General features: G+C 64.5%; 52 protein-coding genes and 1 pseudogene. 27 read left to right on the top strand and 26 right to left on the bottom strand.

Translation table 11 applies throughout. The features are described from left to right. The first annotated feature begins 80 nt into the window (after window positions 1-80). Window positions 81-551: a MarR family winged helix-turn-helix transcriptional regulator gene (locus ABIB95_RS36100; protein ID WP_063980568.1), complete on the top strand. Its 471-nt coding sequence runs from the start codon at window positions 81-83 to the stop codon at window positions 549-551. Window positions 552-559: 8 nt separating this feature from the next. On the opposite strand, the gene prfA is transcribed toward ABIB95_RS36100, so the two are convergent. The 3 genes from prfA to ABIB95_RS36085 all read right to left on the bottom strand — a co-directional run bounded on the left by prfA (window position 560) and on the right by ABIB95_RS36085 (window position 5,515). Continuing rightward, a complete protein-coding gene (prfA, locus tag ABIB95_RS36095) occupies window positions 560-1,645 on the bottom strand; it encodes a peptide chain release factor 1 (protein WP_354246748.1) in 1,086 nt (361 codons plus the stop codon). 57 nt (window positions 1,646-1,702) lie between these two features. Next, window positions 1,703-3,970, bottom strand: coding sequence for a phosphoenolpyruvate--protein phosphotransferase (gene ptsP / locus ABIB95_RS36090; RefSeq protein WP_354246745.1), 2,268 nt, complete (start codon window positions 3,968-3,970; stop codon window positions 1,703-1,705). A gap of 288 nt (window positions 3,971-4,258) precedes the next feature. Continuing rightward, window positions 4,259-5,515 (bottom strand): aspartate kinase, encoded by a 1,257-nt coding sequence (locus ABIB95_RS36085; RefSeq protein WP_063980571.1) that lies wholly within the window; start codon window positions 5,513-5,515, stop codon window positions 4,259-4,261. Between the two features lie 174 nt (window positions 5,516-5,689). On the opposite strand from ABIB95_RS36085, the gene ABIB95_RS36080 reads away from it, so the two are divergent. From ABIB95_RS36080 to ABIB95_RS36070, 3 genes are all read left to right on the top strand, one after another. Further along, a complete protein-coding gene (locus ABIB95_RS36080) occupies window positions 5,690-6,157 on the top strand; it encodes a PH domain-containing protein (RefSeq protein WP_354246742.1) in 468 nt (155 codons plus the stop codon). A 14-nt stretch (window positions 6,158-6,171) separates the two neighbouring features. Then, a complete protein-coding gene (gene ubiG, locus ABIB95_RS36075) occupies window positions 6,172-6,945 on the top strand; it encodes a bifunctional 2-polyprenyl-6-hydroxyphenol methylase/3-demethylubiquinol 3-O-methyltransferase UbiG (RefSeq protein ID WP_071908492.1) in 774 nt (257 codons plus the stop codon). A gap of 274 nt (window positions 6,946-7,219) precedes the next feature. Then, window positions 7,220-8,119: an EamA family transporter gene (locus ABIB95_RS36070; RefSeq protein ID WP_354246738.1), complete on the top strand. Its 900-nt coding sequence runs from the start codon at window positions 7,220-7,222 to the stop codon at window positions 8,117-8,119. Here ABIB95_RS36070 and ABIB95_RS36065 read toward each other — a convergent pair. From ABIB95_RS36065 to ABIB95_RS36050, 4 genes are read right to left on the bottom strand one after another with little or no spacing between them, the layout of a single operon-like run. Continuing rightward, window positions 8,116-8,598, bottom strand: a complete 483-nt coding sequence (locus tag ABIB95_RS36065; protein ID WP_063980575.1) for a DUF1178 family protein — start codon at window positions 8,596-8,598, stop codon at window positions 8,116-8,118. The genes ABIB95_RS36070 and ABIB95_RS36065 overlap by 4 nt on opposite strands. Continuing rightward, entirely contained in the window at window positions 8,595-9,473 is an 879-nt protein-coding gene (locus ABIB95_RS36060) for a carbon-nitrogen hydrolase family protein (protein ID WP_354246735.1), read from the bottom strand. The genes ABIB95_RS36065 and ABIB95_RS36060 overlap by 4 nt, the downstream gene beginning before the upstream one ends. Continuing rightward, on the bottom strand, window positions 9,470-9,745 hold the full coding sequence (gene grxC / locus ABIB95_RS36055) for a glutaredoxin 3 (RefSeq protein WP_063980577.1): 276 nt from the start codon (window positions 9,743-9,745) through the stop codon (window positions 9,470-9,472). The genes ABIB95_RS36060 and grxC overlap by 4 nt, the downstream gene beginning before the upstream one ends. 35 nt (window positions 9,746-9,780) lie before the next feature. Further along, complete coding sequence (locus tag ABIB95_RS36050) at window positions 9,781-10,590, bottom strand: ComF family protein (RefSeq protein ID WP_354246732.1); 810 nt, start codon at window positions 10,588-10,590, stop codon at window positions 9,781-9,783. A 142-nt stretch (window positions 10,591-10,732) separates the two neighbouring features. Between ABIB95_RS36050 and ABIB95_RS36045 the strand changes: the two genes are divergently transcribed. After that, window positions 10,733-11,569 carry a methyltransferase domain-containing protein gene (locus ABIB95_RS36045; protein WP_354246729.1) on the top strand — a complete coding sequence of 279 codons (837 nt, stop codon included), beginning with the start codon at window positions 10,733-10,735 and terminating at the stop codon, window positions 11,567-11,569. A 139-nt stretch (window positions 11,570-11,708) separates the two neighbouring features. On the opposite strand, the gene ABIB95_RS36040 is transcribed toward ABIB95_RS36045, so the two are convergent. The 3 genes from ABIB95_RS36040 to ABIB95_RS36030 all read right to left on the bottom strand — a co-directional run bounded on the left by ABIB95_RS36040 (window position 11,709) and on the right by ABIB95_RS36030 (window position 14,393). Further along, window positions 11,709-12,119, bottom strand: coding sequence for a (deoxy)nucleoside triphosphate pyrophosphohydrolase (locus ABIB95_RS36040; RefSeq protein ID WP_028159577.1), 411 nt, complete (start codon window positions 12,117-12,119; stop codon window positions 11,709-11,711). Between the two features lie 11 nt (window positions 12,120-12,130). After that, window positions 12,131-13,372: a bifunctional glutamate N-acetyltransferase/amino-acid acetyltransferase ArgJ gene (gene argJ / locus ABIB95_RS36035; RefSeq protein WP_014490418.1), complete on the bottom strand. Its 1,242-nt coding sequence runs from the start codon at window positions 13,370-13,372 to the stop codon at window positions 12,131-12,133. A 100-nt stretch (window positions 13,373-13,472) separates the two neighbouring features. Beyond that, window positions 13,473-14,393, bottom strand: a complete 921-nt coding sequence (locus tag ABIB95_RS36030) for a peptidylprolyl isomerase (RefSeq protein WP_063980581.1) — start codon at window positions 14,391-14,393, stop codon at window positions 13,473-13,475. A gap of 354 nt (window positions 14,394-14,747) precedes the next feature. On the opposite strand from ABIB95_RS36030, the gene secA reads away from it, so the two are divergent. Then, window positions 14,748-17,588 carry a preprotein translocase subunit SecA gene (gene secA / locus ABIB95_RS36025; RefSeq protein ID WP_354246724.1) on the top strand — a complete coding sequence of 947 codons (2,841 nt, stop codon included), beginning with the start codon at window positions 14,748-14,750 and terminating at the stop codon, window positions 17,586-17,588. Window positions 17,589-17,822: 234 nt separating this feature from the next. On the opposite strand, the gene ABIB95_RS36020 is transcribed toward secA, so the two are convergent. Beyond that, window positions 17,823-18,257 carry a MarR family winged helix-turn-helix transcriptional regulator gene (locus ABIB95_RS36020; RefSeq protein ID WP_014490415.1) on the bottom strand — a complete coding sequence of 145 codons (435 nt, stop codon included), beginning with the start codon at window positions 18,255-18,257 and terminating at the stop codon, window positions 17,823-17,825. Between the two features lie 179 nt (window positions 18,258-18,436). On the opposite strand from ABIB95_RS36020, the gene ABIB95_RS36015 reads away from it, so the two are divergent. From ABIB95_RS36015 to ABIB95_RS35985, 7 genes are all read left to right on the top strand, one after another. Beyond that, window positions 18,437-19,621: a substrate-binding domain-containing protein gene (locus ABIB95_RS36015; protein WP_354246721.1), complete on the top strand. Its 1,185-nt coding sequence runs from the start codon at window positions 18,437-18,439 to the stop codon at window positions 19,619-19,621. A 151-nt stretch (window positions 19,622-19,772) separates the two neighbouring features. Next, window positions 19,773-21,287, top strand: a complete 1,515-nt coding sequence (locus tag ABIB95_RS36010; protein ID WP_354246718.1) for an amidase — start codon at window positions 19,773-19,775, stop codon at window positions 21,285-21,287. A gap of 96 nt (window positions 21,288-21,383) precedes the next feature. Continuing rightward, window positions 21,384-22,241, top strand: a complete 858-nt coding sequence (locus tag ABIB95_RS36005; protein ID WP_354246715.1) for a branched-chain amino acid ABC transporter permease — start codon at window positions 21,384-21,386, stop codon at window positions 22,239-22,241. Window positions 22,242-22,243: 2 nt separating this feature from the next. After that, on the top strand, window positions 22,244-23,461 hold the full coding sequence (locus tag ABIB95_RS36000; RefSeq protein WP_085403593.1) for a substrate-binding protein: 1,218 nt from the start codon (window positions 22,244-22,246) through the stop codon (window positions 23,459-23,461). 6 nt (window positions 23,462-23,467) lie between these two features. Further along, window positions 23,468-24,589: a branched-chain amino acid ABC transporter permease gene (locus tag ABIB95_RS35995; protein WP_354246712.1), complete on the top strand. Its 1,122-nt coding sequence runs from the start codon at window positions 23,468-23,470 to the stop codon at window positions 24,587-24,589. After that, window positions 24,576-25,310 carry an ABC transporter ATP-binding protein gene (locus ABIB95_RS35990; RefSeq protein WP_071908479.1) on the top strand — a complete coding sequence of 245 codons (735 nt, stop codon included), beginning with the start codon at window positions 24,576-24,578 and terminating at the stop codon, window positions 25,308-25,310. Before ABIB95_RS35995 ends, ABIB95_RS35990 begins: the two co-directional genes overlap by 14 nt. After that, window positions 25,303-25,998: a branched-chain amino acid ABC transporter ATP-binding protein gene (locus ABIB95_RS35985; RefSeq protein WP_014490408.1), complete on the top strand. Its 696-nt coding sequence runs from the start codon at window positions 25,303-25,305 to the stop codon at window positions 25,996-25,998. Before ABIB95_RS35990 ends, ABIB95_RS35985 begins: the two co-directional genes overlap by 8 nt. A gap of 110 nt (window positions 25,999-26,108) precedes the next feature. Here the strand turns inward: ABIB95_RS35985 and ABIB95_RS35980 are convergent, their stop codons facing one another. The 4 genes from ABIB95_RS35980 to ABIB95_RS35965 form a co-directional block, all read right to left on the bottom strand. Beyond that, window positions 26,109-27,671, bottom strand: coding sequence for a L,D-transpeptidase family protein (locus ABIB95_RS35980; RefSeq protein ID WP_354246708.1), 1,563 nt, complete (start codon window positions 27,669-27,671; stop codon window positions 26,109-26,111). A gap of 453 nt (window positions 27,672-28,124) precedes the next feature. Further along, window positions 28,125-29,087 carry an acetyl-CoA carboxylase carboxyltransferase subunit alpha gene (locus ABIB95_RS35975; RefSeq protein ID WP_071916974.1) on the bottom strand — a complete coding sequence of 321 codons (963 nt, stop codon included), beginning with the start codon at window positions 29,085-29,087 and terminating at the stop codon, window positions 28,125-28,127. Window positions 29,088-29,360: 273 nt separating this feature from the next. Further along, window positions 29,361-30,317 carry a site-specific tyrosine recombinase XerD gene (xerD, locus tag ABIB95_RS35970; protein WP_354246705.1) on the bottom strand — a complete coding sequence of 319 codons (957 nt, stop codon included), beginning with the start codon at window positions 30,315-30,317 and terminating at the stop codon, window positions 29,361-29,363. 17 nt (window positions 30,318-30,334) lie between these two features. Then, window positions 30,335-30,481 (bottom strand): hypothetical protein, encoded by a 147-nt coding sequence (locus ABIB95_RS35965; protein ID WP_035730492.1) that lies wholly within the window; start codon window positions 30,479-30,481, stop codon window positions 30,335-30,337. Window positions 30,482-30,639: 158 nt separating this feature from the next. Here ABIB95_RS35965 and ABIB95_RS35960 point away from each other — a divergent pair, with 158 nt between their 5' ends. From ABIB95_RS35960 to ABIB95_RS35950, 3 genes are read left to right on the top strand one after another with little or no spacing between them, the layout of a single operon-like run. After that, window positions 30,640-31,266 carry a shikimate kinase gene (locus ABIB95_RS35960; protein WP_354246702.1) on the top strand — a complete coding sequence of 209 codons (627 nt, stop codon included), beginning with the start codon at window positions 30,640-30,642 and terminating at the stop codon, window positions 31,264-31,266. Continuing rightward, the gene (gene aroB / locus ABIB95_RS35955; RefSeq protein WP_354246700.1) at window positions 31,263-32,411 is read left to right on the top strand and encodes a 3-dehydroquinate synthase; all 1,149 of its coding nucleotides are present in this window, start codon (window positions 31,263-31,265) and stop codon (window positions 32,409-32,411) included. The genes ABIB95_RS35960 and aroB overlap by 4 nt, the downstream gene beginning before the upstream one ends. Before the next feature lie 29 nt (window positions 32,412-32,440). Further along, window positions 32,441-33,745: an HlyC/CorC family transporter gene (locus tag ABIB95_RS35950; protein ID WP_063980627.1), complete on the top strand. Its 1,305-nt coding sequence runs from the start codon at window positions 32,441-32,443 to the stop codon at window positions 33,743-33,745. Between the two features lie 141 nt (window positions 33,746-33,886). On the opposite strand, the gene ABIB95_RS35945 is transcribed toward ABIB95_RS35950, so the two are convergent. Beyond that, complete coding sequence (locus tag ABIB95_RS35945; RefSeq protein ID WP_028149466.1) at window positions 33,887-34,162, bottom strand: BolA family protein; 276 nt, start codon at window positions 34,160-34,162, stop codon at window positions 33,887-33,889. Window positions 34,163-34,326: 164 nt separating this feature from the next. On the opposite strand from ABIB95_RS35945, the gene ABIB95_RS35940 reads away from it, so the two are divergent. After that, window positions 34,327-34,959, top strand: coding sequence for a J domain-containing protein (locus ABIB95_RS35940; protein ID WP_014490400.1), 633 nt, complete (start codon window positions 34,327-34,329; stop codon window positions 34,957-34,959). On the opposite strand, the gene ABIB95_RS35935 is transcribed toward ABIB95_RS35940, so the two are convergent. Further along, window positions 34,956-36,002: a sensor histidine kinase gene (locus tag ABIB95_RS35935; RefSeq protein WP_354246697.1), complete on the bottom strand. Its 1,047-nt coding sequence runs from the start codon at window positions 36,000-36,002 to the stop codon at window positions 34,956-34,958. The genes ABIB95_RS35940 and ABIB95_RS35935 overlap by 4 nt on opposite strands. A gap of 184 nt (window positions 36,003-36,186) precedes the next feature. Beyond that, window positions 36,187-37,290, bottom strand: a complete 1,104-nt coding sequence (locus ABIB95_RS35930; RefSeq protein WP_354246694.1) for a citrate synthase/methylcitrate synthase — start codon at window positions 37,288-37,290, stop codon at window positions 36,187-36,189. Between the two features lie 79 nt (window positions 37,291-37,369). Between ABIB95_RS35930 and ABIB95_RS35925 the strand changes: the two genes are divergently transcribed. Beyond that, on the top strand, window positions 37,370-38,581 hold the full coding sequence (locus ABIB95_RS35925) for a citrate/2-methylcitrate synthase (RefSeq protein ID WP_354246691.1): 1,212 nt from the start codon (window positions 37,370-37,372) through the stop codon (window positions 38,579-38,581). A gap of 187 nt (window positions 38,582-38,768) precedes the next feature. Here ABIB95_RS35925 and ABIB95_RS35920 read toward each other — a convergent pair whose 3' ends face one another. After that, window positions 38,769-39,428, bottom strand: a complete 660-nt coding sequence (locus tag ABIB95_RS35920; protein ID WP_354246688.1) for a DedA family protein — start codon at window positions 39,426-39,428, stop codon at window positions 38,769-38,771. Window positions 39,429-39,726: 298 nt separating this feature from the next. Between ABIB95_RS35920 and cobS the strand changes: the two genes are divergently transcribed. The 7 genes from cobS to ABIB95_RS35885 all read left to right on the top strand — a co-directional run bounded on the left by cobS (window position 39,727) and on the right by ABIB95_RS35885 (window position 46,912). Beyond that, complete coding sequence (cobS, locus tag ABIB95_RS35915) at window positions 39,727-40,725, top strand: cobaltochelatase subunit CobS (protein ID WP_063980631.1); 999 nt, start codon at window positions 39,727-39,729, stop codon at window positions 40,723-40,725. A 3-nt stretch (window positions 40,726-40,728) separates the two neighbouring features. Further along, window positions 40,729-41,139 carry a GNAT family N-acetyltransferase gene (locus tag ABIB95_RS35910; protein WP_028149462.1) on the top strand — a complete coding sequence of 137 codons (411 nt, stop codon included), beginning with the start codon at window positions 40,729-40,731 and terminating at the stop codon, window positions 41,137-41,139. After that, entirely contained in the window at window positions 41,136-43,040 is a 1,905-nt protein-coding gene (gene cobT, locus ABIB95_RS35905; RefSeq protein WP_354246685.1) for a cobaltochelatase subunit CobT, read from the top strand. The genes ABIB95_RS35910 and cobT overlap by 4 nt, the downstream gene beginning before the upstream one ends. Then, window positions 43,037-44,107, top strand: coding sequence for an esterase-like activity of phytase family protein (locus tag ABIB95_RS35900; protein ID WP_354246682.1), 1,071 nt, complete (start codon window positions 43,037-43,039; stop codon window positions 44,105-44,107). The genes cobT and ABIB95_RS35900 overlap by 4 nt, the downstream gene beginning before the upstream one ends. Before the next feature lie 31 nt (window positions 44,108-44,138). Next, window positions 44,139-44,840 (top strand): hypothetical protein, encoded by a 702-nt coding sequence (locus ABIB95_RS35895; RefSeq protein WP_354246680.1) that lies wholly within the window; start codon window positions 44,139-44,141, stop codon window positions 44,838-44,840. Window positions 44,841-45,065: 225 nt separating this feature from the next. Continuing rightward, window positions 45,066-46,178: an NADH:flavin oxidoreductase/NADH oxidase gene (locus tag ABIB95_RS35890; RefSeq protein ID WP_354246677.1), complete on the top strand. Its 1,113-nt coding sequence runs from the start codon at window positions 45,066-45,068 to the stop codon at window positions 46,176-46,178. Window positions 46,179-46,504: 326 nt separating this feature from the next. After that, the gene (locus tag ABIB95_RS35885) at window positions 46,505-46,912 is read left to right on the top strand and encodes a hypothetical protein (RefSeq protein ID WP_063980635.1); all 408 of its coding nucleotides are present in this window, start codon (window positions 46,505-46,507) and stop codon (window positions 46,910-46,912) included. Window positions 46,913-47,157: 245 nt separating this feature from the next. Here ABIB95_RS35885 and ABIB95_RS35880 read toward each other — a convergent pair whose 3' ends face one another. Further along, window positions 47,158-47,403, bottom strand: a complete 246-nt coding sequence (locus ABIB95_RS35880) for a PilZ domain-containing protein (RefSeq protein WP_028149457.1) — start codon at window positions 47,401-47,403, stop codon at window positions 47,158-47,160. A 341-nt stretch (window positions 47,404-47,744) separates the two neighbouring features. Next, window positions 47,745-49,082, bottom strand: a complete 1,338-nt coding sequence (locus ABIB95_RS35875; RefSeq protein WP_354246674.1) for a T6SS phospholipase effector Tle1-like catalytic domain-containing protein — start codon at window positions 49,080-49,082, stop codon at window positions 47,745-47,747. Between the two features lie 165 nt (window positions 49,083-49,247). On the opposite strand from ABIB95_RS35875, the gene ABIB95_RS35870 reads away from it, so the two are divergent. Next, window positions 49,248-49,907 (top strand): nucleotide exchange factor GrpE, encoded by a 660-nt coding sequence (locus ABIB95_RS35870; RefSeq protein ID WP_135216439.1) that lies wholly within the window; start codon window positions 49,248-49,250, stop codon window positions 49,905-49,907. Between the two features lie 298 nt (window positions 49,908-50,205). Here ABIB95_RS35870 and ftsZ read toward each other — a convergent pair whose 3' ends face one another. Continuing rightward, window positions 50,206-51,459, bottom strand: coding sequence for a cell division protein FtsZ (gene ftsZ / locus ABIB95_RS35865; RefSeq protein ID WP_259259696.1), 1,254 nt, complete (start codon window positions 51,457-51,459; stop codon window positions 50,206-50,208). Between the two features lie 59 nt (window positions 51,460-51,518). Beyond that, the gene (locus ABIB95_RS35860) at window positions 51,519-52,133 is read right to left on the bottom strand and encodes a hypothetical protein (RefSeq protein ID WP_354246670.1); all 615 of its coding nucleotides are present in this window, start codon (window positions 52,131-52,133) and stop codon (window positions 51,519-51,521) included. Window positions 52,134-52,541: 408 nt separating this feature from the next. On the opposite strand from ABIB95_RS35860, the gene ABIB95_RS35850 reads away from it, so the two are divergent. Then, window positions 52,542-52,865 (top strand): hypothetical protein, encoded by a 324-nt coding sequence (locus ABIB95_RS35850; protein WP_354246668.1) that lies wholly within the window; start codon window positions 52,542-52,544, stop codon window positions 52,863-52,865. A gap of 251 nt (window positions 52,866-53,116) precedes the next feature. Here ABIB95_RS35850 and ABIB95_RS35845 read toward each other — a convergent pair. From ABIB95_RS35845 to ABIB95_RS35835, 3 genes and pseudogenes are all read right to left on the bottom strand, one after another. Then, window positions 53,117-53,252, bottom strand: a pseudogene (locus ABIB95_RS35845) (DUF2235 domain-containing protein); the annotation flags it as partial. Window positions 53,253-53,339: 87 nt separating this feature from the next. Next, window positions 53,340-53,948, bottom strand: a complete 609-nt coding sequence (locus tag ABIB95_RS35840; protein WP_354246665.1) for a HEPN domain-containing protein — start codon at window positions 53,946-53,948, stop codon at window positions 53,340-53,342. 72 nt (window positions 53,949-54,020) lie between these two features. After that, the coding region (locus ABIB95_RS35835; RefSeq protein ID WP_354246663.1) for an nSTAND3 domain-containing NTPase at window positions 54,021-55,941 on the bottom strand (1,921 nt) is incomplete at its 5' end.

Raw genomic sequence — 55,941 nt, 5'->3', positions numbered from 1 at the left:
GGTTGGTTCCGCCTGTCCTTCCTTGCTAGTCTCGGCAGCGACCGTCCGCTTCAGCGGCGGGCTTGACGTCGCAGGCAGGAATGACTCAATCTAAGCGGAAGACGACGCGTCCTGCGTCCGCGGCGCCCTCAAAGGGCGGCGCGATGCGCGAGGCCGACTATGCGGCGCTTGCACAGTTCCGCTATCAGCTCCGGACCTTCCTGGCGTTCAGCGAAGCCGCGGCCCAGAGTGCCGGGTTGACGCCGCAGCAGCATCAGGCGCTGCTGGCGATCAAGGGGCTGGCCGCCCCCGACGGCGCAAGCGTCGGCGACATCGCGCGCTTCCTCCTGATCCGGCACCATACCGCGGTGGAGCTGGTGGATCGCATGGCGAAGCTGAAGCTGATCGGCCGGGAAGCCGATCCGCAGGACGCAAGACGCGTCCTGGTCAGGCTGACGGCAAAGGGCGAGCAGAAGCTGCGATCGCTCTCGCGCATTCACCTGGACGAGCTGGGTGCCGCCGCACCCGCCCTGGCCAGGATCCTGCGATCGTTCCGGGCCAAAGCGCGCTGAGGCGCGGTTCAGGCGGCTGCGCCTTGCGCGGCGAGCTGTGCGGCCTGATGCTCGGTGGTCAGCGCGTCGGTCAGTTCGCCGAGCGCTTCGCCGGCGATCACCTGCGGCAGCTTGTAGAGCGTCAGGTTGATGCGATGATCGGTGACGCGGCCTTGCGGGAAATTATAGGTGCGGATGCGCTCGCTGCGGTCGCCGGAGCCGACCTTCTCCTTGCGCTCGGCCGAGCGGGCGGCATCGACGCGCTGGCGCTCGGCGTCGTAGATGCGCGAGCGCAGGATGTTCATGGCGGAGGCGCGGTTCTTGTGCTGCGAGCGGCTGTCTTGCATCATCACCACGATACCGGTCGGGATGTGGGTGATACGGATCGCCGATTCGGTCTTGTTGACGTGCTGGCCGCCGGCGCCTTGCGCACGCATGGTCTCGATCCGCAGATCGTCGTTCTTGATATCGACGTCGACCTCCTCGACCTCCGGCATCACGGCGACCGTCGCCGCGGAGGTGTGGATGCGTCCCTGCGTCTCGGTGTCGGGCACGCGCTGCACCCGATGCACGCCGGATTCGAATTTCAATTTCGAGAACGCGCCGCGGCCCTGGACCTCCGCGATGATTTCCTTGTAGCCGCCGACGGTGCCTTCGCTGGCCGAGATCACCTCGACCTTCCAGCCCTGCAAGCTGGCGAAGCGCTCGTACATCCGGAACAGATCGCCGGCGAACAGCGAGGCCTCATCGCCGCCGGTGCCGGCGCGGATTTCCAGCACCACGTTGCGGTCGTCCATGGCGTCCTTGGGCAGCAGCGCGACACGAATCTTCTGGACCAGCTCTTCGATCTTAGGCGCCAGCTCGTCGCGCTCGGCTTCCGCCATGCCGCGCATCTCGGCATCCGTCGCGGGATCGGCGATCAGCGCCTCGGTGTCGACGAGTTCTTTGACCGCAGAACGATACGCCTTCACCGCCTCGATCAGCGGGGTGAGCTCGGCGAGCTCGCGGGTGATCTGCACATAGCGTTCGGAGGCGAGCTGGCCGAGCGATTCGGCCTCGAGCGAGGCGTGATGCGCGAGCAGGACGTCCAGTTTGGCTTCGGGGAGTGACGACATCGGTTCAGTCTCAAATGGCGGAAGAGGGCGAGGCGGCGGGAGGGGGCGACAGGCCCGCTACAACGCCAGGCCTTCGGCCTCGGCAAATTCCGTCAGCTTCTGCCGGATCGAGACGCTGCCGGAGGGCGCGTCCAGCAGCGGGCCGAGCATCGCTTCGGCCTTCTTGGCGTCGAGATCGATCACCATCGCCTTGACCGGACCGAGCGCCGTCGCCGAAAGCGACAGCGAGCGATAGCCCATCGCGATCAGCGCCAGTGCGCCGATCGGCTTGGAGGCCATCTCGCCGCAGAGCGACAGCGACTTCTTTGCCGCGTTGGACTTCTGTGCGATCTCGCGCAGCACGCGCAGGATCGGCGCCGACATGGTGTCGAAGCGCTCGGAAACCTTGGCATTGCCGCGGTCGACCGCGAACAGGAACTGGAACAGATCGTTGGAGCCGACCGAGATGAAGTCGACCTTCTTCAGGAGCTCGTCGAGCTGGTAGAGCAGGGCGGGCACCTCGACCATGGTGCCGATGTCGATGCGCTCCGGCAGCGTGTGGCCGTGCTGGCGCAGGTAGGTCAGCTCGCGCTCGACCAGCGCTTTCGCCGAGTCGAACTCCGCGACCTCCGAGATCATCGGGAACATGATGCGCAGCGCGCGGCCGCCGCCGGCGCGCAGCAGCGCGCGGATCTGGCCGCGCAGCAGGCCGGGGCGATCGAGGCCAAGCCGGATCGCGCGCCACCCGAGTGCGGGATTCTCCTCGATCACCGCTTCCATATAGGGCAGTGCCTTGTCGCCGCCGATGTCGAGGGTGCGGAAGGTGACGGGCTTGGTGCCGGCAGCATCCAGCACCGTGCGATAGAGCGCGAGCTGGTCGCTGGTGCGCGGCAGGCTCTGCCCCACCATGAATTGCAGCTCGGTGCGGAACAGGCCGATGCCGGCGCTGCCGGTGTCTTCGATATGCGGCAGGTCGATCGCAAGACCTGCGTTGATCATCAGCTCGACCTTCTGGCCGTCCTTGGTGACGCAGGGACGGTCGCGCAGCGCAAGGTATTGCGCCTGGCGGCGGGCGCGGAAGCGCACGCGTTCGGCAAAGGCAGCTTCGACCTCCTGCGACGGGCGCACATAGATCGAGCCCGAGGTGCCGTCGACGATGATGGCGTCGCCGGGATCGGCGATGCCGGGCGCGTTCGGGACTTCGCCGACCGCGGGGATGCCGAGCGCGCGGGCCACGATCGAGACGTGGGAGTTGGCGGTGCCTTCCTCCAGCACGATGCCGCGCAGGCGCTTGCGGTCGTAGTCGAGCAGCGCCGCCGGGCCCATTGCGCGCGCGATGACGATGGCGTTGTCCGGCAATTGCTCACGCGACGGCGCATGATCCTGGCCGACCAGCTGCCGCATCAGGCGGTAGCCGAGATCCTCGAGATCGTGCAGCCGGTCGCGCAGATAAGGGTCGGTCGAGCGCAGCATGCGCGCGCGGGTGTCGGACTGCACGCGTTCGACGGCGGCTTCCGCCGTGAGGCCGGTGGCGACCGCCTCATGCAGCTTGTGCGACCAGCCCTGGTCGTTGGCGAACATGCGATAGGCTTCCAGCACCTCGCGGTGCTCGCCGCCCTCGGCAACGTCGCCACGCTCCAGCATGCGGTCGAGATCGGCGCGCAGCTTGGCGAGCGCGGTGTCGAGCCGCTTGATCTCCTTCGGCAGATCCTCGGCGATGTAGTCCTTGATGACGACGCGCGGCTCGTGCAGCACGACATGGCCGAGCGCAATGCCCTCCGAGAGGATGGCGCCGACCTTCTGCGCCGAATGGCGCGCGGCAGGCTCCTGGCCCGGCTGGGCCAGCGCAGACAATTCGCCGGAGGCGATCAGCTCCGCCAGCACCATCGCGGTGGTCTGGAGCGCCTCGAGCTCCTCCTCGACATAATTGCGCTTGGCGCGGTTCTGCACCACCAGCACGCCGAGCGTGTTACCGGCACGCAGGATCGGCACGCCGAGGAAGGAATGGTAGATTTCTTCGCCGGTCTCCGGGCGGAACGAGAAGGCCGGGTGGCTTTGCGCGTCGCTGAGGTTGAGCGGGGTCGCCTCGCTGGCGACGAGGCCGACCAGGCCCTCATGGGCGCTCAGCACGGTGTGATGCACCGCCTCGCGGTTGAGGCCTTCGGTGGCGTAGAGCTCGAGCGTGTTGTCGATGCGCAGCACATAGACCGAGCACACCTCGGCCACCATATTGGCGGCGATCAGCACCACGATCTTGTCCAGCCGCTCCTGGGCCGAGACCTGCTCCGCCATGGTTTCGCGGAGCCGTCTCAACAAGACGCGGGGACCTCCCGACGCGCTCCGCATGAACCGTCAATCTCCTCCGTCTGCCTGGCCCGGCGGTATCGGCCGGCGGCTGGCCCAAAATTCCAGAAAAACAACCAAATTGTTCGTCCGGCGCAGGCACAAACACAAATCTACTCAAGATTTAGCGCTTGCACCGAATCAGCGCCGCCTGAACTGGGACACAGTCTGCGGCAGCCCACCCTGTTCGCCGTATAGCGAATTGAGGCTTGTTTTGCCAAGCAAAACGCCTGCCAAACGCGAAGGTGTGTACACCTTCGCGTTTGCTGCGACCGCTAAGAGAAAATTCGTCTAGGCCTGATCGAGACCATAGAGCGTGTGCAGGGTGCGCACCGCAAGCTCGGTATAGGCGGTGTCGATCAAAACCGAGAATTTGATCTCGGAGGTTGTGATGGCCCGGATGTTGATATTCCGTCCGGCGAGGGCCGAGAACGCCTGGGCGGCGACGCCGGCGTGGCTGCGCATGCCGCTGCCGATTACCGATATCTTGGCGACGTCGGTGGCGGTATCGAGCCGGGCATAGCCGATCTTGCCCTTGGCGGCCGTGATCGTGTCCTTGGCACGGGTGTAGTCGGCCGCCGGCACCGTGAAGGTGAGATCGGTGGTCTTGCCGTCCTCGGAGACGTTCTGCACGATCATGTCGACGTTGATGTTGGCATCCGCCAGCGGGCCGAAGATCGACGCTGCCACGCCGGGCTTGTCCTCGATCTGGCGTACCGAGATCTGGGCCTCGTCCTTCGAAAAGGCGATGCCGGTGACGACGTGGCTTTCCATGATCTCCTCCTCGCTGCAGATCAGCGTGCCGGGCGGCTGGTTGGCATGCGGGTCGATATCCTCGGGCTTGTCGAAGCTCGAGCGGACGAAGATCGGCATGTTGTGGACCATGCCGAGTTCCACCGAGCGGACCTGGAGCACTTTTGCGCCCTGGGAGGCCAGTTCCAGCATGTCTTCGAACGCGATCTTGTCGAGGCGGCGGGCCTTCGGCACGATTCGCGGGTCGGTGGTGTAGACGCCGTCGACGTCGGTGTAGATGTCGCAGCGGTCGGCCTTGACGGCGGCGGCGATCGCCACGGCCGAGGTATCGGAGCCGCCGCGGCCGAGCGTGGTGATGCGATTGGTCTCGGGGTTGATGCCCTGGAAGCCGGCGATGACCGCGACCTCCTTGCGCTCCCGGAAGCGCTTGATGATCTCGCTGCCGTCGATGTCCTCGATTCGGGCCGAGGCATGGGCGTCGCTGGTCTTGATCGGGATCTGCCAGCCCTGCCAGGAGCGGGCCTGGATGCCCATGCCCTGAAGCACGATGGCGAGCAGGCCCGACGTCACCTGTTCGCCGGAGGCGACAACGGCGTCGTATTCGCGCGCGTCGTGCATCGGCGAGGCCTCGGTGCACCAGGCCACCAGCTCGTTGGTTTTACCGGACATCGCCGAGACGACCACGGCCACTTCATGGCCGGCGTCGACCTCACGCTTCACATGGCGTGCGACGTTGCGGATACGTTCGATATTGGCGACGGACGTGCCGCCGAATTTCATCACGAGGCGGCTCATGACGACGCGTGCATTCCCTCATAAGGATCAGTATGGTGACCCGCACCGGACGGGTGCCGGCGGACACCGACCGCGCGTATACATAGCGGCGGGGCCGGGGGCAAGCGGGTTCCTGCGGGGGCAGGGTAAGGTCCGACCTAAGGTCTGGCTTGGGGGTATGGGTTAACCGAGATCATGGCGCGTTATATCGACGAGATCCTGCAACCGGGCGAGCGGGTGCTGTATTCGACCAATGCGCACTGGATCTTCTATTTTCCGGCCATCGTGGCCTGGATCGTGGCTCTCGCCTTTCTCGTCCTGATGCCGCAGGCCACGGCCGATGGCCTCAGGGTGCTGTGCCTCATAGCCGCCGGCGTCGTGGCTTTGGCCGCCCTTTACTGGACCATCAGGGGCTGGTTCCATCGCTTCACGACCGAGACCGACGTCACCAACTTGCGGGTTGTGCACAAGACGGGGTTCATCAAGCGCCGGACCTTTGAAATGGCGCTGGACAAGGTCGAGAGTGTCGACGTCGACCAGTCGATTCTTGGACGTATTCTCAACTACGGCGACGTGACGATTCGCGGCGTTGGCGAGGGGATCGAAAAGATCACGACCGTCGACACGCCGCTCGCCTTCCGTAGTTCGATCACCACGCGGTAGGACCGCGCCTAACCATGAGCATGCAGCAAAATACTTCCGCAACCGCCACCGCCCAGCCGGGCTCGACCGTCGACGCCGCCGAGATCGCGAAATTCTCGAAACTTTCGGCCGAGTGGTGGGACCCCAATGGCAAGATGGCCCCGCTGCATCGGATCAACCCGTTGCGGCTCGGCTATATCCGCGACGCCGCCTGCCGCAAGTTCGAGCGCAATGTGCGCAGCCTCAACTGCCTCGGCGGCCTGCGCGTGCTCGACATCGGCTGCGGCGCCGGCCTGTTGTGCGAGCCGCTGTCGCGCCTCGGTGCCCAGGTCATCGGCGTCGATCCCTCGGTCAGCAACATCGCCGCCGCGAAACTGCATGCCGACAAGAGCCATCTGTCGATCGATTACCGCTGCACCACGGTCGAGGAGATCGACCCGCGCGAGCGCTTCGACATCGTGCTGGCGATGGAAGTGGTCGAGCACGTCGTCGATGTCGGCGTTTTCCTCAAGCGCTGCGCGGCGCTGCTGAAGCCGAACGGGCTGATGGTGGTCTCGACGCTGAACCGGAACTGGAAGAGCTTTGCGCTCGCCATCGTCGGCGCCGAATACGTCCTGCGCTGGCTGCCGCGCGGCACCCATGAATGGAACAAGTTCGTCACCCCCGACGAGCTGACGAAGTATCTTTTGGACAACCGTCTCGTCATCACCGAGCAGACCGGCGTCGTCTACTCACCCTTCGCCGACAAATGGACCCTCTCGTCGGATATGGACGTGAACTACATGGTCGTAGCGGAAGGGATGGTGTGAGGACTGAGTAGGGTGCGAGCTGTTTCTCCACAAACGGTGTCGTCCCTGCGAACGCAGGGACCCATACCCCCAGGGAGCAGTTTGGCGAAGACTGCCGACCCGCGCGTCTACCACCGCGGCGCAACCGACAGATTCCGCGGTATGGGTCCCTGCGTTCGCAGGGACGACACCGAATTTGTTGCGCGAGCATCGCACCCATGACGTGGGCGTGATTGACCTGCTTCGCCGCTAGCGGCAGGTTGGCCACGGCTTCCCCTCCTACCGCTCCACCCGCATGCTTACCATCGCCAGCCTCTGGATTCCCTTCACCGTCATTGCTGCGTTAGGCCAGGTCGCGCGCAATGCGATGCAGCGGTCGCTGACGAAGCCGCTGGGGACCTGGGGCGCGACCAATATCCGCTTCCTGTTCGGCTTCCCGTTCTCGCTGCTGTTTCTGGGCGTGGTGCTGGTCGCGACCGGTGATCACCTCGGCATGCCGCCGACCGTGTTCTGGCCCTGGCTGCTGCTCGGGGCGCTCAGCCAGATCGTTGCGACCGGGCTGATGCTGCTCGCGATGAACGATCGCTCCTTCGTGGTGACGACGGCCTACCTCAAGACCGAGGCGATCCAGACCGCGATTTTCGGCTTCGTCTTCCTCGGCGATCATCTCACCTGGCTCAAGGTGCTGGCGATCGTGATCGCGACTGTCGGCGTTGTCATCACGGCCCTGCGGCCCGGCGGCGAGAAGAGCTTTGCCGAGCTGAAGCCGACCATCACCGGTCTCGTCGCGGCTGCGGCGTTCGCGTTGTCAGCGGTCGGTTTTCGCGGCGCGATCATCAACGTGCCTGATGTCTCCTTCGTGACGGCGGCGTCGTTCACGCTGGTGCTCGGTCTGTTCGTGCAGACGCTGGTGCTGACGATCTATCTGCTCTGGCGCGCGCCAAAGGTGCTCCAGTCGATCCTGGGATTGTGGAAGCCGTCGCTGCTCGCCGGCTTCATGGGCGCGTTCGCCTCGCAATTCTGGTTCCTGGCCTTCGCGCTGACGGCCGCCGCCAATGTCCGCACGCTCGCTTTGATCGAGGTGCTGTTCGCGCAAGGCGTGGCGTATTACTCGTTCAATCAGCCGATCGCGCCGCGCGAGATTTTTGGTATCGCGTTGATCGTCGTTGGCGTTGCGGTGCTGGTGGGGGCCTAGTTCCTATCTTCCGGCAGCGTCGGCAGCGGCGACACCTCGATGCCTTCGTCGATCAACGACTTTGCCTCGTCGGGCGAAGCCTCGCCATAGATCGGACGGTGCTCCTTGTCGCCGTAATGCATCGCGCGGGCTTCGTTCGCAAAACGCTCGCCGACATTGTCGGCGTTCTTGACGATGTGATCGCGCAGCTCCTTGAGCTTGGCGCGCAACTCGCGCTCCTGCGCCATCATCAGCGAGGTCGGTCCCGACGGCGCGGCCTCGGGCGCAGGCGTTGAAGCCGGCTCCGGCGGCGGCGTCGCCCGTCCGCGGCCCTTCTTGCCGATGATCCGCGGGGCCATGATCGCCTTCTCGACCTTGGCCGAGCCGCAGATCGGGCAAGTCACGAGCTTGCGCTTCACCTGCGAATCATAAGCCGACGAGCTCTGGAACCAGCTTTCGAATGCGTGGCTTCGGTCGCAGTGGAGCGCGTAGCGGATCATGCCGATCCCCGCACGAGGTGAAGATGGTCCGGCCCGGCCTTGGGATCGGCGACGCCGAAGCGGCGGCCGTGCTGAAGCGAGGGGATCGCGCGGCGGGCGGTCTCGACCTTGGCCGGGTCGATCTTGGCCATGATGATGCCGGGCTCGACGTCGCCCTCGGCGAGGATCTCGCCCCAGGGGTCGATGATCAGCGAGTGACCATAGGTCTCGCGCTTGTTCTCGTGCAGGCCGGCCTGTGCCGCTGCGAAGATGAAGCAGCCGGTCTCGATCGCGCGCGAGCGCAGCAGGATATGCCAGTGCGCCTCACCGGTCTTGCGGGTGAAGGCCGAGGGCACCGTGATGAAATACGCGCCGCTCTCGGCCAGCGCGCGGTAGAGCGCCGGGAAGCGCACGTCGTAGCAGATCGTCAGCCCGACGCGGCCCCAGGGCAGGTCGGAGATCACGGCGGTCTCGCCCGGCTGGTAATTGGCGGATTCGCGATAGCTCTCGCCGTCCGGCAACTCGATGTCGAACATGTGGATCTTGTCGTAGCTCGCGAGCACATTGCCCTCGGGGCCAATCAGGAAGGACCGATTGACTGCTTTCTCCGGCGAGAAGCGCAGCGCCAGCGATCCGACATGGATGTGGATCTTCAGTTCGGCCGCGAGCGCGCAATAGGCCCTTAGCGAGGTGTCGTCCTCTTCGCTCTGGAGGTGCTCGAACAGCGCCTTGCGATTGAGCTGCATCATGTTGCTGACTTCGGGCGTCTGCACGTAATCGGCGCCATCGGCCGCAGCCTGCCGGATCAGCCTGGTGGCCTGCGCGAGGCTCGGCTCGGGCATCAGGCCGGTGCGCATCTGGATCATCGCGGCGGTGAAGGTGCGATCCTCGCTCATGACACCGCCTTTACGCTTTCGAGCAGGCCGTCGAGCTTGCCCTCGCGGTCGAGCGCATAGAGCTCGTCGCAACCGCCGACATGGGTTCCGCCGATCCAGATCTGCGGGAAAGTCGAGCCCCCGCCGGCGCGGTCGTACATCTCTTCGCGCCAGGACGGGTTCCTGGCGATGTCGAACTCCGTGAAGGTTGCCTTCTTGCGGGTCAGCAGCGATTTGGCAGCGGAACAATAGCCACAGCCCGGCCTGGTGTAGATTTCGACAGCGTCGGTCATGTCGTGTGGCGCTCTCATGTCATGAAGTCATTGAATTATATGGGACGGGGGCCGCTCTCGACAACCCGGGCGAACACCAGCACGTCCACCTGGGCCGCCTTGGCGCGGAGCAGGGCCCGCGCGCAGGCGTCCAGCGTCGCCCCCGAGGTCAGGACATCGTCGATCAGGACGATGCGGCGGCCCTGGATTTCCGCCTGGCGGTCGAGGGATACCTGGAATGCGCCCTGCACATTGGTGGCGCGCTGGGTCCGCGACAGGCCAATCTGCTGCTCAGTCGCACGCACCCGGCGCAGCACTTCGCCGCGCACCCTGACACCGCTCTGCCGCGCGATGATGCGCGCCAGCGCCCCGGACTGGTTGTAGCGGCGCCGCCACGCCCGGCGCCAATGCAGGGGAACGGGCACCAGCATGTCGGCCTCGGTCAGTAGCTCGCCGCCTGCCCGCGCCATCCAGCGGCCCATGGCCGGCGCCAGATCGGTACGGTCCTGGTATTTCAGCGCATGCACCAGCGTGCGCGCGACGTCGTCATAGCGCACCGCCGCGCGTGCACGCTGGTAGGCCGGCGGGCTCGCGATCGCCTCCATCGACAGCATCTCGGGGCCGGGATCATAGACGAAGGGAATGCCGAGGCGCGGGCAGTAGGGCCGTTCGATGAACGACAGCCGCGCCCAGCAGGCCGCGCAGACGCCTTCGCCATCGACCGGCTCCCGGCAGGACACGCACAATGTCGGCAGCGCAATGTCGAGCGCGAGCCGTGCGGCGCGCGACAGAACGTGGCGGCCGGCCGTCCACGCGGCACGCAGCGGCGCGGCGATGGAGCGGGTGGGGGCGGCGTCGGCTTCCATGAGGAGAGGCTAGCGTTCCGCTTGCGAGGGCTCAAGTGACTCGGTCTCGTGTCCCGGCTCTGCGCAGCGTCACTGCGTGCCGCACCGCGCCCGGGACACGAGAGCGATTGCCAGAACGACTTGGATCGGCGTAACCAGCGGCATGGCCCAGACCCCGCAACCCCCGCCCGCTCTGTTCGATCGCGCATTGCTGCATGCGCGGCAGCGGCGCGCACATGCGCAGGGCGAGGTGACATTCCTGCTCGATCGTGTTGCAGAGGACATGACCGACCGGCTGGCCGCCGTGATGCGGGAGTTTCATGCTGCGGCCGATCTCTGGACACCCGGAGAGGGGCTCACGGGGCTGCCATCACTCCAGCGGATCGCGCTCGACGAAGCGGGCGTGGAAAAACTGCCCTTTGCCCCGGAAAGTCTCGACCTCGTCGTCTCGGCGCTGGCGCTGCAATTCGTCAACGACCTGCCGGGGGTGCTTGCGCAGGTGCGGCGTGCGCTGAAGCCGGACGGATTGCTGCTCGCCGCGATGATCGGCGGCGACAGCCTGACCGAGTTGCGCCAGGCCTTTGCCGCGGCGGAGGCGGAATGCGAGGGCGGCGTGTCGCCGCGCGTGGCCCCGTTCGCCGATCTGCGCGACGTCGGCGCGCTGTTGCAGCGGGCGGGCTTTGCGCTTCCGGTCACCGATGTCGACCGTGTCGTGGTGCGCTACGCCAATGCGTTTGCGTTGATGCAGGATCTCCGCCGCATGGGCGCGGCCAATGTGCTGATCGAGCGGCGACGCACGCCGACGCCCCGCGCGACGCTGCTGCGGATGGCCGAGATCTACGCCGAACGCTTTGCGGATGCCGACGGCCGCATCCGCGCGACATTCGACATCATCTGGCTCTCCGGCTGGGCCCCGCATGCAAGCCAGCAGCAGCCGCTCAAGCCCGGGTCGGCGAAAGCGAGCCTGGCGGAGGCGGTGAAGAAGGCGGGGAAGGAGTGATCCTCATGGTGAGGAGGCGCGTAAGGCGCGCTTAGCGGACGATGCTTCGCATCGCCGCGAGAACCATGCCGGCCCCGCTCTTGCCGTGTGGCCATCCTTCGAGACGCGCGTGCCGCGCTCCTCGGGATGAGGTCCGTACTCACATCAGCAAATCAATCAGATGCGGGATCAGCGGAATGTCCGCGGGCGGCATCGGGTAGTCGCGCAGCTTGTTGGCGCGGACCCAGGCCAGGGTCTGGCCTTCGCGCGGGGTGACCAGCCCCTCCCAGCGCCGGCAGATGTAAAGCGGCATCAGCAGGTGAAAGGTCTCGTAGCCGTAGCTCGCAAAGGTCAACGGCGCCAGGCACGGTTCGGCGACGGTGATGCCGAGCTCTTCATGCAGCTCGCGGATCAGGCTCTGCTCCGGCCGCTCGCCGGGCTCACACTTGCCGCCGGGGAATTCCCAGAGGCCCGCAAGCGTCTTGCCCTCCGGGCGCTGCGCGATCAGGACGCGCTTGTCGGCGTCGACGAGCGCGCAGGCCACCACCAATGTCAGTTTGAGATCGGCCATCGGCGTTCGGTTTAAGACCTGTAATCCCCGTTGATCGCGACATACTCCTTCGTCAGGTCGCAGGTCAGCACGCGGTCGCGGCCCTTGCCGAGGCCGAGCGAGACCTTGATGGCGATTTCCGGGGCCTTCATCGCTTCCGACACCTGCGCCTCGTCATAGGACGGATCGCGCGCGCCGCTCTTGGCGACGCGGATGCCGTTGAAGGAGATCGAGAGCTTGTCGCGATCGGCCGGCTCGCCGGCCTTGCCGACCGCCATCACCACGCGGCCCCAATTGGCGTCCTCGCCGGCGATCGCGGTCTTGACCAGCGGCGAGTTCGCAATCGACATCGCGATCTTGCGCGCCGACGCCTTGGTCTTGGCGCCCTCCACGGTGATCTCGACCAGCTTGCGCGCGCCCTCGCCGTCGCGGGCGACCTGCTCGGAGAGATTGGCGAGCACCTGGTTGAAGGCTTTCACGAAGGCCTTCAGGCGCGGATCGCTGGCCCGGCTGATTTTCGGCGCGCCGTGCTCGGCGGCGGCGCCGGTGGCGAAGGCCAGCAGCGTGTCCGAGGTCGAGGTGTCGCCGTCGATCGTCACCGCGTTAAAGGTGTCCTCGACGCCGCTCTTGAGCAGGGCTTGCAGGGCGGCGGGTGCGATCGGCGCGTCGGTGAAGATGAAGGACAGCATCGTCGCCATGTCGGGCGCGATCATGCCGGCGCCCTTGGCCATGCCGTTGATGGTGACCTTGGCCTTGCCGAGCTTGACGGTTGCGGTCGCGACCTTGGGGAAGGTATCGGTGGTCATGATCGCCTTGGCCGCGGCGAGATAGTCGCCGGGCTCGGCAGTCTCGGCCAGCCGGCCGAGCACACCGTCGAACTTGGTCGCGTCCAGCGGCTCGCCGATCACGCCGGTCGAGGCCAGGAAGATCTCGCCCTCGCTGCATCCGACCGCCTTGGCCGCGATCTTCGCGGTCAGCGCGGTGGAGCTGCGCCCGGTCTTGCCGGTGAATGCATTGGCGTTGCCGGAATTCACCACCAGCGCGCGCGCCTTGCCGCCCTTCAGCTTGGCGCGGCACCATTCCACCGGCGCGGAGGGGCATTTCGACCTGGTGAAGACGCCCGCGACCGCGGTGCCCTTGTCCATTACCGCCAGCAGCACGTCGGTGCGGTTCTTGTAGCGGATGCCGGCTTCGGCCGTCGCAAGGCGGACGCCCGCGATCACGGGCATGTCGGGGACAGTTTTGGGGGCGAGCGGGGAGACGGAGGAGGACATCGGGGCGCCTTGGTGAGGTCTGGATATGCAGATGGCCGGGCATTTGCCCGGCCATTGCGACGTTAGATACTATTGGCGTCCGCGAAGTGACAGCGAATTCTTACTTCTTCGCGGGGGGCGCCATCTTGCTGTCGGACGGCTTGGCAGGGTCGGCCGGCTTGGCATCCGGCTTGGCATCCGCTGCCGGCTGGTCCGTCCGCTCGACCTTGGCTTCCGCGCGGAGCTTGGCGACGTAGTCGGCCTGGGCCTTGCGGGTGACGTACTGCTCGATCTGGGCCTTGACCTGCTCGAAGTCCGGCGCCTTGCGGTTGCGCTTTTCCTCGACCTTGATGATGTGCCAGCCGAACTGCGACTTCACGGGATCGGAGATCTTGCCCGGCTCCAGCGTGAAGGCCACGGCCGAGAACTCCGGCACCATCTGCTCCTTGGTGAAGAAGCCGAGGTCGCCGCCATCGGCGGAGCCCGGATCCTTGGACTTCTTCTTGGCGAGCTCGGCGAAATCGGCGCCCTTGTCGAGCTCGGCCTTCACCGCCTTGGCCTCGTCCTCGGTCTCGACCAGAATGTGGCGGGCGCGCACCTCCTGCTCGCCGGTGATCTGCTTGGAGGCCTCCTCATAGACCTTCTTCATGGCGTCGGGGGTGGTGGCGGCCTTGCCCTCGTTGGCGAGCAGGCTGTCCATCAGCAGGCGGTTCCGGGCGAACGCCAGGCGCTTCTTGAACTCGTCGCCGTCGGCGACCTTCTTGTCCTCGGCAGCCTTGCTGACGATCTTCATGTCGATCAGGAAGGACAGCACGTTCTCGTCCTTGGTCGCCGGGTCCATCTGGGCGAGGCTCGCCCCGAGTTCCTCCTCGGCCATGGCAACGTCGCTCTTCTTGATTTCCGCGCCATTGACCTTCGCCAGCACCGGATCGTCGGCAGCCCGGCCGGGACCCGCGATCAGCGCCAACGCAAGGCAGCCCACGAGGGCGGTGGCGAGGCCGAAGCGCAGGCCGGTTTTGGTTACCGGGAACGAGGTGGTCATGGAAAATCCTTTTGTTGAAGCAGGGGGCTGCTCTAGCGGGGCGGACACTCGCCCAATTCAGGGGGGCTTGGCAACGCGAAAAGTCTGTCAAAATGATGAATTAGCCGCAATGCGCCCGCCGTTGACAAGGCCCTGACCGGGCCATATCTCTGCCCGGTCGCGACCATGGCGATGGCGTTTATTTTGCTGCGTTTTTGGCCGTTGAACCCAGACTTGCCCAATTCCCACCCATATGGCGGATGCCCCCCCGCAGTCCGGGCTCTGTCGCCATCAGGCGTCACGGTGAGTTGATAGGCAGGGGGGTGACAACTTCTTGGCTGCAACGCGGTTGAATCGCGAACACAGGAACTAGGCATGATCGGCGCGCTCGCCCGCAAGTTTTTCGGCTCCGCCAACGACCGGCGGGTGAAGGGATACCAGTCCCGCGTCAACGCGATCAACGCGCTGGAGCCGGAGGTTTCGAAACTCTCCGACGAGGCACTGAAGGCCCGCACCGTCGAGTTCAAGAAACAGCTCGCCGAGGGCAAAACGCTCGACGATCTGCTGGTGCCGGCCTTCGCCACCGTGCGCGAAGCCGCCAAGCGCACGCTCGGCCAGCGTCATTTCGACGTGCAGCTGATCGGCGGCATCGTGCTGCACGAGGGCGACATCGCCGAGATGAAGACCGGCGAAGGCAAGACACTGGTCGCAACGCTCGCGGTCTATCTCAACGCGCTCGCCGGCAAGGGCATTCACGTCGTCACCGTCAACGACTACCTCGCCCGCCGCGACTCCGGCTGGATGGGCCAGATCTACGGCTTCCTCGGCCTGACCACCGGCGTGATCGTGCACGGCCTCGACGATTCCGAACGCAAGGCGGCCTATGCCTGCGACATCACCTACGGCACCAACAACGAATACGGCTTCGACTATCTGCGCGACAACATGAAGTACCGGCTCGAGGACATGGTCCAGCGCCCGCACTTCTACGCCATCGTCGACGAAGTCGACTCGATCCTGATCGACGAAGCGCGCACGCCGCTGATCATCTCCGGCCCGCTCGACGACCGTTCCGATTTCTACAACACCATCGACGGCTTCCTGCCCAAGCTCGACAAGACCGATTACGAGGTCGACGAGAAGCAGCGTACGGTGACGCTGACCGAAGGCGGCATGGAGAAGATCGAGACGTTGCTGCGCGACGCCGGCCAGCTCAAGGGCGAGTCGCTCTACGACGTCGAGAACGTTTCCGTCGTGCACCACATCAACCAGGCGCTGCGCGCCCACACGCTGTTCACGCGCGACAAGGACTACATCGTCCGCGACGATGAGGTCGTCATCATCGACGAGTTCACGGGACGCATGATGGCCGGCCGACGTTATTCGGAAGGCCTGCATCAGGCGCTTGAAGCCAAGGAGCATGTCCAGGTTCAGCCGGAAAACCAGACGCTGGCCTCGATCACCTTCCAGAACTATTTCCGGATGTACGAAAAGCTCGCCGGCATGACCGGCACGGCGCTGACCGAAGCCGACGAACTCTTCGACATCTACAAGCTCGAAGTCGTGGAGATCCCGACCAACGTGCCGGTCGGCCGCCTCGACGAGGACGACGAGGTCTATCGTACCCAGAACGAGAAATACGCCGCGATCCTGGCCGAGATCGAGCGCGCCAATGCGCGGCTGCAGCCGGTGCTGGTCGGCACCGCCTCGATCGAAAAATCGGAAGTGATCGCCGAATACCTCAAGAAGCACGGCTACCGGCAGATCGATTTCGGCAACGAAAATTCGATGCAGAAGCTGTACGCCGCGGCCCGCGCCGGCAAGCCGGCAAAACTGTTCGCGGTGCTGAACGCGCGCTTCCACGAGCAGGAAGCCTATATCGTCGCGGAAGCCGGCGTGCCCGGCGCGATCACGATCGCGACCAACATGGCCGGCCGCGGCACCGACATCAAGCTCGGCGGCTCGCTCGAGATGCGGGTCCAGCAGGAGACCGCCGGCATCGAGGACGAGGCCGAGAAGGCGAAGAAGATCGAGCAGATCAAGGCCGACATCGAGCACTTCCGCGACATCGTGCTGAAGGCCGAGGAAGAGGTCGAGATCGAGCCGGCGAAGGGCTCGAAGCCCGCCAAGACCGTGAAGAAGCCCGGCGGCCTCTACATCATGGGATCCGAGCGTCACGAATCCCGCCGCATCGACAACCAGCTGCGCGGCCGTTCCGGCCGTCAGGGCGACCCCGGCCGCTCGAAGTTCTTCCTGTCGCTGGAAGACGATCTGATGCGCATCTTCGGTTCGGATCGCCTCGACAGCATGCTGCAGCGTCTCGGCCTCAAGGAAGGCGAGGCGATCATCCATCCCTGGATCAACAAGGCGCTCGAGAAGGCGCAGCAGAAGGTCGAGGCGCGCAACTTCGATATCCGCAAGAATCTGCTCAAGTTCGACAACGTCCAGAACGACCAGCGTAAGGTGATCTTCGACCAGCGCGTCGACCTGATGAAGGACGACAGCGTCGCCGAGACCGTTACCGACATGCGCCACGCCTTCATCGACGACCTCGTCGCCAAGCACGTGCCCGAGCATGCCTATGCCGAGCAGTGGGATGTCGCCGGCCTGAAGGAAGAGCTGAAGCGCGTGCTCGATCTCGACCTGCCGGTCGACGACTGGGCCAAGGAAGAGGGCATCGCCGACGAGGAGCTGCTCACCCGCATCGAGACCAAAGCCGACGAGCACATGGCGGCCAAGGTCGGGCAATGGGGTCCCGACGTGATGCGTTACGTCGAGAAGACCATTCTGCTCCAGACGCTCGACCATCTCTGGCGCGAGCATCTGATCATGCTCGACCATCTGCGCCAGGTCATCGGCCTGCGTGGCTACGGCCAGCGCGATCCGTTGCAGGAGTACAAGACCGAGGCCTTCAATCTCTTCCAGGAGATGAGCGCGCATCTGCGCGAGGCCGTCACGGCGCAGCTGATGCGCGTCGAGATCGTCCCGCCGGAGCAGGAAGCTCCTGTCCTGCCGCCGATGGAAGCGCACAAGTTCGACCCCAACACCGGCGAAGACGAAATGGCGCTCGCCAGCGTCACGCTCGGAGCGCAGGCTTCCGATGCCGCGCTGCGCGATCCGAAGAACCCCGCCAGCTGGGGCAAGGTCGGCCGCAACGAGGATTGCCCCTGCGGTTCAGGCAAGAAGTACAAGCACTGCCACGGGCGGTACGCGTAGTCGCTAGCTTCGCTGTCGCGCGGGTGTGAGGCGCTATACTCGTGCCTCACACTCCACTGTCGTCGCCCGGCTCGACCGGGCGACCTAGTACGCCGGCGGCCTCTCGGTTGAATCACTAACGTCTCTGGAATACTGGATCGCCCGCTTTCGCGGGCGATGACGGCTGAGTGTGTGTGGCGATTTGCGCCACGCCCTCACGAGATGAAGGGTTGCGAGAGCGCGCCAAGCCAGGGCTCAATTCGAGCTGTCGATCAAGCTCTCCAGCAGCCGCTTCAATTCGCTCGTCGACTTGTCGCCATAGCTCTCCAGGATGTGCTCCTCCTGGTCGACTGCGAGCGAGTTGAGCTTCTTGCACAGCACCTTGCCGCGGTCGGAGATGAACATCAGAACCTTGCGGCGGTCGTTCGGGTCCTGCACGCGATAGACCAGCGTGTCGGAGACCATGCGGTCGATCATCTTGGTCAGCGTCGGATGATTGAGCAGCACCGCGTCCGCGAGTTCGCCCATCGAGTGGCCATCGCCGTCCGACAGCACCTTAAGGATGCGCCACTGCTCGACGGGAACGCCTTCCTTGCTCAGGCGCAGTTCCAGCTGCCGGTTGATCTCCCGGTTGGCTTGCGCGAGCAGGTAGGCGAGGTGTTCGGTGATCGGGGAGTTCGGTTTTGCCACGGCTAAGACTTCGTCTTGACCCAAATGAGTGAATGTCTTGCAATCAATGCTGCTTCTATATGCACTTCAATTGTTGAATATTCAATATTTTCAAAATAGGATGTTTGCCTAACAAAAGGGCGGATGCCGCGGCCGCCTGCTCATTGTGCTTTCAGGTCTGGTGCCAGACAGGAGTTGGCGTGCACGCGACGGTAAACTTCCCGGCTCACGGCAGTCCGGCGATGCCGCCGTCCTTGCTGCTGAGGAATCTGTCGTCGTCGGGCGCCGATAGCTCGCTGTCGCCGGGCGATCATGCTTTCCTCAGGCGGCGTGGCGCGAACAAGCTGCGCATCGGCGGCTTCATCTGCTGCACGGGATCGCCGGGTGTGTGGGGCCCCTGCGCGACCAACAGCGCGCAACTCGCCGTTGCCGAGATCAACAAGCGCGGCGGCATCCTCGGCCGCGAGATCGAGCTGTCGATCTACGACGCGGGCGGGCCGCTCGACGAGGTGCTGAACCGCGCCGAGCAGGCGATCGCATTCGACGAGGTCGATCTCATCGTCGGGCTGCACACCAGCGCGGTCCGCGTCGGCTTGCGCGATGTCACCACGCGTCATCGCATCCCCTACATCTATACGCCGGTCTACGAAGGCGGCGAGCGTACGCCCGGCGTGATGGCGATCGGCGAGACGCCGCGCTGGCAGAGCCGGCCGTCGATCCACTGGCTTGCCGACGTCAAGCAGGCGTCGCGCTGGTATCTGATCGGCAGCGATTACGTCTGGCCCTGGCAATCGCACCGCGCCGTGAAGAACTACATCAGGGAAACCGGAGGCCACGTCGTTGGCGAGGAGTTCGTCCCCCTCGGCGAGGACAATCACGAGCCGCACCTGGCGCGCATCCGCGCCGCGCGGCCCGATGTCGTGCTGATCTCGCTGATCGGCACCGACAGCGTCACCTTCAATCGTGCCTTCGGCGAATGCGGCCTCGGCGCCACGACGCTGCGGCTGGCGGGGGCCATGGACGAGACCGTGCTGCTCGGCATCGGCGCCGACAACAGCGAGAACATGTTCTGCGCATCCGGCTATTTCTCCGGTATCGGCTCGCGGGCCAATGACGACTTCCAGATCCGCTATCGCGCGATGTTCGGGCCGAATGCCCCGCCGATCGGCTCGCTTGGCCAGTCCAGCTACGAAGGCCTGCGTTTCCTCGAAGCCGTGGCGAAAAAGGCAGGTTCGCTGTCGATGGCGCCCATGCTCGCGGCGGGCCGCAACATCGTTTATGGCGGCGCGCGCGGCCCGGTCGTCGTTCGCAACGGCCACGCCCGCATGCAGATGTATCTCGCCGAGGCCGACGGCCTCGACTTCAAGCTGATCAAGCCGGTCTGAGCTTGCTGCGGCAATCCGGACAGCCCCATTTCAAAATAATACTTGAAAAGGAAAATATTTCCGCTTTGAATGTTTCAGCAGGGCCGCTGCGCGCGTCGCGCCAATCGCGGCCGCGCGCAGGGACCGTACCAAGAAACTTCAGGAGAGCGCCGTGACAGTTGTCCTTCCCACACCTGCCCAACTTCTTGACGTCGCCAAGCAGTGCGGCCTTTCGCTGACCGATGCCGATGTCGCCTCGTTCCGCGGCCTGATGCAGGGCTCGATCGAGGCCTATAATCTCGTCGGCGCGATGCCGGACGAAGTGCCGGAGGTCAAATATCCCCGCACGCCGGGCTACCGGCCCTCGCCCGAGGAGAACCCGCGCAACGCCTGGTATCGCAAGTCGACCGTGAAGGGTGCGGCGAGCGGCAAGCTCAAGGGCAAGACCGTCGCGCTGAAGGACAACATCATGCTGGCCGGTGTGCCCATGATGAACGGTTCGGCGACGCTGGAAGGCTATGTCCCCGATTTCGACGCCACCATCGTCACGCGCATGCTCGATGCCGGCGCCGAGATCGCCGGCAAGGTGCATTGCGAATCCTTCTGCATGTCCGGCGGCAGCCACACCGGTGCGGTCGGTGCCGTGCACAATCCGCACAAGATGGGCTATTCGGCCGGCGGCTCGTCCTCCGGTTCCGGCGTCGTCGTCGCGCTCGGCGAGGTTGACATGGCGATCGGCGGCGACCAGGGCGGCTCGATCCGCATGCCGTCCTCGTTCTGCGGCACCTACGGCATGAAGCCGACCTGGGGCCTCGTCCCCTACACCGGCATCATGCCGATCGAGGTCTTCGTCGACCACACCGGTCCGATGACGGCGACGGTCGCCGACAACGCATTGCTGCTGGAAGTGCTCGCCGGCGACGACGGCTACGATCCCCGCATCAAGGCGCCGCAGGTCGAGGAGTACACCAAGGCGCTCGGCCAGGGCGTCAAGGGCATGAAGATCGGCATCCTCAAGGAAGGCTTCGAGCAGGCGAACGCGGAGGCCGCCGTCAACGAAAGCGTCCGCGAGGCCGCCAAGCGCTTCAAGGACCTTGGCGCCACGGTCGAGATCGTCTCGATCCCGATGCATCTTGTCGGTCCCGCGATCTGGACGCCGATCGGCACGGAGGGCATGACCCAGACCATGATGTATGGCGATGGCTATGGCCTCAGCCGCTCTGACCTCTACTCGACCTCGCTGATGGACTTCCATCGCGGCTGGCGCCGGCAGGCGGATTCGCTGTCGGAGACGACAAAACTGTTTCTGATGCTCGGGACCTACATCAACAACAGCTTCGGTCCCCGCTATTACGGCAAGGCCCTCAACATCTCGCGTCGCCTGACCGCGGCCTATGACAAGGCGTTCGGCGAATACGACCTGCTGCTGCTGCCGACCACGCCGATGAAGGCGACGAAGCTGCCGGAGCCCACCGCCAGCCGCGAAGACTACGTCGCCCGCGCGCTCGAGATGATCTCCAACACCGCGCCGTTCGACATCACCCATCATCCCGCGATGTCGCTGCCCTGCGGCATGGTCGACGGCCTGCCCGTTGGCCTGATGCTGGTCGGCCGCATGTTCGAGGAATCCACCATCTACCGCGCCGCCCATGCCTTCGAGCAGATCGGCGACTGGAAGAAGATGTGAGAGAGGAACTAATGCAGACGGACGGAGCAGAGCGTCTTCAAGCGAAGTGGATACCGGTTCGCGTCGAGAAAACGCGTCAAAGCAAGAATCTATCGCATGGCTAACGCGTTCGTCGCGGCGTTCGAGATCCTGAGCTTCGGCGCGATCATCGTCCTGATCGTGCTGGGGCTCGGAATCATCGCCAGCATGATGGGCATCTTCAACTTCGCCCAAGGAGAGTTCGTCCTGCTCGGGGCCTACATCACCTATCTCGCCTACGCCAAGGGCCTGCCGATCTGGGGCGGCATGGTCGCGGCGCCCTTCGTGGTCGGTGCGCTCGGCTTCGTGCTGGAGGCGCTGATCATCCGCCGCTTCTACGCCGCGCCGATCGTGGCGATGCTCGGTACCTATGCGCTCGGCCTGATCATCCGCGAATCGGTGCGTGGCCTGATCGGCGGCTTCTATCTCACCGTGCCCGAGCCGATCGGCGGCTCGATTGATATCGGCGCCATGCACATCTCGGCCTGGCGCTTCACCATCATCGTCATCACGCTTTTGGTGATGGCGGGCTGTTACCTCCTGCTGTCGCGCACGAGTTTTGGCCTGCGCATGCGCGCCACCCTGGAAAATCCCTCGCTGGCGCGGGCCTCAGGCATTTCCACGCCCCTGATGTACGGCGCCACGTTTGCGTTTGGCTCCGCGCTCGCCGGCCTTGCCGGTGCGCTGATCGTGCCGGTGTTCAGCCTGTACGCCGATCTCGGCCTGCGCTTCCTGATCCAGGGTTTTGTCGCGGTGATGGTCGGCGGTGTCGGCTCCTTCATCGGACCGGTGGCGGGCGCCGGCGTCATCGGCACGCTCAGCGCCGCGCTGCCGTGGGTGATGGCGCCCGTCGTCGCCGACGTCCTCGTCTTCGTGCTCGCCATTGTCTTCATCAAATTTCGGCCACAGGGCCTCATCGCTGGAAAAGGGGTTTAGTCATGTTCGATCGTACTCAGCTTTCGCGTCGCCGCTTCCTCTCCAATCTTGCCTTTACCACCGGCGCGGTCGCGACCGGCGTCGGCAGCTGGGTGATCCCGGCGCCCTGGGCGAACGCGGCGGAAGGCCCGATCAAGGTCGGCATCGCGACCGATCTCACCGGCCCGATCGCCTATGCCGGCAATGCCGACGCCAATGTCGCCAAGATGGTGATCAAGGAGATCAATACGGCCGGCGGGCTGCTCGGCCGTCCGCTCGAGCTCTACATCGAGGACACCGCCTCGAACGAATCCGTCGCCGTCGGCAACGTCCGAAAACTGATCCAGCGCGACAAGGTCGACATGGTGCTGGGCGGCATCACCTCGTCGATGCGCAACGCGATCAAGGACCCGATCGTGGCGCGCGGCAAGACGCTCTACATCTATCCGCAGCTCTACGAAGGCAAGGAGTGCACGCCCTACCTGTTCTGCACCGGGCCGACGCCGGCGCAGCAGTGTGACGAGTTCATCCCCTGGCTGATCAAGAACGGCGGCAAGAAGTTCGCGCTGCCGAGCGCCAACTATGTCTGGCCGCACACGCTCAACGTCTACGCCCGCAAGGTCATTGAGGCGAACGGCGGCGAGGTCGTGTTCGAGGAATATTACCCGCTCGACCAGATCGATTTCTCATCGACCGTCAATCGGATCATCTCCAACAAGGTCGACGTCGTCTTCAACACCGTCATTCCGCCGGGCGTCGGCCCGTTCTTCAAGCAGCTCTATGAAGCGGGCTTCCTCAAGAATGGCGGGCGCCTGGCCTGCGTCTACTATGACGAGAACACGCTCAACATCAACCAGGCCGCCGAGATCGAGGGGCTCGCAAGCTGTCTCGACTATTTCAAGGTGCTGACCAAGGAGAACCCGTTCGACGCCAAAATCCAGGCGGCGTATGAGAAGGACTTTCCCGGCAACTTCCTGTTCGCGGCCGGCAGTGCGGCGACCGGCACCTATCGCGGCCTCAAGCTGTGGGAAGCGGCCGTGAAGGAAGCCGGCAAGGTCGATCGCGACTCGGTTGCCGCCGCGCTCGATCACGCCAAGATCGCCGAAGGCCCGGGTGGACCGGCCGAGATGGTGCCGGGCAAGCGGCACTGCAAGATGAAGATGTACACCGCCGTCGCCAAGGGTGGGAACTACGAGATCGTCGGACGCAGCGACGGGCTCGTCGATCCCAAGGAATGCTGAGGCGGAATGCCGAAGTCGATGAGTGTGGTAAGAGAAGCCATCGCCGGCGACGAAGCGGACGGTGCGATGGCTGAACGCGTGGCCGCGGGACAGGCCAAGGAACAGGTCAAGGCAGGACGAAAGGTCCTGCCGATCGTGGAGGGCGTCGTGCTCGTCGCGGCGCTGCTCGCGCCGCTGGTGCTGCAGGACTACCTCACGGTGTTTGCGACCCGCGTGATCATCCTCGCGCTGTTCGCGTTGTCGTTCGATCTGGTCTGGGGCTATGCCGGCATCATGAGCTTCGGCCAGGCCCTGTTCTTCGGCTCGGCCGGTTATGGCGTCGCGCTGCTCGCGCGCGACCTCGACATCACCAACATCCTCCTCGTGCTGCCTGCCGGCACGATCATCGGCCTTACCTTCGCGCTGCTGCTCGGCGGCTTCCTGCTGCTCGGACGGCATCCCTCCAGCGTCATCTTCGTGTCGCTGGGCACGCTGACCGGCTCCTACGCCGCCGATCGCCTCGCACGCGGCTGGTACTATCTCGGCGGCCAGAACGGCATCCCCTCGATCGCGCCGATGTCGCTCGGCGGCTACGAATTTTCTGAAGGCCCGGCGTTCTACTATCTCGTGCTCGGCATCCTCGTCGTGGTCTACCTGCTCTGCCGTTTCCTGGTGCGCTCGCAATTCGGGCTGGCGCTCGCGGGCCTGCGCGAGAACGAGCAGCGCATCGCCTTCTTCGGCTACAAGGTACAGCACCTGAAGGCGATCATCTTCGCGATCGGCGGCGCCATCGCAGGTCTTGCCGGCAGCCTTTATGCCTTCCACGAAGGTTTCGTCTGGCCCAACATGGTCGGCGTCGTCGTCTCGACGCAGGTGGTGCTCTATGTGCTGTTCGGCGGCTCCGGCACGTTGATCGGCGCCGTCATCGGCACCGTGATCGTCGAGGGCGTCAGCTTCTGGCTCTCCGACAATTATCGCGAGATCTGGCCGATCATCCTCGGTCTGCTGCTGCTGCTCGTGATCCTGTTCCGGCCACTTGGCCTGATCAGTTTTGTGCTCGGCGAGCGCGAACGGGTCGGCAGCTTTGGTGCCAAGCCCAAGGAGACCGAGAAGCAGACTGAGAAGGAGAAGCGCAATGCCGCTCCTTGAAGCCGCCGATATCAAGAAGATCTTTGGCAAGCTCACCGCGCTCGACGGCGCCGCGCTGACCGTCGGCGAGAACGAGTTTCACGGCCTGATCGGACCGAACGGCTCTGGCAAGAGCACGCTGATGAAGTGCATTGCGGGGGCCGAAGTGCCGACCCAAGGCAAAGTGAGTTTCATCAACACCGACATCACCGCGTTCACGCCGACCGAACGGGCCCGGGCCGGCATGAGCCTGAAATTCCAGATCACCAGCGTGCTGCCGACGCTGACGCTCTACGACAACATCCTGCTCGCGCTGCAGGCGCAGTCCTCGCTGTTCGATCTTGTCTTCTCGCGCACGCGGGGTGCGCTGCACGATCAGGTCATGACCATGCTGACGCAGTTCCGCCTCGCCGATCGTGCCTTCGACGCGGCGGCGGCGCTGTCGCACGGCCAGCAGCAATGGCTGGAGATCGCGATGGCGCTCGCGGGCAAGCCGAAGCTGCTGCTGTTGGACGAGCCGACCGGCGGCATGAGCCTGGAGGAGCGCCGCGTCACCGGTGAGCTGCTTCAGCCGATCAAGAAACATTGCTCGCTCGTCATCGTCGAGCACGACCTCGATTTCATCCGCGACATCTGCGATCGATTGACCGTGCTCGACCAGGGCAAGGTGCTGGCATCAGGCACCGTGTCGGAGATCCAGGCCAATAAATCCGTTCAGGAGATCTATCTGCGCCGTGCCTGAATTTTTGGACATCAAGCATCTCGACGCGGGCTATGGCCGCAGCCAGGTCCTGTTCGACGTCACCCTCGGCATTCCCTGGCGCGGCGGCGTCGCCGTGCTCGGCCGCAACGGTGCCGGCAAGACCACGCTGATGAAGACCATCGTCGGCGAGCTGCCGGCCTGGAAGGGCGAGGTTGCCTTCGACGGCCGCGACATCAGCCGCCGCGCGACCCAGGAGCGCGTGCGCGCCGGCATCGGCTACGTGCCGCAGGAGCATTCGGTATTCGCGCGCCTGTCGGTTCGCGACAATCTCGCGGTCGGCTCGCTCGCCAGCAAGAAGGCCGACGCGGTCGACCATGTGCTGACCATCTTCCCGAAACTCGGCCAGCGCCTAGACCAGCCCGCCGGCACCCTCTCCGGCGGCGAGCGCAAGATGCTCGCCATCGGCCGCGCGATGCTGGGCGATCCAAAGCTGTTGTTGCTGGACGAGCCGACCGAAGGCGTCTGGATCGGCGTGATCGAGGAGATCACCGAGCGCCTGATCGAGCTCGCGAAGAGCATCGCCGTCATCATCGTCGAGCAGCACCTCGACCTCGCGCTGCGCGTCGCCGATTACGCCTATGTACTGGACCGCGGCAGGGTCGCTCTGCAAGGGCAGGCTAATGATGTGCGCGGAAATCCGGAATTGATGCGGTACCTGGCGCCGTAGGTTGCGCTGCCCGTCTTTGAGTGAGGCGCAGCGCTCTCACCGTACCTCATCAAGGGGAATGACGGCGTCAGGCTGAGATGGATCGAAGAGATTAAGCGGAGCGCCGCCCCTTACTTCACCGCCCCAAAGCGGCTGTCGAACGAGTTCGACGACACCACCGGCGCGGCGCCCATGATCTGCGTCGCTTCACTCGCGCCGTCGGACACCGACGGCTTCAGCGCGGGACGCGTCGCGGCGAGGCGCGTGTCCGGCTTCACCGGTTCGGCCGGCTTGGCGGCGGTGGCCACAGTCGGCTTCGGCGCGTCCTTGGACGTGTCGCGGCCGGGCACGAACCTCGTCACTGCGGCCTTCAGCCTCGACGTCGCGGTGGGCGGCGTTGCTGGCGCGGTGGTCGGGGCCACGGACGCGGTCGCTTGCGGGGGAGGCGTGGTCGCCGTCGTGTCGGCGGTGCCGAGGCCCATCTTGCGGCCGAGGTTGGAGAAGAAGCCGCCTGACGATTTCTCTTGGGATTTCTCGCTGGCCGGCGCGGCTGCTGCGACGCGGGTGGCGGCGGCGGGCGCGCTGACGGCGACGACCGGCTCCTGGTTCACGGGAGCGGCGGCGACCGCATCGAGATTGGGCTTGGGCGGATTGACGTGTCCGGGGATCGTGCCCGGCGCCTTCGCCATCGCCAGCATCTCCAGGGTCGAGCCTTCGGCATTCTCCGACAGTCCGGTCGATCCCTCCGGAATCTTCGAGGCAAAAATCTTGTTCATGCCGCCGTCGATGCCGGTGTTCATGCGCGCGATCGGCGTGCCCTTGGCGACGAGCTTGTTGTACTCGGCCTGGTCGCGCGCATCCTTGTCGCGCACCGCGCTGGCGATGTTCTCGGGGATCACATAGGCCGGGCACTTCGCGGACGCGTCGAACACCGGATCGCGCTTCGCGTCAGGCGTCTTCGTTGCGTCGAACACGTATTTGCGCTCGCAGAAATCGACCTTCGGCTCCTGCCGCGTCACCTCGAAATGATCATAGCCTTCCTTGATCATCTTCCAGAACGGCATGTTCGGGTTGTTCCGGTGCTTGGCCATGTTCACCGGCGTCATCTTGAACGGATAGGCCTGCAGCTGGAACGCCTTCTGGCCGCCGAAGAACGACTCGCGGCCAAGCGAATAAATCTCCGCGATCTGCTCGTCCGTCATCGCGTAGCAGCCGCGCGACGAACAATCGCCATGCACCATCAGCTGCGAGCCGGTGCGCCCCAGAGCCTTGTCGAACGCGTTCGGATAGCCCGTGTTGAACGAGAGATAGTAGGCCGACTGCGGATTCATCTGGCCGGGATTGATCGAGTAGAATCCCTCCGGCGCCTGGCGGTCGCCTTCGCGCACCTTGGGGCCGAGATCGCCCGACCAGCGGCAGATCGGATAAGTCTTGAGCAGCGCGAACTGGCCGTTGCGGGCCTGCTTCCAGACCTCGAGCTCGGCCTCCTGCTTGAACAGGCGCACCAGGATCGGCGATTGCAGGTCCATGTCCTTCTCGACCATCGCGGCGAGAAGCTTTGGCGGCACCGGCTGGTTGGCCTTGGCGTTGGTCGCGAGCGAAACCTGGTCGGTGTCGCAGCCGGCCAGCAGAACACTGGCCGTCAGCAGCGCAACCGAAGCCAAAAGCGCGCGAGCAAGCGAACGAGAAATCAAGATGGACCCCACACCGTGCCGGGCAGAGAGCGCGAACCCCAATCTCGAAGCATGATCCGACCGGAGATCCGGACCCGTCGTGACGGGTGTTTTCGAACCACGCTCCAGCGCTTGTGCCCTGAAGCCATTGATTAAAATTCTAACCTCTGGGTCATGTGGTCGCAACCCGAGCGGGGATCACGAGCCCGTTGGCCCAGTGGCATGGTCAACGAAGACTAAATGGACGCGACTTTGGGCCGTACTTGGGCCTTCCGGCCCAATCCGCACAGAGATCGCTGATTTGGGCAAAAAAAGGGTTAACGGGGAGTTACCGGGGCGGTCGGGGGCCGCCCGAAAGGTCTCGTAGGGTGGGCAAAGGCGCAAAGCGCCGTGCCCACCATCTCGCTCCCCATACTGTTTGGAATGGTGGGCACACTTCGCTTTGCCCACCCTACGGCACCGAAAACGGCCGAATCAGCCCAGTTTCCGGCCGATATCGAGGAATTTCTGCCGCCGCTGCTTGCGGATGGTGTCGCCGTCCAGGCCGCGGAGCTCGTCAAAGGCCTTGGCGATGGCATCGCCCGTGGTGGCGATCATGGCGGTGGGGTCGCGGTGGGCGCCGCCGACCGGCTCCTTCAAGATGCTGTCGATCACCCCGAAGCGCAGCATGTCCTGCGCGGTGATCTTCATGTTGTTGGCGGCTTCCTGCGCCTTGGAGCCGTCGCGCCACAGGATCGAGGAGGCGGCCTCGGGCGAGATCACGCTGTAGATCGCGTGCTCCAGCATCAAGACCTTGTTGGCGGTGGTGATGGCGATGGCGCCGCCGGACATGCCTTCGCCGGTGATGATGGCGACGTTGGGCACGGTCAGCGCCATGCAGGCATCGGTCGAGCGTGCGATCGCCTCGGCCTGGCCGCGCTCCTCGGCGCCGATGCCGGGATAGGCGCCGGCGGAATCGGCGAGCGACAGCACGGGCAGGCCGAACCGCTCGGCCATCTCCATCAGCCGCACGCATTTGCGATAGCCCTCGGGCCGCGCCATGCCGAAATTGTGCCGGATGCGACTCTCGGTGGAATCGCCCTTTTCCTGGCCCATCACGCAGATGGCCTCACCGCGGAAGCGGCCGAAGCCGGCAACCAGCGCCTCGTCCTCGCCGAACTTGCGGTCGCCGGCGAGCGGAGTGAATTCGGTGATCAGGCCCTTGATGAAGTCGTTGAAATGCGGCCGCTGCGGATGCCGCGCGACCAGCGTCTTCTGCCACGGCGTCAGGTTCAGATAGAGGTCGGCCAGCGCCTGCGCCGCCTTGTCCTCGATCTTCCCGATTTCCTCGGAGATATCGGTGCCCGAGGCCGCAAGCGTCCGCAGCTCGTCAACCTTGGAGTCGAGCTCGGCGACCGGCTTTTCGAAGTCGAGATAGCTGCGCATGTGATCTGGCATCAACTCAATATAGCGAGGACGGGGCGGGGCGTCGAAGCAGGTTTGGATCGGCGGAAAGAAATGTAGCTTCTTCAATGAGTTGGCTTGTGCGCTCTAAAGCAGCCCGCCAAATCATGCGTGAGGCCACGGCTCTTTCTGCGGAGATGTGGCCGAAGTCAAGGCGGTTTCATGGGTTGCCTGTAGCCCGGATGGAGCGAAGCGCAATCCGGGAAGGTCTTTCCGCGAGGCGGGCGGCCCCGGATTTCGCTGCGCTCCATCCGGGCTACAAGAGAACTATTTCTCCGCCAGCGGGTGCAGGTCGCGCACCAGGCTCTTCAGGCGCTCCTCGACCACATGGGTATAGATCTGGGTCGTGGAGATGTCGGTGTGGCCGAGCAGGGTCTGCACGATGCGCAAATCTGCGCCGTTGTGCAGGAGGTGGCTGGCAAAGGCGTGGCGCAGCACGTGCGGGGAGACCAGCCGGGCCTGCAGCCCCGAGGCGACAGCAAGCTCTTTCAGGTCGCGGGCGAAGTGCTGCCGCGTCAGATGCCCGCTCTCGCCGAACGATGGGAATAGCCATTTCGAGGCGGCCACGCTGTTCTTCTTGTCGGCTTTTGCCGCTTCCGTTGCCGCGAGATAGTCGGCCATCGCCTGCCGTGAAGCCTCGTTGAGCGGCACCAGGCGTTCCTTGTTGCCCTTGCCGCGCACCACGATCATGCGGGCGTCGCGTTTGGCCGCGGAGCGCGGCAGCGCCACCAGCTCGGAGACGCGCAGGCCGGTGGCGTAGAGCACCTCGAGCAGGCAATAGAGCCGCAACGCGCGCAGCCGTTTCGAGGGCGAAGCGTCCTCCGCCTCGCTCAATTCCTTGGCGCGGCTGAGCATGCGGTCGACATCCGCGATCGACAGCACTTTCGGCAGGCCGCGGCCGCGCTTGGGGCCGGACAGGATCGCCGCGGGATCCTCGGTGCGGATGCGCTCGTTCAGGAGAAAGCGGTAGAGATGTCGCATCGCCGACAGCCGCCGCGCGACGCTGGTGGACTTGAAGCCGCGGCTGTCGAGATCGGCGAGGTAATCGCGCAGGATCTGCGTCTCGGCGTCGGCAAAGCTGCGCCCGACCCGGCCCAAAAATTCCGAGAAATCGGTGAGGTCGCGGCGGTAGGCGTCGAGCGTATTGGGGCCGGCGCCCTGTTCCGCCGCGAGCATGTCGAGGAACAGGCCGGTGAGCTTGCTGTCTGAGGGCTGTACGCGCATGCCCTGGAGGCTAGCTCCTATTTCTTGAGAAACTTATCCGGCGGGATCGTCACCGTCATTTCCCGCGACTTCGGGCTCACGAAGTTCGCCAGCGCGAAGACCACGCCATAGACGATGCCGGCGAGCACGGCGACGACCGTCAGGAAGCGGAACAGGCTGGGCATCGGGCAAGGTCTCGGGAAGGTCTCAGGCGTCCAAATTAACCAATGAAATCATCCAACATGTTCGCCGTTTCGTGGCAAGAGTCCTCTGGCGAGGGCCCCGAGGGGGTCGTATAGGTGGCCAAAGCATGCCGCCTCCGGCGGCAGATCGAGCGAGACCCATGCCCGACGCCGCGTTGCCGATACAAGCTGTCCCTGAGGCCGACATCCTGTCGGCGCTCGGGACGCGCTCGATCGTGCTCGTCGGCATGATGGGGGTGGGCAAATCCACCATTGGCCGCCGCATGGCGGCCCGGCTCAAGCTGCCCTTCGTTGACGCCGACACCGAGATCGAGGTCGCTCATGCCGGCATGACCATACCGGAGATTTTCGAGCGCCATGGCGAGCCGTATTTCCGGGATGGCGAGGCGCGGGTGATCGCGCGCCTGCTCGACGGCGAGCCGATCGTGCTGGCGACCGGCGGCGGTGCCTTCATGCGCGAGGAGACGCGCAATCGCATTGCGGCCAAGGCGGTCTCGATCTGGCTCAAGGCCGACCCTGACGTCATCATGCGCCGGGTGCGCCGCCGCGCCGACCGCCCGCTGCTCCAGACCGCCGACCCCGAAGGAACCGTGACGCGCCTGCTCACCGAGCGCGAGCCGATCTATCGCCATGCCGACCTCACCATCGCCTCGCGCGACGTGCCGCACGACAGGATCGTCGAGGAATGCATCGAGACGCTGCGCGCCCATCTCTGCGGCGAACAAGCCGCCCAATCACCTGCCGACGTTGCGAGTGCCGTACGATGACTGCGCCGTTGAAACATTCAGATCCTGTCAACGTCGACGTCGCACTCGGCGATCGCGCCTATGACATCGTCATCGGCCGCGGCGTGCTGGCTTCGCTCGGCGAACGGGTCGCGCGCTTGCGGCCCGGCGTGCGTACGGCAATCGTCACCGATCGCACCGTCGCAAAATACTGGCTCGAGCCGACCGAAGCGTCGCTCGCTTCTGCCGGCATTCCGACCTCGCACATCGTGGTCGAGGAAGGCGAGATCTCCAAAACCTATGCCGGCCTCGAAAAGGTCAGCGAGGCCCTGATCGCCGCGAAGGTCGAGCGAAACGATCTCGTCATCGCGCTCGGCGGCGGCGTGGTCGGCGATCTCGCCGGCTTTGCGGCCGCGATCCTGCGCCGCGGCGTCGATTTCGTGCAGGTGCCGACCTCGCTGCTGGCGCAGGTCGATTCCTCCGTCGGCGGCAAGACCGGCATCAACTCGCCGCAGGGCAAGAATCTGCTCGGCGCCTTCCACCAGCCCGTGCTCGTCATTGCCGACACCGCCGTGCTCGACACGCTGTCGCCGCGGCAGTTCCGCGCCGGCTATGCCGAGGTCGCCAAATACGGCGTGCTCGGCGACGAAGCCTTCTTCACCTGGCTGGAGAAGAACCACTCCGACCTTTTCAAGGGCGGCTCGGCGCGCGAGCATGCGATCGCGACCTCGTGCCGCGCCAAGGCCGGCGTCGTCTCGCGCGATGAGCGCGAGACCGGCGAGCGCGCGCTGCTCAATCTCGGCCATACCTTTGGTCACGCGCTGGAAGCCGCGACCGGTTTCTCCGATCGCCTCTTCCATGGCGAGGGTGTTTCGATCGGCATGACGCTGGCGGCGCAGTTCTCGGCGAAGCTTGGCATGATCGGCGAGGCCGACGCCGCGCGCGTCGAGCGTCACCTCATCGACGCCGGCCTGCCGACGCGCCTGCAGGACATCGCCGGTTTCGCGCAGGAAGGGCTTGCCGACGCCGACGCGCTGATGGCGCTGATGGCGCAGGACAAGAAGGTCAAGCGCGGCAAGCTCACCTTCATCCTGCTGGAGGCGGTCGGGCGCGCCGTGATCGCGAAGGACGTCGAGCCGGCGCCGGTGCGCGATTTCCTCAAAGAGAAGCTTGCGCAAAAGGCATGACGCGCGGCTAACCGGTTTTTGAGTGGTGCATGGACTGGCTCGGATTCACCATCGTCATTCTCTGCCTGCTCGTCTCGGGCTTCTTCGCCGCGAGCGAGACCGCGCTGACCGGCGCCTCGCGCGCCAGCATGCTGCGGCTCTCCAAGCAGGGTAACCACGACGCCGATGTCGTCTCGCAGCTGCTCGACATGCGCGAGCGCCTGATCGGCGCGCTGCTGCTCGGCAACAACATCGCCAACATCAGCGCGTCCGCGCTCGCCACCAGCATCTTCACGGCCTGGTTCGGCGATGTCGGCGTGCTCTATGCCACCGGCGTGATGACGGCGCTGGTCGTGATCTTCGCGGAGGTGCTACCGAAGACCATCGCGATCAACGCGCCCGACCGCATGGCCCTTGCGGTCGCCCGCCCGATGCGGCTGACGATGTATGTGCTGGGACCGTTGCTGCGGATCGTCGAGGTCATCGTCCGTCTGCTGATGCGCTTGTTTGGTCTGGCCGGCGAGCACCAGGCGATCCTGTCGCCGACCGAGCGCCTGCGCGGCGCGGTCGACCTGTTGCACCACGAGGGCAAGGTCGAGAAGCAGGACCGCGACATGCTCGGCGGCCTGCTCGATCTGCGCGAGCTGCAGGTCTCCGACGTCATGATCCATCGCACCGAGATGATGATGATCAATGCCGACTTGCCGCCGGAGGAACTGGTGCGCGAGGTGCTGGCGACCGAGTACACCCGCATTCCGCTGTGGCGCGAGAAGCCGGAAAACATCATCGGCGTGCTTCACGCCAAGGATTTGTTGCGCGCGATCCGCGCATCCGACGGTGATACCTCGCGCATCGACGTCTCCACCATCGCGCTGCCGCCCTGGTTCGTGCCGGAAATGCGCCCGGTCTCCGAGCAGCTCAAGGCGTTCCGGCGCCGAAAAACCCATTTCGCCCTCGTTGTCGACGAGTACGGCGAGGTTGAAGGTCTCGTGACGCTGGAAGATATTTTGGAAGAGATCGTCGGCGACATCTCCGACGAGCACGACGTCGTGGTCGCCGGCGTGCGCGCCCAGCCGGACGGCTCGGTCGTGGTAGACGGCTCGGTGCCGATCCGCGATCTCAACCGCGCCATGGACTGGCACCTGCCCGACGAAGAGGCAACGACGGTCGCCGGTCTCGTCATTCACGAGGCGCGCTCGATCCCCGACCGCGGCCAGAGTTTCACGTTCCACGGCTTCCGTTTCCGCGTCCTCCGCCGCGAACGCAACCGCATCACCGCGCTCCGTATTTCACCGGTGCCGCGTGACGCGGAGATGGAAGAGGCCAAGCCAAGGCGGGCGGGAACGTCGTTTTGACGCACGGTGTCATCATCCGCCTTGTGCGCAGTTGCGCACTGGGGCGGACGATCCAGTACGCCGCAGCCTATCGATTGAATCTCGCCAGCAGTGTTTACTGGATGCCCCGCCTTCGCGGGGCATTACAGCCGAATTGGCGAGCTAGGTCCCGCCTTCCCCCGGTGCCTGAGCGTGAATCGCGAGCGCGTGCACGCTGCCGGCAAGTTCCGCGGCCAGCGCCGAATTTATCATGCGGTGGCGATCGACCCGGCTCTTCCCTTTGAAGGCCTGAGACACAATATAAACGCGAAAGTGTGTCTCACCGCTCGGTCGATGGCCGGCGTGGCCCTCATGCAAATGTGACTCGTCGACAACCTGCAGGCTTTCCGGCGTGAAAGCTTCCCGCAACTTGTTGCTGATAGTGTCTTTCATAACCATAACCATGAGTGCCATTAAAGCGTGCGGCCGCACTCCGTCAATTGCATAGGCCGCCTGCGGCGGCCGTACCTCGAAGACGCCGGAGTGAAACTTCGGCTGCGGGTTCCCAGCTAATTGCAATGTCAAGACTTGAAGGTTTTTGCATTGCGTAGTCAAAGTCAGTCATGCCGATCGATTCATCAAAGTTCTTCGACTCCATCCGGGTCAAGCCGAAAGGCAAGCAGCCGGAAGTGAAGCCGCGCGACGCCGTGGTCAATTGCGAATGGGCCGGGTGTCAGAACAAGGGTGCGCACCGTGCGCCGAAGGGCCGCGAGAACCAGCGCGAGTACTGGCACTTCTGCTTGAACCACGTGCGCGAGTACAACCAGAACTACAATTTCTTCTCCGGCATGAATGCCGATGCCGTCGCGCGCTACCAGAAGGATGCGCTGACCGGTCACCGCCCGACCTGGAAGATGGGCGCCAATGGCGGCAAGAAGGGCGCGGAAGCCGAGATCGACATGGCGTCCGATCCGTTCAGCATGTTCAGTGAGATCAACGGCCGCGCCGGCTGGCGGAAGGGTCCGCAGGCCGAGCCCAAGGCCGAGACGCGCAAGGTGATGAACGCCGAGCGCAAGGCGCTCCAGGTCATGGGCCTCGGCCCCGATTCCACGCTCGCCGACGTCAAGAGCAAGTACAAGGCGCTGGTCAAGCAGCACCACCCCGACGCCAACGGCGGCGACCGGTCGACCGAAGACCGCCTGATCGAGATCATCAAGGCCTACAATTATCTGAAGACGGTGGTCCGCGAGGCCTAGGCTACGCCTTCCGGGAAGGACAGTTCGCAAACCAGTCCTTCCGGCCTCCACTGCCGGGTAATGGTTCCGCGCAAGGTCCGGATGATGCCGTCGACCGCGCCGATTCCAAAGCCCTTGCGCGTCGGCGCCTCGTTGACCCGAGGACCGCCGCTCTCCGACCAGTGCAGCACGAGAGCCTCTGCACCATTGGTCTCCCAGCTGATCTCCAACCTGCCCGAAGGCCTCGACAGCGCGCCATATTTGGCGGCGTTGGTGGCCAGCTCATGCAGCGCGACTGCGATCGACTGGGCCAACGTGGGCGGCAGGCGGACGTCGTCTCCCGCGATCCTGATCCGCTCGCCGTCCCCGCTTGCGTAAGGCCGGAGTTCCTCTTCGACGATGGTCTTCAGATTCGCGCCGGTCCAGCGCGAAGCCGAGAACAGCCTCTGCACGTTGGCAAGCGCGCTGAGCCGGCCTGCAAACACGGTCTGGAACTCTTCTGCGGTATCCGCCTTCGTCAGCCGCAGCATCGCCTGAGCCACTGCGAGCAGATTGTTGGAACGATGATCGACCTCGGAGGTGAGGAGCATCATCCTCTGCTCTGCCTGCTTGCGAGCCGTGATGTCGACCAGCATGTTCACCGCACCAACCAAACGCCCCCGTTCGTCGCGCAGCGGCGTCGGATATGGCATGAAGCAGATCCGGGAGCCGTCCGGCCGCTCGGCCACGGCCTCGACGTCGCGCACTGGCCGGTTCTGCTTGAGCGCGATTGCCATCGGGCATTCATCGTGGGGAAGCGCCGTGCCGTCGGGCAGATAGAGCTTCCAGGTCACGCACCACATCTCGCCGATCTTCGGCATGCGTCCGGCAAAATCGATGCAGGCGCGATTGAAGAAGGTGATACAGCCTTCCGCGTCGGTTGTGTAGATCGCGGCCGGCAGAGCCTGCAGCAAGTCACGGAATCGTCTTTCAGAATCCGTGCCGGCCTCGGTCCGGTTGGCGGCATAGCCTGCGGCGATCTCGCCGATCCTGGCCTCGTCCGCTTGTCCAAACAGGTCCAGCATTGGAATCTTGATCCGAGGGGGCTCACGGTTAAGTCCCCAGACCCAAAGATGTTCCAAGTTCGTCGCCCGGACCGTGCGCGCGTTCCCGCAATTACGATCTCGCGCGACGGCTCTGCCGTGTCATCGTGCGTCCGAGCGAGGCACGACAGCGGAGCGAACGGCCCGGCTGTCGTGCCCTTCTGCTCTATTCGCCGGAAGCCTTCGGCATTTCCCCCACATATGACGAACTCGGCCGGATCAACCGCCCCGTCCGCTGTTGCTCGCGCGCATGGGCGGTCCATCCCGCTGCACGCGCCACGGCGAAGATCGGCGTGAAGGCCTGGCGTGGAATGGCGAGAGCATCGAGCAGAATCGCCGTGAAGAACTCCACGTTCGTCTCCAGCGGCCGGTCCGGATTCTTCTTGCGCAGCGCGCTGCGGATATAGGCCTCGACCTCGCCGGCAAAGGGCAGGTCGGCGCCGTTGGACGCCAGCGCCTCGACTGCGGTCTTGAGCACATCGGCACGCGGATCGCGCACGCGATAGACGCGGTGGCCAAAGCCCATCATCCGCTCGCCGCGCGCCAGCGCCGCATCCACCCAGGGCTGGATGCGCTCGCGCGAGCCGATCGCGTCGAGCATTTCCAGCACCGGCTCGGGCGCGCCGCCATGCAATGGACCGGTGAGGGCGCAATAGCCGGCGGTGACGGCCGCGAACAGGTCAGCTTGCGTCGAAGCCACCACGCGCGCGGTGAAGGTTGACGCATTCATGCCGTGATCGCTGGCGGTGACGAGATAGGCGTCCAGCGCCGCGACCTCACGCGGCTCCGGTGAGGCGCCGCGCAGCATCCGCAGCGTATCGGCGGCATGGCTCGCATTCGGATCGGGCGCGACCGGCTCCAATCCCTTGGCACGACGGACCAGCGCGCCTGCGATCACCGGAAACGCGCCGACGATCGTCGCCTCATGTTCCAGCCCGTTCTCCGCGCGCAGGCCCGCGACCGCCGCGCGGAACCCGTCGACGATGCCCATGCCGCGCGTCGCCGGCAACAGCTCCGGCAAACGCGCGAACGCACGCTCGCGCGCCGCGCCCAGGCTCGCCCGCACATTGGCTTCGCTCAGCGTGGTCTTGCTCGCGCCATTCCAGAGCCGGGCGGTAACGCCCTCGAAGCTCGACTGGCTTGCGAGGGTGCCGACGTGCTCGCCGGCGATGATCAGTTCGCCGCGCTCGCCATCGACATGGCTCAGCACGGTCTCGGCCGCGGGAACGCCGTCCAGCCCGATCTGGCTTTTGGTGAGGTGGATGTTCATGACCCAATCTCCTTTGCACTGCACCAGGAGAAAATCAGGCCTCTCGACAGATTGATCAATCTTGATTACATAAATCAATATGATTAATTCCGAGGAACTCTATCTGTCGGCCCGGGAAGCCGCCGCCGAGCTCGCGATCTCGCCGGCCACGCTCTACGCCTATGTCAGCCGCGGCCTGATCCGCTCCGAGCCGACGCCGGATTCGCGCAAGAACCGCTATCGGGCGGAGGACGTCCGCGCCCTCAAGGAGCGCCGGGTGCCGTCGCCGGAGCCGCGCGGCCTGCGCAGCTTCGACGCCGACCTGCCGGTCATGGACACGGAGATCTCGACCATTACCGAGGAGGGCGCGATCTACCGCGGCGTCAATTGCGTCGATCTCGCTGAGAACGACACGCTGGAGCACACGGCGACGCTGCTGTGGGACGTCTCCGACGTCGATCCCTTCACGCCGGACAATCAGCCCCAGATCTCCGACGAGATGCGCGCGATCGCAGAGGCCGCGCGCCGCGCCGCGCCGATCGACCGTGCCATCGCAGTGCTGGCGCTCGCGACCAGCGCGGACGCGCGTGCCTTCACCCGCGCGCCCGACGGCCGCGCGATGGTCGGCGGGCGCATCGTCCGCCTCCTGGTCGCGACCATGCTCAACGCCGAGCCGTCATCCGAGCCGCTGCACCAGCAGATCGCGAAGTCCTGGGCGCCCGATAACAAGCACGCGCCCGACCTCATCCGCCGCGCGCTGGTGCTGCTCGCCGATCACGAATTGAACGCCTCGACCTTCACCGCGCGCTGTGCGGCATCGACCGGCCTCAACCTCTATGACTCCGTCATCGCCGGCCTCGCCGCGTTGAAAGGGCCGAAGCATGGCGGCGCCGGCGTGCTGGCCTCGCAGCTCGTCAAGGCGCTGGTCGATCGCGATGTCGCCCCGATGGTTCGCGAGCGCGTCGCCCTGGGTGAGCGCTTTGCCGGCTTCGGCCACGGCGTCTACAAGCGCGGCGATCCCCGCGCGCAGTCGCTGCTGAACGCGCTGGCGCGCTCCGGCGCGCCGCGCAAATTCACGCGCGAAGTGCCGGAGCGGATCGTCGAGGCGACCGGCGAGCTCGTCAACATCGACTATGCACTGGCCGTCCTCGTGCACGCGCTGCGCCTGCCCTTAGGCAGCGAGCTCGCGCTGTTCGCGATGGCCCGCAGCGTCGGCTGGATCGCGCACGCCAGCGAGCAACTACAGTTCGGCAAGCTGATCCGTCCGCGGGCGCGCTATGTCGGACCGGCGCCGGGAAGAAGGGCTAGTTAGAATCTCTCAGCGAGCGCGTCGTCCTCCGCTGTCGTCCCTGCGTTCGCAGGGGACCCATAACCCCAGGGAGCGGTTTGGCGACGACTGGTCGTTCGGTACTCCCGCCGGTCGCAATCGATAGATCACGCGGTATGGGTCCCTGCGCCCCGTGCGCAATTGCGCACGAGGCAGGGACGACGCCGGCGCACTAAGCCCGCGGCTTGGACGTCGCGACGAGGCCGTTCTGCCGGCGGCGGTAGTACCAGATGCCAAGGCCGCCGATGATCGCCACGGCCACCACCATCAAGATCCAGATGTGCTTGAACGGATGCCCATGGTGCGGCACGCCGAAATATTGGTGAAAGGCCGATACCGCCAGCACGCCCGGCAGCACATGCGCGGGAGCCCAGACCAGGATCGCCGGGATATTCACGGCATAAAACTTCGCAGGGGGCATCCCCAACGCGCCGGCGGTGACGGGCACGAAGGCGCGGATTGGCGGCACGAAACGGGCGAAGAACACGGCCCAGGTGCCGAAGCGGTGAAAGAAGCTTTCGCTCTCGGCGACCACCCGCGGATAGTTGGTCAGCGGCCAGTTGTTGAGGATCTCGCGCTGCCGCCGGTGCCCGATCCAGTAGGCCGAGCCGTCGCCGAGCACGGCGCCGATTGCCGCCGCCAGCAGCACCCATTGCAGCTTCAATTCCCCGCCTGGAACCAGCGCGCTCAGTGCCAGAATGATGGTCGAGCCGGGGATCACCGACCCCACCACCGGAACTGCTTCGAGCAGCGCCGCCAGGAACAGGGTCAGATAGGCCAGCCACACATGGGCTGAAACGAAGGATATGAGGGGATCGAGAAAGGACGTCACGTCGTCTTTCGTGGGGGGGCTGGAGCACCGGGGTTCGGACCCTACATAAGTAGGTGCACGCGGTAAAAGTGCCATTCGCGTGGGCAGGCCACACCTCCCGCCCGAAATTCGAGCGTGATTCGCAAGGCAGCCCTCCAAAAATCGCGTTCCTTGCCTATCTAAATGAAAAGACAATGGAACTTTGATTGGGGCGCGGGCTTCTGCCGGCACGTTGTCTCTGATAAGTTCGCAACCGCACCCAGCCGCAGCCAACGTGCAAATAACTGGTCTCGGGATCGCCCGGGGCCTCGGAGGATTGATGACGACCGCCGCTCTGTCCAAAGTTGAGGAAATTTCCGGTCTGCCCGACATGAAGGTGTCGGTGCGCCAGGTGTTCGGGATCGACAGCGATCTTGAAGTCCCGGCCTATTCCGAAGTCGATCCTCATGTGCCCGAAGTCGATTCTGATTACCGCTTCGACCGTGCCACCACGCTTGCCATTCTCGCCGGTTTCGCCCGCAACCGCCGCGTGATGGTGACCGGCTATCACGGCACCGGCAAATCCACCCATATCGAGCAGGTCGCTGCCCGCCTGAACTGGCCCTGCGTGCGCGTCAACCTCGACAGCCACATCAGCCGTATCGACCTCGTCGGCAAGGACTCCATCGTGGTCCGCGACGGCAAGCAGGTCACCGAATTCCGCGACGGCATTTTGCCCTGGGCGCTCCAGCACAACATCGCGCTGGTGTTCGACGAATACGACGCCGGCCGTCCCGACGTGATGTTCGTGATCCAGCGCGTGCTGGAAGTCTCCGGACGCCTGACGCTGCTCGACCAGAACAAGGTGATCAAGCCGCACCCGGCCTTCCGCATGTTTTCGACCGCCAACACGGTCGGCCTCGGCGACACCTCGGGCCTCTATCACGGCACCCAGCAGATCAACCAGGGCCAGATGGACCGCTGGTCGATCGTCACCACGCTGAACTATCTCGCCCATGACGAGGAAGTGGAGATCGTGCTGGCCAAGGCCAAGCACTATCGCACGCAGGAAGGCCGCGACATCGTCAACAAGATGGTCCGCCTTGCCGATCTCACCCGTAACGCCTTCGCCAATGGCGATCTGTCGACGGTGATGAGCCCGCGCACGGTGATCACCTGGGCCGAGAACGCTGATATCTTCGGCGATATCGGCTTCGCGTTCCGGGTCACCTTCCTCAACAAGTGCGACGAGCTCGAGCGTCCCCTGGTCGCCGAGTTCTACCAGCGCTGCTTCAACGCGGAGCTGCCGGAATCGGCGGTCAACGTGGCGCTCAGCTAGACCATGCCAAACATCACCGTCGAGCGCACCATTGGGACCACCAAAAAGGCTGTGCTCGCCGGGCTCGGCGCCTATAACGACGAGCAGTTCGGGAAGCAGAAGGTCAGGAGCATCGCGGTCTCGCTGAAAGACCGCGGCAAGATCGTCGGCGGCATCGTCGGACACCTCTGGGCCACGGTTCTGTTCATCCAGTACTTCTGGATCGACCAGAAGCAGCGCGGCAAGGGTCTTGGCACGAAGCTGATCGCGGCGATCGAGGACGAGGCAAGACGGCAGGGCGCGATCCAGGCCCATGTCGACACGATGAGTTTCCAGGCGCCGGGCTTCTATCGTTCCTGCGGGTACGAGGAGTTCGGCACCCTCAAGGGCTATCCCGGCGGCGTGACGCGCCACTCGTTTACGAAGTCGCTATGAGCACATCATCATCCAATTCCAAATTCCGTAACACCAAGGAAGCCCCGACCGAGCCGTTCAAGCGCTCGGTGGCCTCCTGCTTGAAGGCGATCGCGAAGTCGCCCGAACTCGAGGTCAGTTTTGCTGCCGAGCGCCCTGGTCTGGCGCCGGGCAAAGCGCGGCTGCCCGAGCCCGCGCGCAAGATGACCAAGCGTGACGCTGCGATCGTGCGCGGCCACGCCGATTCCATCGCGCTCAAGATCGCCTGTCACGATGCAAAGCTGCATCGCAAGCTGATGCCCGGCAATCCGCAGGCGCGCGGCGTGTTCGAGGCAGTCGAGCAGGCCCGCGTCGAGGCGATCGGCGCGCGCCGCATGGCGGGCGTTGCGAAAAACCTCAGCGCGATGCTCGACGATCACTTCCATCGCGGCAAGTTCGACGAAATCACCGATCGTGCCGATGCGCCGCTGGCGGATGCGCTGGCGATGCTGGTGCGCGAGCGCCTGACCGGCATGGCGCCGCCCACGGCGGCGAAGAAGATGGTTGATCTCTGGCGGCCCATTCTCGAGGACAAGATCGGCAAGCGGCTCGATCGGCTCGATGGCCTGGTCGAGGACCAGACCAGGTTCGGCGACGCCGTGCATGACCTGTTGACCGCGCTCGAGCTCGGCGACGAGCGCAGCGCCGACAGCGAAGACAACGACGACGAGGAAAACCGCGACGGCGACAACGACCAGTCCGGCGCCGAAGGCTCGCCCGATTCCGATGCCGCGCAGGAGATGAGCGCCGACCAGGCGCAGGCCTCCAGCGAGGAGATGAGCGAGAGCGCGATGGAAAGCGCGCAGGCCTCGACCTCCGACACGTTCGACGACGGCGAGCTCGGCGACGACGAGACGCCGGGCGAGGCGACGCGTCCGAACGCGCACGGCAAGAACGAGCCGCGCGGGCCGGAATATCATGCGTTCGCGCCGAAATTCGACGAGGTCATCGCGGCCGAAGACCTCTGCGACCATGACGAGCTGGAGCGCCTTCGCGCCTATCTCGACAAGCAGCTCGCGCATCTGCAGGGCATCGTCGCCCGCCTCGCCAACCGCCTTCAGAGGCGCTTGATGGCGCAGCAGAACCGCGCCTGGGACTTCGACCTCGAAGAGGGCATTCTGGATCCGGCGCGGCTTTCGCGCGTGGTGACCGATCCCTATCACCCGCTGTCCTTCATGCACGAGAAGGAGGCGACGTTCCGCGACACCGTCGTGACGCTGCTGCTCGACAATTCCGGCTCGATGCGCGGACGCCCGATCACGGTCGCCGCGACCTGCGCCGACATCCTGGCGCGCACGCTGGAGCGTTGCGGCGTCAAGGTCGAGATCCTCGGCTTCACCACGCGCGCCTGGAAGGGCGGGCAATCGCGCGAGGCGTGGCTTGCCGCCGGCAAGCCGGCCAATCCCGGCCGCCTCAACGATCTCCGCCACATCATCTACAAGTCCGCCGACGCACCCTGGCGCCGCGCGCGGAAGAATCTCGGCCTGATGATGCGCGAGGGTCTGCTGAAGGAGAACATCGACGGCGAGGCGCTGGACTGGGCGCACAAGCGCCTGCTCGGTCGGCCCGAGCAGCGCAAGATCCTGATGATGATCTCCGACGGTGCGCCGGTCGACGATTCCACGCTGTCGGTCAATCCCGGCAACTATCTCGAGCGGCACCTGCGCCACATCATCGAGGAGATCGAGACCCGCTCGCCGGTCGAGCTGATCGCGATCGGCATCGGCCATGACGTGACGCGCTACTATCGCCGCGCGGTAACGATCGTGGATGCCGAAGAGCTCGGCGGTGCCATCACCGAGAAGCTCGCCGAACTGTTCAGCGAGACCAACACCGCGCCCACGCATCAGGCCGGTCGCCCGCGACGCAAACTGCATTCGTGAGCACGCAATCGTCCCGCCGCAGCTTTCTTGGCCACGCGGCGGCGGGATTTTCCACTCTCACACTCTCCCGACTGGCGCAGGCGCAGCCGACGACCGAGCCGCCGCCGCGCGCCGCGCAGATCGAGCACGCCGTCACCGAGCCGGTCAGCGTCGAGGTGAACGCGCGGCCGATTCCCAATTTCGAGCCGCGCGACCGCTCGCGCGTGCGCTTCGGTCAGCTGCAATATCGCAGCGGCCTGGTGCTGACCTCGCCCTATCGCGGCTTCGGCGGCCTGTCCGGCATCCGGCTCGATGCGAAGGGCGAGCGCTTCCTCGCGATCTCCGACCAGGGCGGCTGGTTCACCGGCAGCATCCGCTATTCCGGCGGCAAGATGATCGGGCTCGACGATGTCGAGGCGTCCCCGATGCTCAATTCCGAGGGCCGGCCGATCACGGAAAAGCGGTTCTGGTACGACACCGAGTCGCTCGCGCGCGACGGCAATGTCGTTTATGTCGGGCTCGAACGCGTCAACCAGGTCCTGCGCTTCGATTTCGCGAAAGGCGGCACGCGCGCCCGCGGCGAGGTGTTGCCGACGCCGCCCGCCGTCCGCAAGCTGCCCTCCAACAAGGGGCTCGAGGCGATGGTCGTCGTGCCGAAAGGCCAGCCGCTGGCCGGCAGCCTGATCGCCTTCTCCGAACGCGGGCTGGACGCCGACGGCAATCTGGTCGCGTTCCTGATCGGCGGTCCGTCGCCCGGCCAGTTCAGCGTCCGCCGCACCGAAAAATTCGACATCAGCGATGCCGTGCTGCTGCCGTCCGGCGAGCTTCTCATCCTCGAACGCAAATTCTCCTGGTTCACTGGCATCAACATCCGCATCCGGTCGATCCCCCTGAAATCCATCGCGCCCAACGCGCTGGTCGACGGGCCTGCGCTGTTCGCGGCCGATCTCGGCCACGAGGTCGACAACATGGAAGGCATCGACGCCCACGTCACGCCCGAGGGCGAGACCGTGCTGACGCTGGTGTCGGACGACAATTTCTCGATGCTCCAGCGCACGCTGCTGCTGCAGTTCACGCTGGTGGAGTGAACGTCCGCCCGCCCTTCTCCGACAAACCGTCATGCCCTGCCGCGCCATCCTCGCCCTCGCCCTCATTTTCACGCTCGCCGCGCTGTCGCCGGCCTTCGCGACGGCCGAGCATCGGTATGGAAAGAACGAATACGCCATCATCCAGGGCGGCCGCGCGCCGAACGGGAAGCTGTCCGTCGCAGCCCATGGCGGCGGCGAGTCCGGAAGCGAAGGCTTTCGCATCTACCTGATGGCTGAGCCCGGCCATCGTCGGCTGATGACGCTCGACAATGTCGACGACGACAACATTCTGGACTCGGCGCCGGATGCCTTCCACGCCGCCTGGTCGCAGGACTCACGCACCGTCGCGGTCTCGTTCCGCAGCGAGCGCCATATCGTCACGCTGAATCTCTACGCCATCGACGGCGGCCGCGCGCGGCTGGTCGCCGGGCCGGATCTGTTCCGCGACGTGACCGGCCGCAGCATCGACATCAAGACCGACGGCGATATGCGTACATCCGTGCCCGCGCTGACATGGCAGGCGCCGCGCCGCTTTCGCCTCACCGAGTACCGCGTGTTCGTGCTCGACGACACCGCGCTCGCCGACAAGCTCGGGCCGCTCGGCAAGGTCAGCAAGCGCGACGGCGGCGGCAACACGATCCAGTTCTCGGCCGAAGCCGACGGCGAGCTGTTGCCCGACGGCCGCATCCGCATGGGCAAGCCCGTGCCGGGCAGGTTCGAGGAGCTGGAGTAGGGGTCCCGAATTCGATCGTCGTCCCGGGCTCACGCTCCGCGTGCCCTGGGATGACAGCGGAGTTCCTGGCAAGCGGCCGAGGGTTATCTCCGCCTTGTGATCATATGACGCGCGCAATGCATGGCGCCGCGGGCGGGCATGTCCGCCGTGCAGCTGGCAATTCGCCGTAGGGCTACTAAACTTCATGCAATCGCTTCCATTCCTCCATCCCCCGGAACTCCCCGCATGAGCGCCCTGTTTTCCCCGATCAAGCTGCGCGGCCTGACGCTGAAGAACCGCGTCGTGGTGTCGCCGATGTGCCAGTATTCGGCCGACGACGGCGTCGCCACCGATTGGCACTTCACCCACATCAACAATCTCGCGCTGTCGGGCGCGTCGATGTTCTGCATCGAGGCGACCCATGTGGAGGCGATCGGACGCATCACGCCGGGCTGTCTCGGGCTCTATAGCGACGCCTGCGAGGCCGCGCTGAAGCAGATCCTCTCCTCCGTGCGCAAGCATTCCTCGACGGCCGTCGCGATGCAGCTCGCCCATGCCGGCCGCAAGGCCTCCAGCGCGCGGCCCTGGGACGGCGGCCAGCTCATTCCGCAAAGTGAAGGTGGCTGGCAGACGGTGGCGCCGTCGGCGTTGCCGCACAAGGAGGGCGAGGCCGCGCCGCTGGCGCTCGATGCCGCGGGCCTGAAGCGCATCCGCGAGGCCTTCGTCGACAGCGCCAAGCGCGCTGCCCGGCTCGGCATCGACGCGATCGAGCTGCACGGCGCGCACGGCTATCTCATGCATCAGTTCCTGTCGCCGATCTCCAACAAGCGCACCGACGAATATGGCGGTTCGCTCGAGAACCGCATGCGCTTTCCGCTCGAGATCTACGACGCGGTGCGCGCGGTCTTCCCGCACGACAAGCCGGTCGGCATGCGGGTGTCGTCGACCGACTGGGTCGAGGGCGGCTGGGACCTGGCGCAGACCATCACGTTCGCAAACGCGCTGAAGGCGCGCGGCGTCGACTGGATCGATGCCTCCTCCGGCGGCGTCTCGCCGCTGCAGAAGATTCCGCTCGGCCCCGGCTATCAGGTGCAGTTTGCCGACGCTATCAAGCGCGAGACCGGATTGCCCACCATGGCCGTCGGCCTGATCACCGAAGCGAAGCACGCCGAGGAGATCGTGGCATCCGGCAAGGCCGACATGGTCGCGCTCGGCCGCAGCTTGCTCTACGATCCCCGCTGGGGCTGGCACGCCGCGGCCGAACTCGGCGGCGAAGTCGAAGCCCCGCCGCAATACTGGCGCTCGCAGCCGTCGACGCAAAAGGCGCTGTTCGGCAAGACCACGTTCGGGGCGAGGTAGGGCGCGAGCGGGCGCTGCAATCACAACTGTCGTCCCTGCCTAGTGCGCAATTGCGCACGGGGCGCAGGGACCCATACCGCGTGATCTCACCATGATGCGCGGTATGAGTTGCCGCTGCACAACTTAAAGTCTTCGCCAAATCTCTCCCTGTGGTGATGGATCCCGGATCTGCGCTTCGCTTGTCCGGGACGACAGCGGTGGGGGCAGCGCGGGCCATCGTGCCCTCACTATCCCGCGCCCTCACGCATCCGTAACTCTCCTCACCTTCCACGCACCGCGAAACTGGCCTACCCTCCCGCGCACCCAACTCCTCAGGGAGGCCCGCCATGCGGTTTCGTGTTCGCAAGACTGCCCACGTGTTCGAGCGCGTGGGCCTCGCGATGGCCGGCGCGGCGTGCGGGCTGTTCGTCGGCGCCTATGTGGGATCTTCGATCGCCCCGCTCACCACGCAGGGCTTCCTGCTGCTGATGATGCTGCTCGGCTTCGTCGGCTTCTATCTCGGCATCGACACGCCGCAACTGCCCTTCGACGATGCGCACAGCGCCATCGACGCCGCGGAATTCCTCAGCGCCGCCGGCACGCTCTGCGCGACGCTCACCGCGCTCGCCTCCGTCGGCGTCATCGTGCTCCGCCTCGAGCCGCACCTGGCGTGGACCTGGCTCGCTTTGTTCGGCTGGATCGCCGGCGTCGCCATGCAGATCGTCGCCGGCACGAAAGCCAGGATGCGGGCGTAGCTACGACAGCTGTTGGAAAAGGTCGCGCCACAAGCACACCGCGTTCCCTCCCCCCTTGCGGGGGAGGGCTAGGGAGAGGGGTAGCCACACGGCACGCGCCATCGAATGAAGCGAGCCTGTGTTGCGTCACCTCGCACGCAGCCAACACCTATTGCTGGGCCACCCCTCTCCCCAACCCTCCCCCGCAAGGGGGGAGGGAGCAGAGCGGAATGCTCGGCGGGATTATTCAGTTGCGGCGAGCACCGCTAAAACACCACGCCGATCCGCGAGCCGCGCTTCCAGGCGATGCGGCAGCGCTTCTTGGTGTTGACGTGCAGCAGCTCGAACCTGTCGGGGATATTCACCTGCCCGCCGAGATCGACGCAGGCGCCGCCGGGCGAATAGTCGATCAGCGTGCAGGGGATCACCGGCGCGCGCGGGTCGGTGATGATCTTGGCCTGGCGGGACACCAGCCCGGAAGGTTTCACGCGGGCATGTCGGCGCGGATGCATTGGCACTCTCCTCCAATTCCGCGGACGGCGCGGGTGGTCTTGAGCGGCATGATGGAAAAGAGTTGATGCGATCCGACTAAGGGCGGCCTGAGAATTTTAATGAAAAGTAGCAACGAACGCAGAAAGCGCCGGTAGCGGGGTGGGGCGGTCTCCATCTCCACTGTCGTCCCTGCGAAAGCAGGGACCCATACCGCGTGATCTGTCGGTTGGCGGCGGTGGGCGCACCGAGCCACTGGTCCGCGCCAAACGGCTCCCTGTGGTTATGGGTCCCTGCTTTCGCAGGGACGACAGCTGAACGTGTGGCGCGCTCCCGCCTCCCATGACGAGCTTTGGGCGGCACCTCACACTCGCTCCGTCTCCGGCGTCTCCGCCATCTCCGCATGCGGCCTCACCGGCATCGGCACGGTCACATAATCCTTCGGCAGGTTCACCGGCCGGTAGCCCGGCTCCACCGCCATCCGCTTCAGCACGCTCTCGTGCACATGGGCGCCTTCGGGGATCACGCGCGGCTCGCAATCGGGGATGTAGAAGCCCAGAAAAACCTTCCGCTCCGGCCATTCCTTGTACTTTGCGCTCTTCGGCACAAATTCCAGCACGCGCCAGAGCGCCGTCGTCGAATTGTGCAGCTCGCCCACCTTGCCGGTGTAGGCAGGCTCGACATATTGGAACGGCGAGTTCTTGCGCTGGATGCCCCAGGCGAGCTGGTTCACGGTGCGCGGGTTGAAGTTCAGCCCGGCCTTCGCCGCTTCCTCGATCATCCAGATCAGCGGATATTTGGACTCGCCGCTCTCGATTTCCGGATAGCCGCCGCCGACGTCGCAATGCACGCCGGCGAACCACACCTGCATGATGTCCTGCGGCACCTTCTTCTCGTCGGGCACATAGCGGTTACTCCAATATTCCTGCGGCTCCTTGTACGCCTTGAGGCGGAACATGCAGCGCCGCTCGTCGATCGCGATCGCCTGCCGGAAGATTTTGACGCTCGGATTGCGCAGCGTGAAGGCGAGCTCCTCCAGGCTGAACACGAAGAAGAAATTGTCGCGCCGCGGCACGATCACGCTCGCCACCGTGTCCCAGACGCCGATGAAGTGGATGGTCGGCCAGCGCGTCGAGGTGATTCGCGCGAACTGCGCCGCGAGGTCGAATTCGTCCTTCGGCAGCGGCCCGCTCTCGTCGAAGGCGACATCCTTGAGGTCCTCGATGTCGTTGCCGCGCCCGGTGCCGGAATATTGCTTGTAGGCGACGAGGCCCGAGCCTGCGAGGTTCGCCTGCTCCGGCGAGATCAGGCCGATCTTGTGGATCAGCCCCGCCAGCACCCGCACGGTGTAGGCGCCGCGCGAGAAGCCGAACAGGTAGATGCGGTCGCCCGGCGCGTAATGCTCGACCAGGAAGCAATAGGCTGACAGCACGTTGTCATCGAGCCCGTAGCCGGTGGCGAGCCCCAGCACCAGATTGACGTTGGCCTTGAGCCGGTGCCACGTCGAAGGCTCCGTCACCGTGCCGACGCCCGGATCGTAAAACACCATCTGCCGCGGCTGCGTCTTGTCGGTCTTGCGCAGGCAGCGATACAGCTTCAGGACGTTGGAGATGTTCTCCGAGATCTCGTTGCCGGTGCCGTCGCAGCAGATGACGAGGTTCTTCGGCTCGGTTTTGGGTTTGTGCTGGTCGTCGTGCTCCACAGTATGCCCCTCCCGGTGATGCTACCGGGGCGAGTATAGCGAAAATGGATGGCAGCGAGGAGACGAAGTCGGCGTCGGTGGCATGGTGCCCCATTGCCCCATCATCTGTTGACATTAACCACCTGTTAACCATGTCGTCGCCTAATGAGGACGGTGGGGGTCACCATGTCGGCCCATATGACGCGACCGAAATTGATGCCTGTTTTGGCCGATCCAGCCTTTCATGCGCTGATCGGGCCGGCGGTTCGCGTCACGGCTGTCCTACGGAGCAAAGCCATGTTCGGGAAGGACGATCTAGTGGACAATCTCAGCCGCGATCTCGATCGTGCGCGCCTGCGCCGCGATGCACTCGCATCCGAAGCCACGACTCTCACGGCTCAGATCGCCGAAATCGAAGCCCGCCTTTCGGAAGAGAAGACCAGGCGGGAGCGTGATCGCGTCTTGGCCGAGATCGAAGCGATAAGAACGCGAATCAAACAAGCCGCCGGCGCGTTCGCACCGGTCGTCGACGGTCTCTCCAGGGCGATCGAGTCGGCCTCGGCCGTTGTGCCCGAGGCTCGCGAGCTCAACAGTTTCATCGTGTCGGTGGCGACCGAAATCGACAGCGTGCTCGATCCCCTGATGCGCGAACTGGATCAGCGCGCGGATGCGGTGCGGGCAGGGCAGGCCGTGCTGGACCTCCCGCGTTCGGCCAATGAAGCACCGCCCATCGAGCCGCCCAAAGACGGCAACGATCGCCTGCTTCGCTTCCCGGCATGGCTGTCTCGCGACAAGGAGCCGGAAAAAAGGGAAACGGCGGAGACCCCGCGCAGCACGGCAGCGTGAACGATCGGCGCGCCGCGCAGATCGGAAGCTCGCCTGCGGCCATCCTTCGAGACGCCCGCCTACGGCGGGCTCCTCAGGATGAGGTCGCGTTTCGCGGCGAGATATCAGAGCCTCGTATCACAGTGGTTCGGCACAGCCGGGGCCACAAACTCGTCATGCCCGGGCTTGTCCCGGGCATCCACGTTCTTCGTGCCGTGGGAAAGGTCGTGGATGGCCGGGACAAGCCCGGCCATGACGATGTGGGGGCATCGCGCTCGAGCGATTGCCCCGCGGTAGACAGATAACCCCCCGCGCCCGCTCAATTAGCGGAGCGGCGCAGGAAGGCCGGGATGTCGAGAAGGTCTTCGTCGGCTATATTGCGCGGAGAGGTGCGGCCGTAGGGATCGAGCGGCTGAGGCGCCGCGCGGCGCGCATATTCCGGATCGGGCCTTGCCGGTTGCACTGCGGGTCGGCCGGCCGCCGGGCGGAGCGGCGGGCTTTCCACGTGCGGAAGCGGCGCACTGCGCTGCTCGATGCGATCGGCGATGCGGCGGCTGTCGTCGCGCAGCCTGCCGGCGAGCTGCGTGAGTGCGGTTTCCACCGGCGCCGCCAGCTGCGCCGGGTCGACATTGTCGATCCCGGTCGCCACCACCGAGACGCGGACGATGCCTTCGAGGCTTTCATCGAACGAGGCGCCGACGATGATGTTGGCGTCCGGGTCGGCCTCGTCGCGAATCCGGGTCGCGGCTTCGTCGACTTCGTACAGCATGAGATCCTTGCCGCCGGTGATGGAGATGATGAGGCCGCTGGCGCGCTTGATCGAGGGGTTCTCGATCAACGGATTGGAAATGGCCGCCACGGCGGCGGCGAGCACGCGTTTCTCGCCGGACGCCTCGCCCCGTCCCATCATGGCTTTGCCCTTCTCCCGCATCACGGAGAGAACGTCGGCAAAATCGAGATTGATCAGGCCTTCCTTGACGATGAGGTCGCTGATGCAGGCCACGCCCGAATAGAGCACCTGGTCGGCAAGGGCAAAGGCATCGGCGAATGTGGTCTTCGCGCTGGCCACCCGGAACAGGTTCTGGTTCGGGATGATCAGCAGGGTGTCGACCGTCTTCAGCAGCTCCTCGATGCCGGCTTCGGCAAAGCGCATGCGGCGCTGGCCCTCGAAATAGAATGGCTTGGTGACCACGCCGATCGTGAGGATGCCGAGCTCGCGCGCGGTCCTGGCGATGATGGGTGCGGCCCCGGTGCCGGTGCCGCCGCCCATGCCGGCCGTCACGAACACCATGTGCGCGCCGGTCAGTTGATCGCGGATCGTATCGATGACCTCCTCGGCTGCGGCGCGTCCCAATTCAGGCTGCGAGCCGGCGCCGAGGCCTGCGGTCACCTGGGTGCCCAGCTGGATGAGGCGCGGCGCCTTCGACATGGCAAGCGCCTGCGCGTCGGTATTGGCGACGACGAAGTCGACCCCCTGCAGCCCGGATGTGATCATGTTGTTGACGGCATTGCCGCCGGCGCCGCCGACCCCGAATACGACAATGCGCGCCTTCATCTCGTGAATATCGGTCATGCCAGTCATTCTGTCCTCGCGATTGCTCCGGCAGGCCGGGATGGAGAAGGGTTCGAGTGCTATCTGCGAGCCGCGCGGTCTGCGCCCACGATGGCCGCGGCCAGATGTCCCAATCGACGTGCGGCTTGTCCCGCGGTCGCGCCGCCAGCCTGGCGACCGGTCCGTAAGTCCGCCACTTCGTCTTCCAGTCGTGCCGCCCACGCATTGGCTGCCGCCGTCTCGGCGGCCGCCTGCAGCAGCTCGACGGCCAGGCGATCGGCACGCTCGCGCTCGCGCTCGAACACGGCCCTGTAGGCGGCTGCGACGTCTTCGAGCCGCGCGATCTCCGCCTTGAATGCTTCGGTCTCCATAGCGTTTTCGGGCGAAGTGGGTACCGGTTCGCGCAAGGAAAACGCGTCAGAACAGGAATCTGGAGCCCCGTTCCGATCTCGTCGGAACGGAAATGGCTCCAATGTCTCGACCCTTGCTAGGGAGGCATCGACGTGGTCCGCCCGGCGGGCCCGCCGCGGGCGGGGCGTGTAGCGGAGTTCGGAGAGATCGACGCTCACGAGCGCCTTGCCGTCATCCGACCGCGAGCGCGGCAAACGGCGACGTCTCGCCAGGGCACGAGCGGCCTCGCGCGAGATATTGAGGCGGGCACTGAGATCGGCATACGTCAACAACGCAACGCACATCGGCGCTTCTCCTGGAGCAAACCGGGAAGGCATTTCGAGCTAATGATGGCTGGACGATTAGTTGAGGCTAGGCTGCGTTGGTTAACGGACGGTTAACGCGCGCGCGTTGGCGGCATGGCGGCATCGAAGCCCGCGCGGGACGCCAGTATTGGGCAACGGAGTTCGAGGGCACCCCGCCAGGGATCGTGCAGCGGAGCATTGATTTTCGGAGATATAGGGACGACGGCGCGCAGAGCAGTCGAGCCTGCGGAGATCCCGCGCCTCACGCGGCCCGGTCGAGTTTCTTCCCATAGCCTTTCAGGCTTCCCTTCAAAGTCTCTTCGAGCCTGGTCGTGCGCGATCCGATCGCCGCGTTGGCCGCTCGCACGGCAGCCGCCTCGATCGCTTCGACGCGCTGAGCTTGTCGTGATGAAACAGCCATTTCGCGACCGTCGCCCAATCCCACAGCGGGCTGTCGGACGTCACGCGGGCGACCGGCGAGAGAAAATCCTTGGCTCGCTGCCCATTGGAATATTGCGTCATCGCCGCGCGCGTCATTCCGGTTCGGGCGGCGATATCGGAGAGGTTGACGAGCGGGTCGGGCTCGACGCGATCGACGTGGGCACCGGCGGCCCGCACGTTCCACACCGCCGTACGATGGCCTCGCTGACTGATTTCGCCTCCCGGGTGAAGTCGACGATGATGTGGCCCTTCTGGAAGGCGATCGCCGCGTCGTCGCAGCCATCATCATAGAATCGCTGCTCGAAATCCTCCGCCGCAGGATCGAGGCCGGACGCAATGATGCTGAATTCGAATTTCTTCTTGTCCTGCTCCCCTCACGGCCGCCCTCAATGCCCGATCTTGCGCCACCGCCAACCAATTGATTCGGCCTGCGCGACAACGGCTTCGATCTCCTTGTGCGGATGCCTGGGCCGATCAGCCATACGGAGACCTGAAGAGAACGGGAGTGTTAACAAACGTCAACATCGTCCCGCGCGGTAACCGTCGGTCTTGCGCAAGCAGCGATATAGCTGCGAGTGCGTTGGAGATGTTCTCGGAAATCTCACTTCCGGTGCTGTCACAGCAGATGACGAGGTTTTTCGGCCCGGCTTACGGATCGGTCTTGTGCTCTCGCTCCATGGTATGCTCCTATCGGGTGAGTATTGCGGGCTATGGCTGCCAACACGAGACGCCAAAATTCCGACTATTCGATTCGTCATCAACGAATCATGGCCCGGCGCTTTGCAAGTGGCTCAAATATCCGTCGCAGCCTGTGAAGTAATTCTGGGCGGCTCCCATCACTTCGGCTAGCGTAGACAGATTGAGTTGTTGGTGAGCGATCGGTATCGCCCTGCCTTTTGTGTCTACGGGATAACGGTACGAAAACGATGCCGGGTCCATCTTCGCGAATTCAGCGACAATCTCTGTGACGACCTGATCTGCGTCATTTTGATCATGCCCGTATAATTTGAGCACGTCGCAGAAGGCCTTCCATAAAACGCCTAAATCATGCGTCTTCCAGTTTGGGGCTACTCCCACTGTATATCCGTACATGGCAATGAAATACTTCAATGAAAGCTCAAGAAATTGACGGTAGTTAAAAACTACTGGAAACACGAGAGAGTCGCGATCTACATCGCTGTGCAAAGATCGCTCGACCATTAAGTCGGCCCCTTTCTTATATCCCGACATCATCATCACGAAACGGCCGTGGCCGTGCCTGTGAACATAAGCGTTGGCCTGAGGGTCACCCGACTCTGTGAATGCCTTGTCGCCAAGCCGAGGCCAGCGAAAGTCACACTCAAGAAGAGACTCGAATGTCGCTTCGTCGGTCATGGGCATCACTATCAAGAGTGGGAGGTCGCTGTAATTGCTTTGTGCGGACTGCAGAGCAGCATTCGGATAACCCTAGTCATCTATATCGCGAAATAAATCTTCAAGTGAGTCGCTTTTCGGCTGTGACTGCTGAAGCGGTGCATCAATGGCGGGGGTTTCTTCATATTCGGAATACATCTGCTCTTCGGCAGAACGAATGCTGGTCGCGAGCGCAGCTTTGACCGCAGCTTCATCCACTTGCGGGCCTAGCGCTGTAGTGAATTTGCTCACAGCGCTCTTAAACCGATCAAAATAGTCGGCAGGGTCGTATGAACTGCTCCATTCGCTCTGAAGCTTCTGAACTTGCGAGTCAATGTCGCTCATCCACGCATCACGTACTTCCAGTAGAATGTCGTCAAACTCATCTTGCTCAAGTATTGCTCGGAGCTCGTCCATTTCGATGAAGCTATCGTCCGCATCGTCAACGGCAGATCGTCTAACTGCTTCAACGAAGTCGAGGCGTTCCTCTTCGCTTAGTAGGCCGTGCCGATGCAGCACAAGTACAAATTCGACGTCTAGGTCATCTTTTAACGGTGGGCTGAACCAACGAATTCGATTTTTGAGATCGGGGCGCTCGTCAACTAAAGAGCGTGTTACCGCTGAGTTGGAGCGATAACAGATAAAGCTAACTAGAGAGGTCGTACCCAGAGAGGAAATGCGTCCGACCAGCAGCTCGTTCAATGCGGGAGGGACTACGACAGACGCTCCGTAGATTTGTATACCGGCGCACACAACCTCGCTAACGATAGTTTCCGGCTTGGCGCCGGTAAGATAGACTTCCACAAGCTCAGGGCTCTTTGCTACGTGCGCAGCGAAGGCGTCACTCACCGTAGGATGTCTATACGTCCAGTAAGGGCCGTCCTCGTCTTCAGCGAGATTTAGAAGACTACCGTTCAGGGCCTGAAGCTGATTTCGAATTTGAGCAGAGGTAACCCCAAATGCGGTTGCGGGCACGGTCAATTTATCTGTAGAGACCGGCGAGCGCATCACTCCACCATTTAAGAAGATTAGCGCTATTGCTGCCTTTGCTTCGGGAGATAGATTTTCGATTGTCTGCTCTAGAAATTCAGTCGGCCGCTCAAAAAAGTCTATGACACCTCTCTCGCTGGGAATTAAACTCTCGGTGAAAAGTATAGTGCCAAGGCGCCGCGCGGACTCCGGAAGAAAATTAGTGTTCTGTGCAATTTTGGGCAGAAATCGCTTTACGTTCCGCCGAAACTCCTTCGGCTGATCTCCGAGCTTCAAGTGATTGTATAGAATTCGGGCTTTTTCTTCCAATGTGAGATCGTGAACGTTTATGACGACTTGGCTTTTCCTAAGGATGGGAAACGCCTGCAACTTGAGCTCGGCCTTTGCAGAATTCCAGATGTAGTCCCGTGAGGTGAGGAGAAAGCGAGTGCCTCGCTTTAGTGCACCTTGCATCAATGGAAAAATCTGATTCCAGGCTTCGACGCGATCACGTTGATATTGCGTGCTTCCCCAAGCGTCGTCGATCCAGAAGAACTGGCTACCCTTCGAGTCGAGATGCTTTTCCAGATGTTCAGGAGAGGTCGATTTAATAGTCGAACATTTCCAAATATCATTCGCTCCCAAGGCGAGACTGGCTCCTATCGTCGATTTGCCAGCTGCGGGCGATCCCAGAAGTAGCACGACGCTATGGTCGCTGATTGCGCCCACACTTCTGCGATGGGCGTCTGTGACGACCAGCTTTTGGAGGTTGTCGCCCATTTCGCTCAGGATGAGTTGCGCCTGTCTGTAGGCTCGCCGATCCATGATCGACTCTAAGTCGATCAAGCCATACAGCCTCGGCACCATCATCCTGAGGCGAGGCGACTCGGCGATCCGGGCAATGATCCAATCGTAAGCGCGAATTTCCCTGCACCTTTTGCTTTTGGGTGCTCTGATGCATGAGGTGTCCACCAAAATAGGTGGACACCTTGTGATGGCAGACGAT

Source organism: Bradyrhizobium sp. LA2.1 (assembly GCF_040547725.1).
In the GTDB taxonomy this organism is placed as follows: domain Bacteria; phylum Pseudomonadota; class Alphaproteobacteria; order Rhizobiales; family Xanthobacteraceae; genus Bradyrhizobium; species Bradyrhizobium barranii.
Note: the sequence above shows the minus strand (reverse complement) of the source record. Positions and strands in the feature narration are given on the sequence as shown.

Excerpts from the sequence above, each read along its gene's own strand:
- ABIB95_RS36100 (WP_063980568.1), top strand. The coding sequence starts at position 81 with ATGACTCAATCTAAGCGGAAGACGACGCGTCCTGCGTCCGCGGCGCCC.
- prfA (WP_354246748.1), bottom strand. The coding sequence starts at position 1,645 with ATGTCGTCACTCCCCGAAGCCAAACTGGACGTCCTGCTCGCGCATCAC.
- ptsP (WP_354246745.1), bottom strand. The coding sequence starts at position 3,970 with ATGCGGAGCGCGTCGGGAGGTCCCCGCGTCTTGTTGAGACGGCTCCGC.
- ABIB95_RS36085 (WP_063980571.1), bottom strand. The coding sequence starts at position 5,515 with ATGAGCCGCCTCGTGATGAAATTCGGCGGCACGTCCGTCGCCAATATC.
- ABIB95_RS36080 (WP_354246742.1), top strand. The coding sequence starts at position 5,690 with ATGGCGCGTTATATCGACGAGATCCTGCAACCGGGCGAGCGGGTGCTG.
- ubiG (WP_071908492.1), top strand. The coding sequence starts at position 6,172 with ATGAGCATGCAGCAAAATACTTCCGCAACCGCCACCGCCCAGCCGGGC.
- ABIB95_RS36070 (WP_354246738.1), top strand. The coding sequence starts at position 7,220 with ATGCTTACCATCGCCAGCCTCTGGATTCCCTTCACCGTCATTGCTGCG.
- ABIB95_RS36065 (WP_063980575.1), bottom strand. The coding sequence starts at position 8,598 with ATGATCCGCTACGCGCTCCACTGCGACCGAAGCCACGCATTCGAAAGC.
- ABIB95_RS36060 (WP_354246735.1), bottom strand. The coding sequence starts at position 9,473 with ATGAGCGAGGATCGCACCTTCACCGCCGCGATGATCCAGATGCGCACC.
- grxC (WP_063980577.1), bottom strand. The coding sequence starts at position 9,745 with ATGACCGACGCTGTCGAAATCTACACCAGGCCGGGCTGTGGCTATTGT.
- ABIB95_RS36050 (WP_354246732.1), bottom strand. The coding sequence starts at position 10,590 with ATGGAAGCCGACGCCGCCCCCACCCGCTCCATCGCCGCGCCGCTGCGT.
- ABIB95_RS36045 (WP_354246729.1), top strand. The coding sequence starts at position 10,733 with ATGGCCCAGACCCCGCAACCCCCGCCCGCTCTGTTCGATCGCGCATTG.
- ABIB95_RS36040 (WP_028159577.1), bottom strand. The coding sequence starts at position 12,119 with ATGGCCGATCTCAAACTGACATTGGTGGTGGCCTGCGCGCTCGTCGAC.
- argJ (WP_014490418.1), bottom strand. The coding sequence starts at position 13,372 with ATGTCCTCCTCCGTCTCCCCGCTCGCCCCCAAAACTGTCCCCGACATG.
- ABIB95_RS36030 (WP_063980581.1), bottom strand. The coding sequence starts at position 14,393 with ATGACCACCTCGTTCCCGGTAACCAAAACCGGCCTGCGCTTCGGCCTC.
- secA (WP_354246724.1), top strand. The coding sequence starts at position 14,748 with ATGATCGGCGCGCTCGCCCGCAAGTTTTTCGGCTCCGCCAACGACCGG.
- ABIB95_RS36005 (WP_354246715.1), top strand. The coding sequence starts at position 21,384 with ATGGCTAACGCGTTCGTCGCGGCGTTCGAGATCCTGAGCTTCGGCGCG.
- ABIB95_RS36000 (WP_085403593.1), top strand. The coding sequence starts at position 22,244 with ATGTTCGATCGTACTCAGCTTTCGCGTCGCCGCTTCCTCTCCAATCTT.
- ABIB95_RS35995 (WP_354246712.1), top strand. The coding sequence starts at position 23,468 with ATGCCGAAGTCGATGAGTGTGGTAAGAGAAGCCATCGCCGGCGACGAA.
- ABIB95_RS35990 (WP_071908479.1), top strand. The coding sequence starts at position 24,576 with ATGCCGCTCCTTGAAGCCGCCGATATCAAGAAGATCTTTGGCAAGCTC.
- ABIB95_RS35975 (WP_071916974.1), bottom strand. The coding sequence starts at position 29,087 with ATGCCAGATCACATGCGCAGCTATCTCGACTTCGAAAAGCCGGTCGCC.
- xerD (WP_354246705.1), bottom strand. The coding sequence starts at position 30,317 with ATGCGCGTACAGCCCTCAGACAGCAAGCTCACCGGCCTGTTCCTCGAC.
- ABIB95_RS35965 (WP_035730492.1), bottom strand. The coding sequence starts at position 30,481 with ATGCCCAGCCTGTTCCGCTTCCTGACGGTCGTCGCCGTGCTCGCCGGC.
- ABIB95_RS35960 (WP_354246702.1), top strand. The coding sequence starts at position 30,640 with ATGCCCGACGCCGCGTTGCCGATACAAGCTGTCCCTGAGGCCGACATC.
- aroB (WP_354246700.1), top strand. The coding sequence starts at position 31,263 with ATGACTGCGCCGTTGAAACATTCAGATCCTGTCAACGTCGACGTCGCA.
- ABIB95_RS35950 (WP_063980627.1), top strand. The coding sequence starts at position 32,441 with ATGGACTGGCTCGGATTCACCATCGTCATTCTCTGCCTGCTCGTCTCG.
- ABIB95_RS35945 (WP_028149466.1), bottom strand. The coding sequence starts at position 34,162 with ATGGTTATGAAAGACACTATCAGCAACAAGTTGCGGGAAGCTTTCACG.
- ABIB95_RS35940 (WP_014490400.1), top strand. The coding sequence starts at position 34,327 with ATGCCGATCGATTCATCAAAGTTCTTCGACTCCATCCGGGTCAAGCCG.
- ABIB95_RS35935 (WP_354246697.1), bottom strand. The coding sequence starts at position 36,002 with ATGCTGGACCTGTTTGGACAAGCGGACGAGGCCAGGATCGGCGAGATC.
- ABIB95_RS35930 (WP_354246694.1), bottom strand. The coding sequence starts at position 37,290 with ATGAACATCCACCTCACCAAAAGCCAGATCGGGCTGGACGGCGTTCCC.
- ABIB95_RS35925 (WP_354246691.1), top strand. The coding sequence starts at position 37,370 with ATGATTAATTCCGAGGAACTCTATCTGTCGGCCCGGGAAGCCGCCGCC.
- cobS (WP_063980631.1), top strand. The coding sequence starts at position 39,727 with ATGACGACCGCCGCTCTGTCCAAAGTTGAGGAAATTTCCGGTCTGCCC.
- ABIB95_RS35910 (WP_028149462.1), top strand. The coding sequence starts at position 40,729 with ATGCCAAACATCACCGTCGAGCGCACCATTGGGACCACCAAAAAGGCT.
- cobT (WP_354246685.1), top strand. The coding sequence starts at position 41,136 with ATGAGCACATCATCATCCAATTCCAAATTCCGTAACACCAAGGAAGCC.
- ABIB95_RS35895 (WP_354246680.1), top strand. The coding sequence starts at position 44,139 with ATGCCCTGCCGCGCCATCCTCGCCCTCGCCCTCATTTTCACGCTCGCC.
- ABIB95_RS35890 (WP_354246677.1), top strand. The coding sequence starts at position 45,066 with ATGAGCGCCCTGTTTTCCCCGATCAAGCTGCGCGGCCTGACGCTGAAG.
- ABIB95_RS35885 (WP_063980635.1), top strand. The coding sequence starts at position 46,505 with ATGCGGTTTCGTGTTCGCAAGACTGCCCACGTGTTCGAGCGCGTGGGC.
- ABIB95_RS35880 (WP_028149457.1), bottom strand. The coding sequence starts at position 47,403 with ATGCATCCGCGCCGACATGCCCGCGTGAAACCTTCCGGGCTGGTGTCC.
- ABIB95_RS35870 (WP_135216439.1), top strand. The coding sequence starts at position 49,248 with ATGTCGGCCCATATGACGCGACCGAAATTGATGCCTGTTTTGGCCGAT.
- ftsZ (WP_259259696.1), bottom strand. The coding sequence starts at position 51,459 with ATGACCGATATTCACGAGATGAAGGCGCGCATTGTCGTATTCGGGGTC.
- ABIB95_RS35860 (WP_354246670.1), bottom strand. The coding sequence starts at position 52,133 with ATGTGCGTTGCGTTGTTGACGTATGCCGATCTCAGTGCCCGCCTCAAT.
- ABIB95_RS35850 (WP_354246668.1), top strand. The coding sequence starts at position 52,542 with ATGAAACAGCCATTTCGCGACCGTCGCCCAATCCCACAGCGGGCTGTC.
- ABIB95_RS35840 (WP_354246665.1), bottom strand. The coding sequence starts at position 53,948 with ATGACCGACGAAGCGACATTCGAGTCTCTTCTTGAGTGTGACTTTCGC.